The organism is Ideonella aquatica, from assembly GCF_018069755.1.
Lineage (GTDB): Bacteria > Pseudomonadota > Gammaproteobacteria > Burkholderiales > Burkholderiaceae_C > Ideonella > Ideonella aquatica.
Genome location: NZ_JAGQDE010000027.1, coordinates 1 through 53822 on the forward strand (window position 1 = coordinate 1; position 53822 = coordinate 53822).

The window sequence follows — 53822 nt, forward strand, 5'->3', positions numbered from 1 at the left end:
AGCAGCACAAGATGCTCAAGAGCGCCCAGGCCGCCGCCGACACCTTCTGGAAGGCCGGCTCGATCCGCAAGGGCGCTGAAACCCTGGCCGAAGGCACCGCCTTCCGCTACATCGCCGAGCAGGGCCTGAAGGCCAGTGAACACCACGAGGGCACGCTGGTCGAGAACATCGACCTGAACACCTGGATCGGCATGAGCGTGCAGCGCGCCAGCGACAACATCAACAGCCGCCTGCAGGATGGCCTGGCCTTCCTGGCCACGGTGGGCTCCACCGCCCCGTTCGTGGGTCTGTTCGGTACTGTCTGGGGCATCTACCACGCGCTGACCGCCATCGGCATCGCCGGCCAGGCCTCGATCGACAAGGTCGCCGGCCCGGTGGGCGAGGCGCTGATCATGACCGCCTTCGGCCTGGCCGTGGCGGTGCCCGCGGTGATGGGCTACAACTGGCTGATCCGCCGCAACAAGAGCGTCATGGAGAAGGTCCGCGCCTTCTCGGGCGACCTGCACAACGTGCTGCTGGCCGGCAAGAAGTAAGGGCCCCAAGACCTCGCCCTGAGGGCGAGGTCGCCCCCCGAGGGGAGCGATTTCCCTTGGGGCGGCCCGGCGGGAAATCCTTCCCGTCGCCACCCTGAACTGCTGTGCAAAGGATCTTGCCATGGCCATGAGCGTAGGCTCCGCCGAAGACGGCGAAGAGCAGATGAACTCCAGCATCAACACCACGCCGCTGGTGGACGTGATGCTGGTGCTGCTGATCATTTTCCTGATCACGATTCCGGCGATCACCCAGTCGATCCAGTTGTCGCTGCCCAAGGAGCGCAACGTGGTGACGGTGACCAAGCCGGAGAACATCCTGCTGGGCGTGTCCAAGGACGGCGACGTCTACTGGAACACCAAGCTGATGCCCGACAACGAGGCGCTGGTCGAGGCGCTGAAAAAGGAGTCGGTCAAGGATCCGCAGCCCGAGGTCCACATCCGCGGCGACGAGAACGTGCGCTACGAATCCGTGGGCAAAGTGATCGTGGCCTGCCAGCGCGCCGGCATCGCCAAGGTGGCCTTCGTCACCGAGCCGCCGCCCAACCAATAAGGAGAACTGGCCATGGCCATGAGCGTTGGGTCGTCCGATGACGACATGATGGTGGAGATGAACACCACGCCGCTGATTGACGTGATGCTGGTGCTGCTGATCATGTTCATCATCACCATCCCGGTGCAGACGCACGCGGTGAAGATGAACATGCCGGTCAACAACCAGAGCGCGCCGCCGCCCACGCCGCCGGAGATCATCCGCATCGACGTGGACTTTGACGGCACGATCACCTGGAACGGCGAGACGGTGCCGGGTCGCGGCGAGCTGCAGGCCAAGCTCTACCGCATCGCCCAGCTGCCCGACCAGCCCGAGGTGCACCTGCGCCCCAACAAGCTGGTGACCTACAAGCATGTCGCGATGGTGATGGCCGAGGCGCAGCGCCTGGGCGTCACCAAGATCGGCATCGTCGGCAACGAGCAATTCATGAACTGAGGCCTCGGCCTCGCCTGTGCAGGGGATCGGCCGGACAACGGACCGGTCCCTTGTCACGTTGGAACCCCACTGCCACCTTTTCGACACGCTATGACCTCCCTGCGCGCTCTCACCCTTGCCCTGTTGACTGCCGGCTGCCTGTCTGCCGTCCAGGCCCAAAGCCTGCGTCCCGAGGTGGGCAAGCCGCTGCAGGCGGCCAGTGAACTGCTGCGTGCCGGCAAGGCCAAGGAGGCCCTGGCCAAGGTCCGCGAGGCCGACGCCGTGGGCGGCAAGAGCGCCCAGGAACAGCTGATGATTGACCGCATGCGCGGCGCAGCGGCCCAGCGTGCGGGTGACAACGCCACGGCGGCGCAGGCCTTTGAGTCGGCCTTCAATTCGGGCAAGCTGTCGGGCGGCGAGCAGATCCAGATGGCCGAGTCCCTGGCCTTTGCGTACTCGCAGCTCAAGGACAACGCGCGCGCCTCGCAGTGGGTGCAGAAGGCCTTGTCGCTGGGCAGCCAGAGCCAGCAGCTCAAGCAGCTGCAAGCCTATCTGCAAGGGGCCAGCGGCGACTACAACGCGATCGCCAAGGATGCCCAGGGCGCGATCTCGGCCGCCGAACAGGCTGGCCGCCGTCCGGAAGAAGGCGATCTGCTGCGCCTGGCCGACGCCCAGCAGCGCACCAACAATGCGTCGGGCCAGTTTGCCACGCTGGAAAAGCTGGTCGCCTACTACCCGAAGAAGGACTACTGGGCCGCCACGCTGGGCCGCCTGCCGCGCAAGTCGGGCTTCTCCGACCGTTTCTCGCTCGACCTGATGCGCCTGCGCCTGGCCACCGGCAACCTCACCAAGACCGAGGAATACATGGAGATGGCCCAGCTGGCCCTGCAGGCCGGCTACGCCACCGAGGCCAAGCAGATCGTCGAGAAGGGTTTTGCGGCCGGCGCCTTGGGCACCGGCGCCGAGGCCGAGCGCCACAAGCGCCTGCGCGACCTGGCGGTCAAGCAAGAGGCCGAAACCGCGGCCAGCCGTGACAAGGACATCGCTGAAGCCACCGCCGCCAAGGATGGCAACGCACTGGTGCAGCTGGGCAGCGTGCTGGCCGCTGCCGGGCAGCCCGACAAGGGCATCAGCCTGATTGAGCAGGGCATGGCCAAGGGCAGCCTGAAGCGGCCTGAAGACGCCAAGCTGCGCCTGGGCCGCGCCATGATGCTGAGCAAGAACAAGAGCAAGGCCCAGCAGACGCTGCGCAGCGTCCAGGGCACCGACGGTGTGGCCGACATCGCCCGCCTCTACGCCATCCTGGCCGGCCAGTCCTGAGCGACGCCGTGACGCTGCCGCCCTGGCTGGTGCCGCTGGGCAGCGGCGTCCACCTGATCGACACCGCCTTTCAGCGCGACCATTTCGACGCTGCCTATCTGGTGGTTGACCAGGGCCGCGCGGCCTTCATCGACACCGGCACCGGCCGCGCCCTGCCCCGCCTGCTGGGTGCGCTGGATGCCTTGGGCCTGGCGCCTGACGCGGTGGACTGGGTGATTCCCACCCATGTCCATCTGGACCACGCCGGCGGCGTGGGACCGCTGATGCAGCACCTGCCCCAGGCCCGCGTGCTGGTGCACCCGCGCGGTGCGCGCCATCTGATCGATCCCGGTGCGCTGTACCAGGGTGCGCTGGCGGTCTATGGCCAGGCCGAGATGGACCGCTCCTATGGCCAGTTGGTGGCCGTGCCCGCCGAGCGCGTGGACAGCAGCCACGATGGCCTGCAGGTCCGGCTGGGCGGCCGGCAGTTGGAGCTGGTCGACACCCCGGGCCATGCCCGCCACCACCACGCGATCTGGGACCCGGTGAGCCGCGGCTGGTTCACAGGCGATACCTTCGGCCTGTCGTACCGCGAGTTTGACGTCGACGGTCGCGCCTGGATCCTGCCCACCAGCACGCCGGTGCAGTTCGAACCCGAGCCGCTGGCCGCCACCATCCAGCGCCTGCGGGCGCGCCAGCCAGACTGCGTCTACCTGACCCACTACGGACGCCTGGGCGATGTCCAGCGGCTGGCCGACAGCCTGCTGGCGCAGCTGACCGACATGGTGGCGCTGGGCCGGTCGGTGGCGCCCGGCCCGGAGCGGCACGGGCAGTTGCGCGCCGGGCTGTTGCGGCTGTATGTCGACGCTCTGGCGCGACACGGCTGCCAGTTGGACCCGGCCCAGGTGGCCGAGGCGCTGGCCATCGACATCGAGCTCAACGCCCAGGGCCTGGCCATCTGGCTGGACCGCAGCGCCAGTCAGACCGCGAATTGACGGCTCTCAGGCCCGTTGTTCGACGGGCCGGGCACCCGGCACAGGCCTAAGCTTCCGGGCAAGACCACCCCCTGCCTGCCCAGGGCCCGCCCATGCTGTCCACGAGCCCGCCATGCGTCTGAACCTGCCGGTGATCCCGGAGGAATACCTGCTGCCGCCCGGCGCCAGCCTGGTGTCCACCACCGACCTCAAGGGGCGCATCACCTACTGCAACGCCGCCTTCATCGAGGTCAGCGGCTACACCCGCGATGAGTTGATGGGCCAGCCCCACAACCTGATCCGCCACCCGGACATGCCCGCCGAGGGCTTTCGCGACCTGTGGGCGACGATCGCCGCTGGCCGTCCCTGGACCGGCGTGGTCAAGAACCGCCGCAAGGACGGCCGCCATTACTGGGTCCAGGCGAATGTGACGCCGATCGTCGAGGACGGCCAACCAGTGGGCTACTTGTCAGTGCGCGGCGTGCCCACGCGTGAGCAGGTGGCCGCCTGCGAGGCGCTGTACGCCACGATGCGTGCGGAAGCCCAGGCGGGACGGTTGCTGCATGTGCTGAAGGCCGGCCGCGTGCTGCGCGCCGACTGGCGAGGCCGGCTGGCGCAAGCCCTGCAGCTGGGCCTGGGACAGCGCGTGAGCCTGAGCGTTGGCGCCATCGGTCTGGCCGGCGTGCTCGCCGGCACGGGACTCGCCCGCGCACTGGATGGACAAGCGCTGGCCGCGGCCGTCGTCGCCGTCGGCGCCCTGGCCACCTTTGGTGGGGGCTGGTGGCTCAACCGACTGACCACGCGGCCGATGCTGTCCCTGCTGCGCACCGCCAACCGCATGGCCGCCGGTGACATGACTCAGGTGCTGGCCAGTGACCGCGATGACCTGGTGGGCCAATTCATCCGGGCGTTGAACCAGCTGAATGTGAATCTGCGCTCGATCGTGGCCGATGCCCGCGCCGAGGTCGACCGCATGCGCGCCGCGGCACGCGAGATCGCCGTGGGCAACCAGGACCTGTCGCAGCGCACCGAAAGCCAGGCGGCGAACCTGCAGCGCACGGCATCGTCGATGGAAGCCATCACCGGCACCGTGCGCCACAACGCCGACACGGCCCGCCAGGCCGCGCAATGCGCCCAGCAGGCCAACGCCGTGACGCTGGAAGGCGCCGACGCGGTGCAACAGGTGACCGCCACGATGCATGGCATCCGCGATTCGTCGGGCCGCATCGACGAGATCATCGGCGTCATCGAAGGCATCGCCTTCCAGACCAACCTGCTGGCCCTGAACGCCGCGGTCGAGGCCGCACGCGCCGGCGCCCAGGGCCGCGGGTTTGCGGTCGTGGCGGGCGAGGTGCGCGCACTGGCACAGCGCAGCTCGGCAGCGGCGCGCGAGGTCAAGCACATCATCGACGACTCCAGCCACCGCGTGGCCACCGGCAACCAGCTCACCGAGGCGGCCGGCGGCACGATGGGCCATGCGATGAACTCGGTGCGCCAGGTCAGCCAGCTGATCGACGAGATCAGCCAGGGCGCCGACCGCCAGCTGCAGGACATCTCCGAAGTGACCGCCGCGGTCTCCAGCCTGGACGAGATCACCCAGAAGAACGCCGCGCTGGTGGAACAGGTGGCGGCAGCGGCCATGCAGCTGGAGTCACAGGCCCTGGCCGTGGCCGATGCCGTGTCGGTGTTCCGCCTGCATCAAGGCGATCACCACGCCGCACCCGACGCCGTGGCGCTGCGCCAGGCCGCCAAGGCGAACGCCTGAGCGCGCAGCGGCTCAGCGCGCCAGCGCCGAGGCCTCGCGCGCCAGCTGCGTGATGCGGGCCCAGTCCCCATTGCGCACCGCGTCGGCCGGGGTCAGCCACGAGCCGCCACAGACCTTGACGTTGGGCAGCGCCAGAAAATCAGGCGCGGTGGCCAGGCTGATGCCGCCGGTGGGGCAGAACACCACATCGGCGAATGGGCCAGCCAGCGCCTTGAGCATCGGGATGCCCCCCGCCGCCGTGGCCGGAAAGAACTTCAGGAAAGACAGGCCATCGGCCTGTGCCGCCATCACCTCGCTGGCGGTGGCCACGCCGGGCAGCAGCGGCAGGCCGATCTCGCGGCAGGCCGCGCCCAGTTCGGCGGTGTAGCCCGGGCTGACGCCGAAGACCGCACCGGCCTCGTGCGCCGCCCGGGCGTCGGCTGCCTGGCGCAGCGTGCCGGCGCCGACGATCGCGCCGGGCACGGCGCTCATCGCGCGGATCGCTTGCAGCGCCACCGGCGTGCGCAGCGTCACCTCCAGCACCCGCACGCCGCCGGCCACCAGGGCCTCGGCCAGGGGCACGGCATCGGCCAGGCGGTCAATGACGATGACGGGGATGACGGGGCCGTGGTCGACCAGTTCAAGGGTGTTCATGGCGGATCGAGACAAGGGGTTCGGGGTTCACAACCAGGTGCAGGCGCCCTGCTCGGCGCTGACCACGCCGCGGCGCATGCCGGCAAACAGCTCGCGGCCCAGACCACGGCCATGGGCGGCGGCGCGTGCCGGATCGCGCTGCGCGGGCTCGCGCGCGGCCCAATCGGCAGCGTCCACCAGGGCCTCGAGCGTGCCGGCCACAGCGTCCAGGCGCAGCAGGTCGCCATCGCGCAGCTTGGCCAAGGGGCCGCCGGCCAGGGCCTCAGGGCTGACATGGATGGCTGCCGGCACCTTGCCCGAGGCGCCGCTCATGCGGCCGTCGGTGACCAGTGCCACGCGGAAGCCCTTGCCCTGCAGCACCGCCAGCGGCGGCGTCAGCTTGTGCAGCTCAGGCATGCCATTGGCCTGCGGGCCCTGGAAGCGCACCACGGCAATCACGTCGCGGTCCAGCTCACCGGCCTTGAAGGCGGCCTGCAGGCCGTCCTGGCTGTCGAAGACGCGCGCGGGCGCCTCGATCACATGGCGGTCCTCGGGAACGGCCGAGACCTTGATCACCGCACGGCCCAGGTTGCCGGTCAACAGCTTCAGGCCGCCGGTGGGCGAGAACGGCGCCGCAGCGCCGCGCAGCACAGATTCGTCGCCACTGGCGGCTGCCGTGGGCGCGTAGGCCAGCGCCGCGCCGCTGAGCAGCGGCCGCTGGGCCTGGGCGCGCAGGCCACCCTCGTGCACCGCCGGGGTGTCGTGCATCAGGCCGGCGTCGATCAGCTCGCGGATCACCAAGCCCGGGCCGCCCGCGGCCTCGAACTGGTTCACGTCGGCACTGCCGTTGGGGTAGACGCGCGCCAGCAGCGGCACCACGCCAGACAGCTCGGAGAAGTCGCCCCAGTCGATCAGGATGCCCGCCGCCCGCGCCACCGCCACCCAGTGGATCAGGTGGTTGGTCGAGCCGCCCGTGGCCAGCAGCGCGACCATGGCGTTGACGATGCAACGCTCATCCACCTGCAAGCCGATCGGCAGGTCGCGGCGGTCCTTGCGAAGGTCGAGCACCGTGCCCACCGCCGCGCGGGTGAGCGCCTCGCGCAGCGGCGTCCCGGGCGGCACGAAGGCCGCGCCGGGCAGGTGCAGGCCCATGGCCTGCAGCAGCATCTGGTTGGAGTTGGCGGTGCCGTAGAAGGTGCAGGTGCCGGGGCTGTGGTACGCGGCCTGCTCGGCGGCCATCAGTTCATCGCGGCCCACCAGGCCCTGGGCGGCCTGCTCGCGCACCTTGGCCTTGTCGCTGTTGGACAGGCCCGAGCCCATCGGCCCGGCCGGCACGAAGACGCAGGGCAGGTGCCCGAAATGCAGCGCGCCGATCAGCAGGCCGGGCACGATCTTGTCGCAGATGCCCAGCATCAGCACGCCGTCGTAGACGTCATGGCTGAGTGCGATCGCGGTGGCCATGGCGATGGTGTCACGCGAGAACAGACTCATCTCCATGCCCTCGAAGCCCTGCGTCACGCCATCGCACATCGCCGGCACGCCGCCCGCCACCTGGGCGGTGGCGCCCAGGCTCAGCGCGGTCTCGCGGATCAGGGCCGGATAGCCTTCATAGGGCTGGTGGGCCGACAGCATGTCGTTGTAGGCGGTGACGATGCCCAGGTGCGGCGCCCGCTCAGCCACCACGCGCAGGCGCTGGTCGCCCGGCATGGCGGCAAAGGCGTGGGCCACGTTGGCGCAACCCATGCGGTCGGCGCCGCGCGTGCGCTGGCGCAACTGCTCAAGCCCCTCCAGGTAGCTGCGGCGGCTGTCCTGGCTGCGCTGGCGGATGCGCTCGGTCACGGCCTGGACAACGGGGTGGAGCGCGGTGCTTGGCGGGTTCATCCGGGGGCCCTTGGAAGCGTCTGACGAGTCTGTAACCATGCCTTCAATTATCAGGTAACTTGGTTACATGGTCAAACCCCCGCCAACACACCCACAATGGGCGCATGCACCCGGCCCTGCCCGATTCCCGCGACCCCGCGCCGCTGCTGGCCCGCACGCTGCACGAGTGGGGCGGCCAGGGACCGCTGTGGCTGTTCGCCTATGGCTCGCTGATCTGGAAGCCCGACTTCGACGCCGTTGAGCAGCATCCCGCGCAGGTGATGGGTTGGCATCGCTGCCTGCGCATGCGCTCGCGCATCAACCGCGGCACACCGGAACAGCCCGGCCTGGTGCTGGCCCTGGTGCGCGGCGGCAGTTGCCGCGGCCTGGCGCTGCGGCTGCCGGACGAGTCCGCCGAGGCCACGCTGCGCCAACTGTGGCTGCGCGAGATGCCCACCGGCACCTACACGCCACGCTGGCTGCGCTGCCACACACCGCAGGGGCCGCTGCGCGCGCTGGCCTTCACCTTGGACCGGCACAGCCCGGCCCATGTGGGTGCGCTGGCCGATCAGGAGCTGCTGCACATCCTGCGCCACGCCCAGGGCCGCTATGGGCGCACGCTGGACTACCTGGTGCAGACCGAGGAGGCACTGCGCCGCTGCGGGATCACCGACCGGCACCTGGCCTCACAGGTCCGCCTGGCCCGCCAGCACGGCTTACTCTGACGACGCCAGCGCGTCCTCGCCGCGGCCCGACAGCTGGGCGCGCAGCGCGGCCAGGTCGGACTCGGTGTCCAAGTCGACCAGCACGCCCGGGTCGTCGACCTCGATGCCCTGGGTGGGGTAGCGCACCAGCAAACGACGAGCCCCCTCATCGCCCTGCAGGCGCACCAGTTCAGAGTACAGCTCGCCGCCAAAACCCACCGGGTGACCACGGCGCCCACGGTGCTGCGCATAGGCGATCGGCTGGCTCACCAGCGCGGCGGCCACCTTCTGCAAGGTGCGCGGCTGCACCAGCGGCATGTCGCCCGGCAGCACCAGCCAGCCCGGTGCCGAGGCCCTGGCCCCGACGCCCGCAGCGATGGAATCACCCATGCCGCCGCGCGCCTGGCCGCCCGGCCCGCCCAGCACCACCAGGTCACGGCGTGCGACCAGCGGGGCCACGTCCTCGGCCAGCGCCGGCGTGGTGACCACCACCACCGGCAAGCCGCTGGCGATCGCGTGGCGCACGGTCATGGCCAGCACGCTGCCGTCGCCCAGGGGCTCAGCCAGCTTGTGGCGCGGTCCGTGGTAGCGCGAGCCCAGGCCAGCCGCCAGTACCAGGATGACAGGAAGCTTGGTCATGACGGGCTGAGCATCGCGCCAGCGACCGGGTGCGCAAAGCTGGGACGATCACCTAAGGCCTTGCACCTAGGTACTACACTGATCCTATGAAAGACATTGCCGATCTGCGCAAGAGCTATGAACGCGCCGAGCTGGAAGAAGCCCTGGCCGCCGACGACCCGCTGCCGCAGTTCGAGACCTGGCTGCAGGAGGCCATCGACGCCGGCGTGCCCGAGCCCAACGCCATGACGCTGGCCACCGTGGGTGCCGACGGCCGACCATCCACCCGCATCGTGCTGATCAAGGGTGTGGATGCGCGCGGCCTGGTCTGGTACACCAACTACGACAGCCGCAAGGGTCAGGAACTGGCCGCGCACCCGGTGGCTGCGTTGCAGTTCCACTGGGTGGCGATGGAGCGCGTGGTGCGCGTCGAGGGCACGGTCGAGAAGGTCTCGGACGAGGAATCCGACGCCTACTTCCAGTCGCGACCGCTGGACTCGCGCCTGGGGGCCTGGGCATCGCCCCAAAGCCAGGTGATCGCCTCGCGCGCGGTGTTGGTGGCCAATGCCGCCAAGGCCGCGGCGCGCCATGGCCTGCATCCGCCACGGCCGCCGCATTGGGGCGGCTACCGCCTGAAGCCCGAGCGCTGGGAGTTCTGGCAGGGGCGGGTGTCGCGCCTGCATGACCGCCTGCGCTATCGGCTGGTCGACGGCCGCTGGCTGCGCGAACGCCTGGCGCCCTGATTCAAGGCGCCAGCTGCGCCGCCTGGGCATCCATGTCGTCCAGGAAGCGCATCACGTCCAGGGGCTTGGTCCAGTAGTGGTGAAAGCCGGCCTCCAGCGCGGCCCGCATGTCATCGGGCATGGCGTTGGCCGAGAGCGCAACAAAGCGCGATCCCGTCAGCGCCGGCAGCTGGCGCAGGCGCTGCAGCAGCTCCAGGCCATGGCAGTCCGGCAGTTGCATGTCCAGCAGCACGATGCGCGGCGCATGCTGTGCGGCCAGCGCCAGGCCCTGGGCCCCATCGCCTGCCGTGCGCAGCCGAAAGCGCGGCCGCAGGCTGAGCGCCTGACTGACGAGCATCTCGTTGACGGCGTTGTCCTCCACATAGAGCACCTCGATCGGTGCCTCGGCTGAGGCCGGCAACGGGCCCTGCGGGGCGGCACTGCCCTGGCGGGACGGCGCGACGGCCTGCCGCTCCGGGGCCACCGCCGCCAGCAGATCGACACGGAACACCGAGCCCTGCCCCGCCCGGCTGCTGACCTCCAGGCGTCCCCCCATGTCGGTGATCAGCTGCCGCACGATGGACAGCCCGATGCCGCTGCCGGGAATACCCTCCCGCTCGGCCCCCAGGCGGTTGAAGGGCTCGAACAGATGCACCTGCTGCTCGGGGCTGAGGCCGCGGCCGTTGTCGCGCACCGCCAGGGACCAGGCCGGCTTGCCGTCCAGGTCGGTGCCGCTCAGCTCGATCCAGACCTGCCCCCCCGACCGGTTGTACTTGATCGCATTGGTCAGCAGGTTGGTCAGCACCTGGCCCAGGCGCCGCCGGTCGGCCATGACCCAGGCCGGGGTGTTCATGGCCTGGCGCGCCTCGACCTGCACGCCATGGGCCAGGGCCAGCGCATCAACCCATTGGCAGACATCGGCCAGCACCTCGCTGACAGGAACGGGCTGGGTGGCCCGGCTGGCCACAGCGGCGTCGGCGCGCGACAGCGACAGCAGATCGTCGATCAGCTCCATCAGGTGGCCGCCTGCGGCCCGGATACAGCGCAGGCGCTCCTGCTGGGTGGCGCTGAGTTCATCCAGCGCCATCAGCTCGGCAAAGCCCAGCACCGCGTTCATCGGTGTGCGCAGTTCGTGGCTGACGCGCGCCATCAGCGCCGACTTGGCCAGGCTGGCCTGCTCGGCGCGGTCGCGCTCGCGCGCGAGCTCCTCGGTGCGGCGGCGTCCAGTGATGTCGATCGCCACGCCCGTCACCGCCATCGCTTGGCCAGCGCTGTCACACTGCAGGCGGCCAAAGGACAAGAGCCAGCGCTGGCTGCCATCGGGCCATTGCACCGCATGCTCGACCCGGAAGTCCCGGCCATGCAGGCGGCAGCGCCGCAGGGCATCGCGCGTTTCGGCCAGGGCACCGCGGTCCAGCGCCTCGGCCATCACACGCAGCGGTGACAGGGTTTCGGTGGCCGGGCGTCCGAAGAGCGCGTACATCGACGGGCTCCAGCGCGCCTGGCGGCCGTCGAGCGGCACCTCCCAGACCCCGATGCCGGCCGCCTCGATCGCAAAGCGGTCTCGCTCGCGCTCGCGCTCGGCCTGCCACTGCGCCTCGCGCTGCGCGGTGACGTCGATGTGCAGCCCGAAGGACAGGCGGTGGCCGTCGCGCCAGTGGCGCTGGGTCCAGGACTGGATCCAGCGCGTCTGCCCCTCGGGCGTGAGGATGCGGAAGGTGACTTCCGAGGTGGCCGGCCATTCATCGATGTGGCGCTGCTGGCGAGCCACCAGCATCGGCCGGTCGATCGGGTGCACATGGCGCTCAAGGAATTCGTCCAGCGAGGGGCTGCCCTCCGATGGATCGCGGTGGTGCAGGCGGTACATGCGCTCGTCCCACTCCAGCAGGCCGGCATCCAGGTCGCGCCACCAGAAGCCCACGCCAATCGCATCGGTCACCAGGCGCATGCGGTCCATCAGGGCCAGCGCACGGTCGCGTTCCTGGCTGAGCTCGCTCAGGTCCAGCGACACGCCCAGCAACGTGCGCACCACGCCATCGGCATCGCGGCGCGCCACCCGGCGCGTCAGCAGGCGCCGCCAGCCGCCCTGGCCGTCGCGGTAGCGGGCCATGACGTCGACCACCGCATCGCTGCGGCTGGCCTCGGCCGCGGCCTCCACCACGCGCGGCAGGTCCTCCGGATGCACCAGGGCCCGCACCTCGGCCAGCGGCATCGGCTCCTCGCGCGGTACCAGGCCCATCATCCGGTAGCCGGAGTCGTTGAAGGTCACGGTCTGGCTGGCCACGTCGACGCGCCAGACCGAGACACCGGCCATGGCCAGCACCGAGGACAGGTCGTCGCTGGCCTCGCGCTCGGCCTGGTGGCGCACCACGCTGTCGGTCTCGTCAAAGAGCAGGCTGACCAGCCGCGGGCCATGCCCGCCGCGCGCTGCCAGCACCTCGGTCAGCGACAGCAGATGGCGGATCTGGCCATCAGGGCGGCGGATGCGAAAGTGCAGGCTGTAGCGGCCAGGTTCGGCCGACAGGACCTCGTGGCGTTGGAGGAAGGCGGCGCGGTCAGCCTCGTGCACCATGGCCAGCGCCTGCGAAAAATGTGGGGTGCCCTGCGACGGCGGCACGCCCAGCATCTCGAAGACCTCGCCATCCCACTGGCCGATGCCGCTGTCCAGATCGCGCACCAGGCTGCCCACCGGACCGTGGCCGCGCAGCAGTTCGAGCAACTCCGTCACGCTGACCAGGTCGCCCGAGCCCAGCTCGGTGCGCTGCAGCCACCAGCAGCTGTGCGCACCCAGGGACTGCGGCATGAAATGCAAGGCCATCGACGGGTGCCGCAGACCCAGCACACAGGGCTGCTGCGGCGGTGCTGCGCTCAAGGCCTCCAGGACATGCGCCCAATCGTCCTCGGGAGGGGCCTGTTCGCTGAGCCAGCGCTGCGCGGCGCGGTTGGGCAGCCAGCCCGTCGGGCCCAGGCGCCAACAGGGCATGGGCACCTCGTACCACCACAGCGCCACGGCGTCATCGCCCGGAGCCGCTGGCGCTGGCGGGGTGGCGGACATCGCGGCCTCGGGCGGAATCAGCCGCGTTTCAGCGTCGCACCAGCGAGGCGAAGCGCTGCTGGAACTTGGCCACTTTCGGCCCCACGACATAGGCACAGTAGCCCTGCCAGGGGTGGCGCTCAAAGTAGCGGTCGTGCTCGGGCTCGGCCGGCCAGAAGCGGCTCAGCGGCGCCAGCTCGGTGACCACGCCGCCGCCCAGCTGTGCATCGGCTTCGGCGGTGACGGCGCGCACCACGGGCTCGTCGGCCGGATCGCTCCAGTAGATGCCGGAGCGGTACTGCGGGCCGACGTCGTTGCCCTGCCGGTCTAGCGTGGTGGGGTCGTGAATGACGAAGAACACTTCCAGCAGCGCGCGCAAATCGACCTGCGCAGGGTCGTACTGCAGCTGCACCACCTCGGCATGGCCGGTGTCACCGCGGCAGACCAGCTCGTAGCTGGGCTGCATGACGTGGCCGTTGGCATAGCCCGACTGAACCGCCGTGACGCCGGCCACGCGCAGGTAGACCGCCTCCAGGCACCAGAAGCACCCCCCGGCGAGCGTGATCGTGCACGTCCGCATGCTGTTTTCGCCTTGGCCCGACATGGCCCGATTATGCGTGCGTGCCCCGCCGCGCGCAGGGCGCGGATGACACCACCCCGGGCAGGCGTCAGCGCATGTCGATCTGCAGGCTGGCCCCCGCGGGCGGGCCGTCCTGGCCCGACAGCCGCGGTGCCGCCAGGAACAGGCGCTCGTTGGGCAGGCCGCGGGCACGCAGGGCGTCGCGCGCGGCCTCAGCGCGCCGGGTGGCCAGCGCGCGCGCTGCGGCCTCGTCGGCCGGCATGGCACTCAGCAGCAGCGACTCCATCTGCGCCGGCTCCGGTGTGGTGGCCAGACCCAACAGGTTGCGCGGCTTGTTGGGCAGCGGGGTGTCGGCGTAGAGGCGGCGCAGCGCGGCTTCGCGGCGGGCGGCGTCCCAGGGCTGGGTCTCACTGTCGTCGCTGCGCGCCACGCTGCGCAGGCGCTGCTCCAGCGCGGCGGCCTGCAGCGCAGTGCGCTCGCGCAGCGGATCAGCCACGCCGGTGATGGTGAGCTGCAGCGCCGGCCGTTCAGCCAGCGAGCGGGCCACCTTGGCCAGTGCCTCGTCGGCCGGCGGCGCCAGGCGGGCGGTGCCGGGCTCGAAGGCCACCTGACCCAGGTCCTCTGCGCCACCGCCGCCCGACAGCAGCGCGAACGGCGCGGTCAGCGCCTTGGTCAGCAGGTTCAGGATCAGCTTGAGCACCAGACCGCCCACGCTGAACTCGGGGTCGTTGATCGAGCCGCCGATCGGCAGGTCCAGGTCGATCACGCCATTGCGGTCTTTCAGCAGGGCCACGGCCAGCAGCACTGGCAGACGCGTGGCATCGGGGCTGTCGACCTTGTCGCCAAAGGTCAGCTGGTTGAGCACGATCTGGTTGCGCGCCTCCAGCCGTCCGTCGGGCTGGATCTGGTAGCGCAAGTCCATCGACAGCTTGCCGCGCTCGATCGCGTAGCCGGCGTACTTGGCAGCGTAGGGCGACAAGGGGGTCAGCTCCAGGTCGGTGGCACGGGCGCGGATGTCCAGCACCAGCGGTTGCGCGGTGGGCTTGAGCTTGCCGCGGATATCGAGCTGCCCAGTGCCGGCCACGCGGCCGGCCAGCTCGACGCTGGCCAGATCCTCGGCGTCCCAACGGTAGGCGCCGATGGTGCCGCCCAGTTCGCTGATCGCAGCGCTGTAGTTGGGGCGGATGTAGCGGTCGGCGAAATCCACCCGGCCGTTGCGCAGCTCGACGCCGCCCAGCACCAGCTGCAGCGCAGGCGCGCTGGCCGACGCCGCGGGGGCTGCCGCGCTGGCAGCTGCGACCGACGCCGCCGCGGACGGTGGCGCCCTGCCCGCCTCGGTGGCCTCGGTCGGGGCCTGCAGGTCGTTGAGGTTCAGGTGGCCCTGCTCGGTCACCACCAGCGAGGCATAGAAGTCGCTCAGGCCGACCTTCGTGAGCACCAGCCGCGGGGCCTGGCCGGGTGCCGAGCGCCACTCCAGACCGTCGAGCGACAGCTCTCGCCAGCTGAGCAGCTCGTCGCCGGCCGAGGGCTTGCCCCGGGCGCCGAGCAGGCGCAGGTCGGCCACGCGCGCCTGGCCGGCCGCCGACACCGCCATCCCGGCGGGCTGCACCTGCGCGTCGACGCTGCCCTGCCAATCGATCGCGGCGCGCGCCAGCGTCACCGGCAGCGCATCCCCGGCATAGGGGGCCAGCAGGTGGGCCGGCCACTGCTGTGCCTGGACCTTGCCCTGCCAGGCCAGCGACGGTACCAGCGCGAGCCGACCGTCCCAGCGCAACTGGCCGGCGCGCGCCGCGCCGCGCTGGGGCCGTTCGTTGGCCGCCGCCAGGCGCAGCTCGCCCGTCACCGATGTGGGTGCACCGGCCACCGCGGGCCAGCGCAGCGGGCCCAGCTGCAGCGCCACGCCATCGACCAGCAGGGCAACGGGGTCGCCGCCCGTGGCGGCGTCCTGCCACTGCAACTGGCCGCCGCGCACCTGGAGCCGCTCCAGCGCCAGCGTCCACGGCGCCGACTCACCCGAGGCGGCGGCCGGCTGCGGCACCAGCCAGTCCTGCGCGCTGAGCCGCCCGGCTGCGTCGCGGGACAACACCGCCTGCGGCGACTGCCAGGTCACCCGATCGATGCGCACGGCGCGGCGCGCCGGATCCACCTGCACCGGGCCCAGCTCCAGCGCGGTCCAGGCCAGCGGGCGCTGCGTGCCGTCGGTCAGGCGCAGATCGTCCAGGCGCGCGCGCTGCAGGCCCAGGGCCGTCGGCAGGCCTTCGGGCAGGCCGGTCCAGTCGGCCTGCGCCTCGGCGCTGAGCCGGCCGTCCAGGCGCGCTTGCAGCAGCGCGGCCAGGTAGGGCCGCCAGGCCGCCAGTCCCAGGTCGCTGGCCTGCAGCCGGATGCTGCTGCGCGCGGCGCTCAGCGTGGCCTGGGCACGCAACTGGCCTGCCGCCGAGGCCGCCGGGGCCGCCGCCGTCGGCAGTCCCATCGTGGCCTCGGCCTGGATCGTGGCGTCGCCCACGGGCCAGCGCAGCTGCTGCACGCTCAGTCCGATGTCCTGCACCGCGAGCTGCGCAGCGGGCTGGGTGGTGGCGTCCTGCCAGCTCAGCGCGTGGTCGGTCAACTGCAGCTCGTCCAGCTGCACAGTCCAGCCGACCGATGCCGGCGATGCCGGCGACGACGCGGACGACGACGGCGGCACCGCCGTTGCCGCGGCAGCGCGCCCGGGCGTGGGCGCGGTCATCCAGCCCGCGAGCCGGCCCGAGGCCTCGCGGCGCAGCTGCCAGCGCGCACCGCTCCAGGCCAGACGCGCCAGGTGGACCTGGCGCTGCAGCGGCTTGACATCGGCCAGACTCAGGTTCAGCTGCTGCCAGGCGAGCAGCGGCTCACCGCGCGCGGACACCAGCTGCGCCTCACTGATGCCCAGCTGGCCTTGCAGGCTCACGGTGGGCGCGGCACCGACCGGCGCGCTGAAGCGCAGGCGCAGTGCCGTGTGCAGGCGGCCCGCCTGCAGGTGCACCGGGACCGCCTCAGGCCAGTAGGCGTGCCAGTCGGCCAGGTTCAGGCCGTTCAGGTCCAGGCGCAACTCGCCGGCGCGCTCCTTGGCGAAGGGGCGTGCCTGGGCGCCGGTGTCGACCTCGGTGCCGTTCAGGCGCAGTCGCAGCCGCGGCTCGACCAGGATGGCCACGTCATGCTCATCGAGGTTCGACACCACCGGCAGGCCCAGCTCGATCGCGGTGAGCCGGTGCACCCGCTTCGCAGGCCGGTCATCCAGCGTGATGTCGCCATCGGCCACGCGCAGGTTGTACAGCGCCACCCGCAGCGGCGCAGCCCCGGGCTCGGACGGCTGCGCAAAGCGCGTGAGCAGGTCATCGATGCTGTAGCGGTTGGCGTCCAGGCGCGCCAGGCTCAGGCGGGGTCGCTCGATCTGCAGCGCGTCCAGCACCGGTGCACGCTGCCACAGGCTGGCCAGCGACAGGTTGGCGGACACGCGATCCACCTGCAGCAGCGGCGGCGCGTCCGCGGCCTCCCCGGCGACGGCGAGGCCCTCGACCTGGGCATTGAGGGTGAGCGGATTGAAGGAAAGGCGCTCGATGCGCACCGCGCGACCCAGGGCCTGGCTGGCTTCGCGCTCCACCATGCCGCGCAGCAGGCTGGGCAGCATCAGCGCCAGCACCACCAGCACCAGCCAGACGATGGCGATGCCGGCGGCGATCCGGGCCAGCCGGCGCACGGCTGGCTGCTGCCAGCGTTCAGGACGGTCCGGGGTGGTTGGTGGCGGGTTCAGGGACATGGGCGACAGCGCAGGTGAAAGGAGGATTCTGCGCGAGTCGTGGCGCAGGCCGTGCCCGCCGCCACACGCTGCAGATACCCCAGAAACGACGAAGCCCCCCAAGCCGATGACGACCGGGGGGGCCTGTGGGCAGTTTCACTGCCCAGTGGAGATCCGGCGGTAATCGGGCCGGGGCTCCATGGGACGCCGGAATGGCGCCCGGTGGGATGCCATCGCAGTGGACGGCGATGCAAGATTACGCCCGGCGCGCGGCGGATGCAAGCGGTATTCGCGTCATTGACGCGGACTTGATCAGGCTCAGGAAAACAGCCGCTGGTAGAGCGCGTCCATCCGCGCTTGCACCGCGCCGTCCATGGTGATCGCCCGGCCCCATTCGCGCTGGGTTTCACCCGGCCATTTGTGGGTCGCGTCCAGCCCCATCTTGCCGCCCAGGCCGCTGACCGGCGAGGCGAAGTCCAGGTAGTCGATCGGCGTGCCGTCGACCAGCGTGGTGTCGCGCACCGGGTCCATGCGGGTGGTGATGGCCCAGACCACCTCCTTCCAGTCGCGCACGTCGATGTCGTCGTCGACCACGACGATGAACTTGGTGTACATGAACTGGCGCAGGAAGCTCCACAGTCCGAACATCACGCGCTTGGCGTGGCCGGCGTAGGCCTTGCGGATCGAGACCACCGCCATGCGGTAGCTGCAGGCCTCGGGCGGCAGGTAGAAGTCGACGATCTCCGGAAACTGCTTCTGCAGGATCGGCACGAAGACCTCGTTGAGCGCCACGCCCAGCACCGCCGGCTCATCGGGGGGCTTGCCGGTGTAGGTGCTGTGGTAGACCGGATCGCGGCGGTGGGTCAGGCGGTCGATGCGCAGCACCGGGAACCAGTCCTGCTCGTTGTAGTAGCCGGTATGGTCGCCGTAGGGGCCTTCCAGCGCATGCAGGTAGCCGTTGATCGACTTCAGTGGCACGCCGTGCTCGCTGACGCCTTCAAAGCCATCCTCGGCGGTGGGGATGTGGCCCTCGAAGACCACCTCGGCGCGCGCCGGCACCTGCAGCCACAGGCCGCCCTCGCCCACCTGGGTGTCCACCAGTTCGGTGCGACCGCCGCGCAGCAGGCCGGCGAACTGGTACTCACCCAGGCTGTCGGGCACCGGCGTCACCGCGCCCAGCGTGGTGGCCGGATCGGCGCCCAGCACCACGGCGATCGGGAAGGGCTGGCCAGGGTTGGCGGCGGCGAACTCGCGAAAATCCAGCGCCCCGCCGCGGTGGGCCAGCCAGCGCATGATGACCTCGCGCCGCCCGATCACCTGTTGCCGGTAGATGCCCAGGTTCTGGCGGCTGCGCGGCCGCGCCACCGACTGCGGGCCTCGGGTGACCACCAGACCCCAGGTGATCAGCGGCGCGGCGTCGCCGGGCCAGCAGGTCTGCACCGGCCATCGGGTCAGGTCCACGTCGGTGGCCTCCAGCACCACCTCCTGGCAGACGCCCTTGCTCACCCGGGCCGGCTTCATGTCCCACAGCGCCTTGGCCATGTCGAACAGGCGCCCGGCCTCGCGCAGCGAGCGCGGCGGATCGGGCTCCTTCAGCGCGGCCAGCAGGCGGCCCACATCGCGCAGCGCCCCCACCTCGTCCACACCCAGGCCCCAGGCCACCCGGCGCGGGGTGCCAAACAGGTTCAGCAGCACCGGAATGTTGTAACCAGGCGTGTTCTCGATCAACAGCGCCGGTCCGCCAGCGCGCAGCACGCGGTCGGCGAGCGCTGTCATTTCAAGCCGCGCCAGCACTGGCTCTGCGACCCGACGCAGTTCGCCGCGCTGCTCGAGCTGGGCCATGAAATCGCGAAGGTCCTTGTATTTCATTTCCAATAGTTATTGAATTGATTGACCTTATGCTTGACCAGTTATTTTGACGCTTCCTACAATCCGCCCCGACGTACGAATACGGGTTTCCCCTGCTGAATGTAACAACAGCCTAGAGGGAACCCGACGCCTGGTCTGCGAACACACGGCCCACGATGGCCTGCCGCTGCGGCGCGCGACCACTGATTATCACCACCGGCCACCCCGACACAGGGGCGTGGGCGCACTGGCCACCGGGGGTACAGACGAAAGGATGGACATGCGCTTTTCACACTGGTGGAAGGACGTGACCGAGGCTGGCCGACACAGCGCGGGCGTGTTCCTGCGCGACGTGGGCGGTGGTCTGCTCGAGGTCAGCCACAACATGCTGGCGTTGCTGGGCCTGCTGGTGCTGGCCGCCGTGGCCTTTGTGGCCGGTCGCGCCGACCTGCGCACCAGCTTCGAGCAGCAAGCCCTGGGCTGGCTGCAGGAGCGGCACGCCGAACGGCAAGGTCCCGAGCTGCTGGACACGCCGGCCGATCCGGCCCTGGTCCGCACGCTGGCCACCGAGCTGCACACACTCAGCCGGCCGCAAGCGGCCGTCACGCAATGGATCTCGCGCCGCTACCGTGTGGCGCCGGAGCCGGTGGCCCGCCTGGTCCAGGAAGCCTGGAGCGTGGGCCAACGCGCCGGCCTGGAGCCCACACTGCTGCTGGCCATCATGGCCATCGAATCGGGCTTCAACCCGTTCGCCCAGAGCCCGGTGGGGGCCCAGGGCCTGATGCAGGTGATGACCCGCATCCACAATGACAAATACGAGTCCATGGGTGGGCGCCTGGCCGCCTTCGACCCGGTGAGCAACCTGCGCGTGGGTGTGGCCGTGCTGCGCGAATGCATCGCCCGTGCCGGCTCGCTGGAAGGCGGCCTGCGCTATTACGTGGGCGCCGCCAACCTGGATGACGACGGCGGCTACGCCGGCAAGGTGCTGTCGGAGCACCGCCACCTGATCGCGGTGGCGGCCGGACAGAACGTGCCAGTGACGGCGCCGAACACCGTGATCGCGGTGCCCAGCACGGCCAGCGCGCCGGCTGCTGCCGAGTCCGCCAGCAGCCCGATGCCTGCCGAGCCAGTGCGCGAACAGGTGGCGCTGGCCGGCTGAGCGGCTGAGCCGTTACACTGCAGGCTGACCGTCCAATACTCACGCGCGACTGGCGACAGGGCGTGACGGCCACCCCCCCGCGGGTGGCGTCCGCTGCGAGGTGGATCACCACCGGGGAGCGCGGGGGCCGGCATGCGATGCCGCCCTGAACTGCCGTTCGCCTGGGCAACCCGCCGATGGCCGCTGTGCAGCGTCCATCGCGCCGGGCCGCACCACGCCACACAAGGATGACATCCATGTTCGACCGCACCCAATCGACGATCGACCGTGTCGACCCGGAGCTGTTCGCCGCCATCGAGGCCGAGAACCGCCGCCAGGAAGAGCACATCGAGCTGATCGCCTCCGAGAACTACACCTCGCCGGCCGTGATGGCTGCGCAAGGCTCGCAGCTGACCAACAAGTACGCCGAAGGCTACCCTGGCAAGCGCTATTACGGCGGCTGCGAGAACGTCGACGTGGTGGAGCAACTGGCCATCGACCGCGCCAAGCAGCTCTTCGGGGCCGAGTACGCCAACGTGCAGCCCAACAGCGGCTCGCAGGCCAACCAGGCGGTGTTCTTCGGCCTGCTGCAGCCCGGCGACACCATCATGGGCATGAGCCTGGCCGAAGGCGGCCACCTGACCCACGGCATGCCGCTGAACATGTCAGGCAAGTGGTTCAAGGTGGTGTCCTATGGCCTGAACGCCCAGGAAGACATCGACTACGACGCGATGGAGCGCCTGGCCCAGGAGCACAAGCCCAAGCTGATCATCGCCGGCGCCTCGGCCTTCGCGCTGCGCATCGATTTCGAGCGATTCGCCCAGGTGGCCAAGGCTGTCGGCGCCTACTTCATGGTGGACATGGCGCACTACGCCGGCCTGGTGGCCGCGGGCGTCTACCCCAATCCGGTGCCGCACGCCGATGTGGTGACGTCCACCACCCACAAGAGCCTGCGCGGCCCGCGCGGCGGCATCATCCTGATGCGCGGTGAGGAGGTGGCCAAGAAGATCAACTCGGCGATCTTCCCGGGCATCCAGGGCGGCCCGCTGATGCACGTGATCGCCGGCAAGGCGGTGGCCTTCAAGGAGGCACTGAGCCCCGAGTTCAAGGCCTACCAGCAGCAGGTGGTGAAGAACGCCGCCGTGCTGGCCGAGACGCTGAAGGCGCGCGGCCTGCGCATCGTCAGCGGCCGCACCGAGAGCCACGTGATGCTGGTGGACCTGCGTCCCAAGGGCCTGACCGGCAAGGAGGCCGAGGCCATCCTGGGCAGCGCCCACATGACCTGCAACAAGAACGGCATCCCGAACGATCCGCAAAAGCCCATGGTCACCAGCGGCATCCGACTGGGCACCCCGGCGATGACCACGCGCGGCTTTGGCGAGGACGAAGCGCGTCAGACCGCCCACCTGATCGCCGACGTGCTGGACAACCCGCACGACGAGGCCACGATCGCCCGCGTGCGCGAGCAGGTGTCGGCACTGACCCGCCGCTTCCCGGTCTACCGCTGACCAGCCGGCACAGGCGGAGCCAGCCATGCGCTGCCCCTACTGCGGACATGACGAAACCCAGGTCGTCGAGACCCGGGAGTCCGACGAGGGCGACGTGGTGCGCCGGCGGCGCAAGTGCCACCGCTGCGAGAAGCGCTTCACCACCTACGAGCGGGCCGAAATCTCGCTGCCGGCGGTGGTCAAGCGCGGAGGCGCCCGCGTGGAGTTCGACCCCGAGAAACTGCGCGCCTCCATGACCCTGGCGCTGCGCAAGCGCCAGGTGAGCATTGAGCAGGTGGATGCTGCGCTGGAGCGCATCCAGGAAAAGCTGCTGGCCAGCGGCCTGCGCGAGGTGCCGTCCACTCGCGTGGGCGAGCTCGTCATGCGCGAGCTCAAGCGCCTGGACAAGGTGGCCTATGTGCGATTTGCGTCGGTCTACCGCAGCTTCGAAGACGTGGACGAGTTCAGCCGGCTGATCAAGGAAATCTGAGGCCGGGCGCCATGCGCCCGGCCGGTCTCATCGCCAGCAGGTGGGCACATCGCTGTACTGGCTGCCCTTTTGGCCAAGGTCGTTGAGTGTCAGATTGCCGCACTTGGCATCGGCCGACACCGGCTTGGCGGTCAAGGTGTAGCTGCGCTCATCGGCACCCACCACCACCTCGACCGAGTAGGTCTTGGCCCCACCGTCCCTGGGCAGGGTCTTGTAGGAGTCGGGCAGCTTCTTGTCGGCATCCTTGTAGGTGTTGAGCGCTGCGTAGTAGCGCTGCATCCACTGGGCTGCTTCCATCAGTCCGGCCTGCGCCCCAGCGCGGCGTCCGCGGGCCACCTGCTCGGTGTAGGCCGGGTAGGCGAAGGCCGCCAGGATGCCGAGAATGGCCACGACGATCATCACCTCGATCAGGGTGAAACCCCTGACCGATTGGCGGGCTCGCCAGGCGGGACGGCCGCCAGGGCCGGACGAAGATTCGAGGGTCATGCTGCCGGTCCTTACTTGGGCTGGGGCGGGTTGACGATCTCGCGCCAGACGCGGTCGAGGACCTGCGGCGCCGTGGCGCCACAGGCCAGGCGGATCGCCTTGCCGCGCGGATCGGTGCTGAAGTCCCAGACGATCTTGAAGCCGTCGATGCACTCGCTGTCCGGCGGCACAACCAGACCGTCAGTGCCGTCTGCCGACACATCGTAAGCACCAAAGTTGACGTCGTTCTCGTCGTACTTGCCGTCGCGGTTGGTGTCCACGATGGGATCCTTGGGCGGCAGGCCTTCGTGGGCACGGAAGATGAAGTTCATGCCCGAGCCACTCGTGATCTCGCATTCGGCCGCCTTGGGTGCCGGCACCATGCTCTGCACGAAGATGTAGTCATCAAAGATCGGCTGCACCGGGTAAATGACGCGCTGACCAGTCTGGGTCAGTTCGAGGTACCAGCCCTTCTTGACGTCCCAGTCCATCTCTTCACCTTCGATCGGGTAGACGGTGTAGGTCACATCACCCACCGTGATCTGCTTCGACGCACCCAGGGTGCGCTTGGACAGCACGCCTCGAATGTCGCCCGACCCGAAATAGGGGCTGGGGAGGCTGTCGGTCGCTGACTTGGCCGGCGTGGGATCCCACACACCATAGATGGTTTGCTGACGGGACGAATCGGCATCCAACTCGTTCAGAAGGCGACCGGTACCGAAGACCACCAGCTGACCATTGCCAAACTTGAATGGCATGTTCAGCGGCGCACTGGTGATGGCCTGAGGGGTCACGCCGTCAACTTCCACGGCCTGGAGCAGCGGCTTGTTCCCATAGCCCACCGTCCAGGTGGCGCTGTCGGTGGCTGAGCCGAACTCGACACGCCAGAGTTGCCCCTTCATGTCGCCCACATAAGCGGCGACCACGGCGCCCAGCTCGTCCTTGACCAGTGACACACCCATGGCGCCATTGCCGCCAGTGCTGTCGAGCACCACCTTGTCCACGGCACCCGTGGACAGGTCGATGACCATCAACACCGCCTTGCCATCGGTACTGTCAACGCCGTTGCCGACAAAGACCTTCCAGCCGTCAGAGGCCGAGCCCCCTGTGCCGCTCTGGATCTTGCCCACGGCCACGTCGCCCATCATGTAGCCAAAGTCGGTGTCGTCGGCGCTGGAGCGCTGCCACAGCACGGTGTCGGCATCGAGCGCGGTCGGGTTGGTCGTGGGCACATGCAGCGCGTAGATGGCTCGGCCACCCGCTCCCATGGTGCCCACCACCACATTGGCCCATTTGGCTGTGGCGTCGCGGCGGGTCTTGATGTAGGCATCCGCTTCGATGTGTGGCCCATCGACCACGAACTGGTGGAAGTTCGATTCGGTGCCGTAGTCCTTGGCTGCGATCTTGGCCAGCTTGGGCAGACCCACCGAGGGCAGGAAGCCCATCAGTTCGTCACCGGTGTCGCTGTCAAAGGCGTGCAGCATGCCGCCGTTGCCCCCCAGGAACACCACGCCCTTGCTGCGGTTGCTCTTGGAAGCCAGGTAACTGGTGTAGCCGGCTTCGATGCCCGAGTAATCGAACTTGGCCAGATCCTTGACGTAAAGCGGCGGCGAATTGACGAAGTCCGGGTAGCGGTTGCCGCTGCGCGTGCGGTAGGGCTTGTCGGCCGCTTCATTGCTGGTATCGCCTCGCACCCAATCGGTCAGCGTGGCGACATCCACACTGGCATCGATCTTCATCGCGCTGATGTTCAAGGCGCCCATGCTGGCGTAGGTGAACGCGCTTGCCTTGCCCACATTGGGATTCCAGACCAGCAGGTTGCGCGCCGCCCAGTCGATCGGCTTGCCGGTGGCCGTTTTTGGCTGCGAGGCTTTCCAGACCGGAATCCCGATCTCGGCACCCACATCAGTCAGTTGATAGGCCTCGAGGTCACCGTACCAGGAGACGGCCTGGTACTTCGGCACGAACTTGTAGCTGCCCTGCACCTTCGTGGAGGAGTTCAGCGACACGCCGGCCTCCTTGGCGGTCTTGGAGATCGCCTTGCCGATCGCGTCCCGCATCGCCTTGGACAGGTCCTCGTAGCTCTTGGCCGAGTAGAAGTCACCGCCGGTGTTGACCGCGGCATGCCAGAGATCGTCCACTTTCTGGGCCGAACCCGCCGCCGGATCGGGCCAGTTCAACTGGCCCGCCTTGATCTTGGCCAGCGTCGCCGCCTTGTTGGCCGATGTCGAGTCCAGGGTGCCCACCACGCCAAGACCCACCGTGTACTGCGTCAGATGCTGCCAGAAGGCAATGTCGCCCTGCACCGGAGGCACACGGTTGTCGATGCTGGTCTGCAGATCCTTCTTGAAGTACGTCATCGCGACGTCGGCCAGCGTGTTGGAATACGCCGACGAACCGTCCTTGTACGGCGACGCGGCGGTGTACTGCGTGGGGGCGTACTTGTCAGGGTTGAAGCTGCCGTAGTCCGGGCCATCCGTACCGTCGGCGTCGCCGGCGGTGCCCGTGTAGGCATCGTTGTAGTAGCCGTCCGTCAGCAGGAAGTTCGCCGAGCGGCGGCAGGTCAGCAAGCCGGATCCAGCCACGCCAGGACGGGTCAGCCAGGGGCTGTTCTCGTTGTCCATCTGGAAATACGCGCCGATGTCGTCCAGCACAAATCGCGTCGGTGTGCCTTCGAAGGACGAGATCTGGTGGATGCCCGACAGCACGGTCTTGAGCTGGTCGGCCGTCATGGGCTGGATACCCTGCTGCACCCGGGTCTTGGTCGTGCTGTTGTTGGCGGCGTTGAACTGCGCCCAGCCCACGCGGATCTTGTCCTGGTAGTCAACCAGCGAGCGGCTGATGGCCGCCTTGCTCATGGTCTCGCGCAGGCGGTAGTAGGTGAACCAGTTGGCGAAATTTTGCTGTTCCTCGTCCTGCATGCAGCGTGAACCCGCGCAGTCCTTGCGGTTCGGGTGCTTGACGGCCGGTGCATAAGGCTCGACGGAATCGTTGGTGGTGTTGAGGTTGTAGAAGGTGTAAGAGGTCTTCAGGTTGGGGTCAACCGACGTGTTCTTCAGCCGGTAATAAATGGCCGGATTGAAGCTGCGTGAAGTGGGATCGGCGTCACAGACCTTGTAGCCGGTGCACCAGTTCTGCTTGCTTGAGATCGTCTTGCTCAGGTTCAGAACACTGGACGAATCAAAGACGGGATCGAGGCGGGCGTTGTTGTAGGTCGCCTTCGCCATGTCGTTGGGCAGCGAGTCGACGTTCTTCCAGGGCCTGTACCAAATATCGGGGTTGTAGTAGAGCGCGTTGATGTCCGGCGAGCGGAACTGCATCTCGAACACCGAGCCCTTGCTCGGCCCCAGCGCCGTGACAACGCCGCCCACGATGTAGGAGAAGGTGTACCACTTTCCGTCGGTCCACTGACGGTAGGGCGAGCGCCGCTTGTCGTTCGGGTAGCCCACCGGCCAGAAACGCTGGTTCACGTCGCTGGGCGAGGTGGCAATGATGACGCTCTTGCCATTGATCGTGAAGCTCTCCTCGGGGATGAAGTCGAACAGCATCGACCCCGAATCATCGATCGTGAGCATCAGGTTGGGCAGCGGCGGTGCAGCGCTGCGGGCCGTCAGCGGCGACTGCGCAGGCTCTGCCCAGGCGTGCGTGGCGGCGGCCAACAGCGTGGCACCGGCCAGGGTCCAGGCCTGAAGGGGATGGGATCGGTTCATGCGGGCCTCTCTGGATGCGGGCATGCTGCGCCTCACTTGATGCGCAGGGTGGACTGCAGCCAGACCACGGAGCCGGCGGTCTGACGGCCGGTGTCGGTCTGGTCGTAATCGGGGCTGAAGCCTCGTGCAGTGACGATGATGGACTTGGTGCCCGGAACCGCGGTGCTCCACTCGGCCAGGCATTGCGGCGTGGTTGTCGGTGTGAAGCTGCTGTCGGCCGAGGCCAGCACGCTGCCAGGGACCTTGACGGCCTCGACCGCCGCACCGCCCTGCCACGTGGCAAAGGTCTGCCAGTAGGGATCGCCCGGCGATGCTGCGTGGATGGTGAATCCGCCCAGCCAGTCCTTGGAGTCGCGCTCGACCTGGGTTTCGCAGAAACGCAGCGCCAGTTGGGCCGCTTGCTGGGCCAGCGTATGCAGGCGAGCGTTGTTCGAGACCACGTCGGAGGTGAGCGAGCTGCGCATCACGGCGGCCGACGCCAGGCCGATGACGACCAGCATCACCAGGGCAATGATCAGCGTCACGCCGCGCTGGCGGGATGCAAGGTGCAAGGAAGAGGCGCCGCGGCGGCGCGCAAACTGGGTGGGCTTCACAGGTTGGCCTTCAGGCGGTTGTGCAGCAGCACGGTCGATCGGAAGGCCCGGTACATGCGCTTGTCGGCGGGCGTGACCTGCGTATCGCTGCAGTCGTAGTAGGGCGTCTTGTCGTCCATGACCTCGTCACTGCTCATCACGACCACGCACAGCCGGACGGCAACCACGTTGGCCATGTTCACGTTCGATGCCTTGCCGTAGTAAGCCACCGTCACCGGGTTGGCCGTGAGGCTGGTGCTGATGCCGTACAGCACCTGCAGGTCGGCGATGTTCTCGACCAGGGTCTGGGGCGTGCCACCGCCACTGCCGCGGCAAAACAGCGCACCGCGCCCATCGACGCCGTTGCTGATGTAGAAGGTGCTGGTGTTCAGGTAGTAGGCATTGGTCCCGGTACCGATGATGGTCAGGGCGTTGCCCAGGCAGTCCAGCGGCACGCCGGCGGAAGCGATCGAGTTGGCCACGTCTGCCTCGTAGGCCACCGACACTGCGTCCTTCAGCGCATCGTTGCCGGTCACGTCGGCGCAGGCGAGCGCGCCAATGGCGGCGGTCACGTCCTTGAAGCTGCTGTCGCAACCCATCACCGCGGCGCCCGCGTAGACGCGCTGGAAGCCGTCCGTGGTCACGCCCACGGGGCGGCTGTAGCCGGCCTGGGCCACGTGGGTGCGCAACACCCCGAGCGCGGCGCTGGCGTCTTCGGTCATCTGGGTCAGGGCGCGCGTGTGGCGGCTGCTGACCGAGATCGCGAAGTAGCCCGCCAGCAGCGCAGCCACGACCATCATCCCGACCATCAAGGACACCATCAGCTCCACCAGCGTGAAGCCGCCCTGGCCCGAGCTGCGGCGCATGTCCGTGGTCCTCATCACAATGCCACCCGGAAGTACATGCAGCGGGGCTGCGGATTGATATCCCTGAACCCTGGCGGACAGTTCTTGGCGTTCAAGCTGTCGATATCCTGGAAGGCGCCCACCGACAGGGCTGACGGATCCAGCCAGGCCACCCAGACATCCACCGCCCCGCCAGCCGCGTCCTGGGCTCCGGCGTCGTAGCGCACGTAGCCGGTACCGGAGGGCAGCGCGTGCAACAGCGCCCGTCGCCACTGCGCCATGTCCTGATTGGCCAGCTCCTGGGGCTGGCAATTCAGCGGCAAAGCACAGTTCACCAGCGCCGGCTCCGGCGGCGGGCTGACGAAGGCGTCGGTGTGGTCGTACATGCTGGCTCGGGCGGCTCCGACGTTGGCCTTCATGCGGTCGGCGATGTCCGAGGCCATCAGGCTGGCCACGGCGCGGATCTCGCTGGCCTTGCCCAGCCGGGTGGCGGACGCCAGCAGGCCGCCCATGGCCACGACGCCCAGCGAAACCACCAGGATGGACACCAGCACCTCGATCAATGAAGCGCCCCGCTGGCGATGGGCTGTCGACGCAATCAGGCGCATGCCACCGCTCCCTTGAAAAGTGCCACCCGGCCCTGCCGGTTCACGCAGATCGTGCGCGCCGAGCGATCGGATCCGCTGTTCGGGGCGAAACGCACCCAGGATTGGGCGTCGCTGGGCAGCGCGGCGCCGTCGGTGCGCAGCAGGATGCCGGTGCGCGCCACGGTCAGCGACTGGGCACTGCCCTCGGCCGACTTGAGACCGGCCGGCCCGGAAAACACCCGCAGGACGGGCTCGTCGGTCTCGCGGACACCGTTGTTGTTGTAGTCGATGAAGCTGATCCAGCCCTGGCTCCAGGTCTTGCTTCCTGAGCACTGGGCGTCGGCCGTGTCGAGGTTCTTGCCGGCACAGACTGAGACCTCGACCAAGCGCTTCATCGCCTCGCTGCGCGCCTGGCGCAACGACGAGACCAGCTCCTCGGCCTGTGACTCGGCGATTCGGCCACCCACGAAATCCCGCATGAAGGGCACGGCGGACACCACCAGGATGGCCAGCACGACCAGCGTGACGGCCAGCTCGATGACAGTGAATCCCCGGCCCGTGTGGGGAGCCGGTGACCCTGGACGGATTGCGACGCATCTCATACCGCCATTGTCGGTCGGGTGCCGCGGGCCTTGACGCGAGCGCCGGACAAAAGGCCCCCGGACGGCGACGAACGGTCATACCGAACCCGCACAGGGCAGCACCCGGGACAGCAGGCGCAGCCGGCCCGGCTTGTTGACGCAGGCCCGGCGGGCACCGACCACGTCCGGCGCCGCCGGATCGCTGCCCTCGGGGACGAAGTCGATGTGGGAGGCGGCATTCAGCGAAATCCCGGTGGGCATGAAGCTGATGCGCCGCAGCGTGGCCAGCACCCGCGGTGGATGGGGCGGGGGCTGGATGGCCTGCAGCAGCAGGTCGTTCGGCTCCAGCCGCCCGCGCTGCGCCCGGTCGACGAACACCAGCCAGCCGGCGCTCCATTCCAGGCTGTTGGCGCACACCGCGGCGGCGTCGCCGGCCTGGGGATCGCGCGGGCAGACGGTCACCACCTCGGCGCGGGCCATGGCTTCGGCGCGCGCGCGGGCCAGCGCCGACACCATGCCCTCGACCGCGTGGTCAACGCTGCGAGCGCGCAGCATCTGTTGCGCCGGCTGCACGGCCGCCGAGGCCAGGATGGTCAGTACCGCCAGGCTGATCAGCAGCTCCAGCAGGCCGAAACCCGCACCCACGCGAGCGCGCCGACGCTGGTGCAGACCACGTGAACACCTCATGGACGTCTCCCTGGATCGCGCCATCGACTGCAGCGCTGGCACCCGGTGCCGAGGTCGGCGTTGGGGGTGCACCGCGATCCTGCACCGAGCGCGGCCGCGCGTCCCTCCCTCTGAAGGGGGGACAATCGCCGCGCAACCCCGTTACCGATGCACGCTGCAGACCTCGACGCCCTCCACCTTGGCCAGGCCCTGGCGCTGGCCCGGCACGCCATTGGCCTGAGCGAGCCCAATCCGCGTGTGGGCTGCGTGCTGGTGGCGCCGGATGGCCGCCAGGTCATTGGCGAAGGTTTCACCCAGCAAGCCGGCGGTCCGCATGCCGAGGTGATGGCCTTGCGCGACGCCCAGACCCGCGCTCAGTCCACCCGCGGCGCCACCGCCTATGTCACGTTGGAGCCCTGCGCCCACCACGGCCGCACCCCCCCCTGCTGCGATGCCTTGGTGGCGGCTGGCGTGGCCCGCGTGGTGGCAGCCGTGGGCGATCCCAACCCGCTGGTCAATGGCCAGGGCATGGCCCGGCTGGCTGCCGCCGGGATCCGCGCCGAGTGGGGCCCGGCCGAGCTGGCCGAGCAGGCGCGGGAGTTGAACATCGGCTTCTTCTCGCGGATGCAGCGCGGCCGACCCTGGGTGCGGATGAAGATGGCCAGCTCGCTGGACGGCCGCACCGCCCTGGCCGATGGCCGCAGCCAGTGGATCACCGGGGCGGCTGCGCGTGCCGACGGCCACGCCTGGCGCGCCCGCGCCGGCGTGGTGCTGTGCGGCGTGGGCACCGTGCTGGCCGACGATCCGCGGCTGGATGTGCGCGAGGTGGCGATCGCCCGCCAGCCCCTGCGGGCGATCGTCGACACCCGGCTGCAGACGCCCCCCCAGGCGCGGCTGTTCGCCGCGGGCGGCTCGCCGGTGCGCCTCTACACCGCCAGCGCCGACAGCGCCGCCGCCCAGGCCCTGCGCGAGCGCGGCGCCACGCTGGTGCCCTGCCCGCTGGTGGACGGCCGCATTGATCTGGCCGCGGTGCTGGCCGACCTGCACGCGCTGGCCTGCAATGAGCTGCACCTGGAGTGCGGCCCCACGCTGGCCGGCGCCTGGCTGCAAGGCGGCTGGGTCGACGAGTTGCTGCTGTACCAGGCGCCGGTGCTGCTCGGGCCAGGCCGGCCACTGGCGCAACTGGCGGCGCTGCCCGGCCTGGACACCGCCATGCGCTGGCGGTTTCATGAGCTCACCAGGGTCGGAGACGACCTGCGCCTGCGCCTGCGCCGCTGACGCCTACAATCCGGGCGATGCCGATTTCCCCTGTTCCCGAGCTGGTCGCCGAACTGGCGGCCGGTCGCATGGTGGTCCTCGTTGACGAGGAAGACCGCGAAAACGAAGGCGACCTGGTCATGGCCGCCGACCATGTCACGCCTGAGGCGATCAACTTCATGGCCCGCTTCGGGCGTGGACTGATCTGCCTGACGCTCACCCGCGAACGCTGCGAACGCCTGCGCCTGCCGCCGATGACGGCGCGCAACGGCACCTCGCACGGCACCGCCTTCACGGTGTCGATCGAGGCCGCCGAGGGCGTCACCACCGGCATCAGCGCCGCCGACCGCGCCCGCACCGTGCAGGCCGCGGTGGCCCGCGATGCGCGCGCCTCCGACCTGGTGCAGCCGGGCCACATCTTCCCGCTGCAGGCCCAGGACGGCGGCGTGCTGATGCGCGCCGGTCACACCGAGGCCGGCTGCGACCTGGCCGCGATGGCCGGCCTGAGCCCCGCCGCCGTGATCTGCGAGATCATGAACGACGACGGCAGCATGGCCCGTCTGCCCGACCTGGAAATCTTTGCCAAGACCCATGGCCTGAAGATCGGCACCATCGCCGACCTGATCACCCACCGCAGCCGCCACGAGACCCTGGTCACCCACGCCGGCCAGCGCCGCCTGACCACCGCCCAGGGCGAGTTCGATGCGCACATCTTCCGCGACCACTCCGGCGGCGTGCACCTGGCCCTGTCAGTGGGCCGCTGGGCGCCCGGCGACGAGGTGCTGGTGCGCGTGCACGAGCCCTTCACCGTGGTCGACCTGCTCGACCACGCCGGCAGCAACCGCCATTCCTGGGGCCTGCCGCAGGCCCTGGCGCGGCTGCAGCAGGCCGGCCAGGGCGTGGCGGTGCTGCTGAACTGCGGCCGCGAATCGGCCGACGGCCTGCTGGCACAGCTGCTGCCGCAGGACGCCGGCGCCGCACCGCGCCCCAGCGTGGACCTGCGCACCTATGGGGTGGGCGCGCAGATCCTGCGCGAGCTGGGCATCACCCGCATGAAGCTGCTCGGCAGCCCGCGCCGCATGCCCAGCATGACCGGCTTCGGGCTCGAAGTGAGCGGCTTTGTCGCTGCCGACTGAACACGAGGATTTCATGCAAGGCGCCAACCAGGGCCAAGCCGGATCGCTCGACGGCCACGAGCTGTCGATCGCCATCGTCCGTGCCCGATTCAACGACGACATCACCCGCAAGCTGGCGGAAGCCTGCCTGGCCGAGCTGGCCACGCTGGGCGTGGCCGAGCGCCACATCGAATTGGTCACCGTCCCCGGTGCGCTGGAGGTGCCGGTGGCCCTGAAGGCCCTGGCCGACAGCGAGGACTTCGACGCGTTGATCGCGCTGGGATGCATCATCCGCGGCGAGACCTACCACTTCGAACTCGTGGCCAACGAGAGCGGTGCCGGTGTCACCCGGGTGTCGCTGGACCACCAGATCCCGATCGCCAACGCCATCCTCACCGTCGAGAACGAGGCCCAGGCCTGGGCTCGCGCCGAGGACAAGGGCCGCGATGCCGCCCGCGTGGCCGTCGAGATGGCCAACCTGCTGGACGCGCTGCCATGAGCGGCAAGAAAACCGGCGCCCGCGCGCCGCGCGACCCCGGTCACCAGCAGCACATTGCCGCGCGCCGCCAGGCCCGCGCCTATGCGCTGCAGGGGCTCTACCGCTGGCTGCTCAATGGCCAGGACCCGTCCACGCTGCTGCCCGAGGTGCGCGAGTTCGCGCTGCAGTCCATCATCGAGCGCCTGTCCACCCAGGGCAGCACCGAGCTGTCCACCGCGGACGAACCCAGTGTCGAGGACGTGCAGGCCCAGATCCGTCGCCAGGCCGAGGTCGAGTTCGAGACCTGCGATGCGGTTCACCTTGATGCCCTGCTGTCGGGCTGCATCGAGACCGCGCCGCAGCTCGACGAAACCCTGCGCCGCTATGTCGACCGGCCAACCGAGCAGCTCTCGCCGGTGGAACACGCCGCGCTGCTGATCGGTGCCTACGAGCTGGCCCACTGCGTGGACGTGCCCTACCGCGTGGCCATCAACGAGGCCGTCAACCTGGCCAAGGCCTTCGGCGGCACCGACGGCCACAAGTACGTCAACGGCGTGCTGGACAAGGCCGCCGCGCAGCTGCGTCCCGCCGAAGTGGCGGCCGCCCGCGGGGGCTGAACCCGTCTGACCGATGCGCTGGACCCTGCCTTTCCTGCGCAAACGGCCGACGCCGGCTGATGCGGTGGACTCGGGCTTCGAGTCCACCGTGGTCGAAGACCTGCCCGCGGCCTTGCGATCGGCCAGTGCCACGGCAGCCTTGGCCGCGGTCGATCCGGCCAGCAACCAGGCCTCGATCGGCCATGTCGGCCGCTACACGCTGCGCTCGGTGCTGGGCGAAGGCGGCCTGGGCACCGTCTATGCCGCCTGGGATCCGCTGCTGTCGCGTGCGGTCGCGGTCAAGACCCTGCACCTGCCGGCCTCGGCCGCGGGCGATTACGGCAGCTCGCTCGACGACCTGATCCTCAACGAGGCCCGCGCCGCTGCGCGCCTGTCGCACCCGCACATCGTCACCGTCTTCGATGCCGGCCCGTCCGAGCAGGGCGTCTACATCGCGATGGAGCCGCTGCGCGGACGGGACCTGCGCCACCTGCTGCGCGAACAGTGGCAGCCCAGCCTGCTGGAGATCGCCCACCTGGTGCGCCGCGTGGCCGACGCCCTGGCCTACGCGCATGGCAAGGGCGTGATCCACTGCGACATCAAGCCCGCCAACATCTTCATGGTCGGCCGCAAGCTGCCCAAGGTGCTCGACTTCGGCATTGCGCGGGTGGCCCACCGCGACGTGCCGGCGGTCGAGGGCCCGCTCGCCGGCTCGCCCTACTACCTGGCGCCTGAACAACTGGCGGGCGCCGCGGTGGATCGCCGCTGTGACGTCTACTCACTGGGCGTGGTGATGTTCGAGCTGCTCACCGGGCAGCGGCCCTACACCGGCGCAACGATCGAGGAAATCCACCGCGCCGTGCGCGAAGCCCCGCTGCCGCTGGCGCGCCGGCTCAATGCCAAGGTGCCGGCAGCGCTGTCGGCGATCGCCGCGCGCGCCATGGCCCGCCGCCCCGAAGACCGCTACCCATCGGCCCGCCACATGGCCATGGACCTGCGCCACTGGCTGGAGTCGCCCGAGGCTGCCGCACTGGGCGAAACCCAGGACCAGCAGCGCCGTCGTCTGCTGGTGCTGGCCGGCCTGTCACTCGGCGCCGCGGGTGTGGCGGCCGGCCTGCAAGCCTGGTGGACCTCGCAGCGCCCGGCCCCCACCATCGGCCCGGGCCGGCTGACCACCGAGGCCGCCCAGGCCAGCCCGCCGCCAGGCATCGTGGTGCCGCCTGCACCCGCACCCGCGTCGGCCACCGTCGCGTCCAGCCCGTCGGCCGACGCCGAGGCACTGGCCAAGGCAGCCGAGCCCACGCCACGCAAACCACCGTGGGTCAAGCCCAAGGCCGTCGAGACCACCGCATCGGCACCGCCGCCACCCGCCCCACCCGCCAAGGGCCGGGTGCAGCTGGCCATCACCCCCTGGGGCGAGGTCGAGGTCGATGGCCGTCCGGTGGGCGTGGCGCCACCGCTGCGCCACCTGGACCTGCCGGCCGGCCCGCACACCATCACCGTGCGCAATGGCGAGGCACCGCCGCAGGTGCGTCAAGTCGAGGTCGACCCGGCCCAGCCTTCCACCCTGAAGTTCCGTTTCTGATGACTCCTCTTGCCCCGTTGCGCACCGTCCTGGCCGCCCTGCTGTGCGTCTGGCTGGCCGCCTGCAGCACGCCACCCACCGGGGTGGCCGAGGTGCTCGACCGTCCGGCCGAACGCCAACTGATCGCCGGCCTGCGCCTCTATGACGACGCCCAGTATCCCGAGGCCGAAGCCGCGCTGCAGGAGGCCCTGCGCCTGAGCCTGGCCAGCCCGCGCGACCGGGCCTCGGCGCACAAGACGCTGGCCTTCATCTTGTGCACCAGCCAGCGTGAAGCCGAGTGCGAGGCCGCCTTCCGTGCCGCCCGCGCCGCCGATCCGCAGTTCCAACTGGGCAAGTCCGAGGCCGGCCACCCGCTGTGGGGCCCGGTGTACCAGCGCAGCCTGCGCTGAGAACGTCCATGTTCGAGTGGCCCGTGCGCGTCTACTGGGAGGACACCGATGCCGGTGGCATCGTGTTCTACGCCAACTACCTGAAGTTCATGGAGCGCGCCCGCACCGAATGGCTGCGCCAGCTGAACATCCATCAGCAGGCCCTGGCCGAGCAGCAGGGCCTGATCTTTGTGGTGACGGATGCCCAGTTGCGCTACCTCGCCTCGGCCCGGCTGGACGACGCGCTGCAGGTCAGCGTCGAGCCCGTCGAGATCGGCCGCTCCCGGCTGCGCCTGCGCCAGCGCTGCCGACTCGGCGACCAGTGGCTGTGCGACGGCACGATCAGCGTGGCCTGCATCGACCGCGCCCAGCACCGGCCGCGCCGCATTCCCACCGACATCCTTGCCCGCCTGCAGCCGCAGGCCGACCTCACCGAATGAACCAGGACCTGTCCATCGTTTCCCTCGTGCTCCACGCCAGCTGGGTCGTCCAGCTGGTGGTGGCCGGCCTGCTGCTGATCTCGCTGGCCAGCTGGACCGTGATCTTCGCCAAGCTGGTGGGCCTGGGGCGCGTGCGCCGCGGCAACGACCAGTTCGAGCAGGAGTTCTGGTCCGGCAAGAACCTCACCGACCTGTACCAGGCGGCCGGCACACGGCCGGACACCTCGCCGATGGAGCGCCTGTTCGCCAGCGGCATGCGCGAGTTCATGAAGCTGCGCGAGCGCCGCCTGGACACCGCCGCCCAACTCGACGGCGCCCGCCGCGCGATGAAGGCCAGCCTGCAGCGCGAGCTCGACGCGATTGAAGGTAACCTGGGCTTCCTGGCCTCGGTGGGCTCGGTCAGCCCCTACGTGGGCCTGTTCGGCACGGTGTGGGGAATCATGCATGCCTTCGTCGGCCTGTCGAACCTGCAGCAGGTGACGCTGGCCACGGTGGCGCCAGGCATCGCCGAGGCGCTGGTGGCCACCGCGATCGGCCTGTTCGCGGCGATCCCGGCCGTGATCGGCTACAACCGCTTCGCCCGCGAGATCGACCGCATCGCCATCCAGCTCGAGAGCTTCACCGAGGAGTTCTCCAACATCCTGCAGCGCAACGTGTCCGCCCCGCCGGCGGGCGCCACGCGCTGAGCCCGCCATGCCTGGCGTGATGTCCCGTGGCGGTGGGCGCCGACGCCGCTCGATGAACGAGATCAACATGGTCCCGTTCATCGACGTGATGCTGGTGCTGCTGATCATCTTCATGGTCACCGCCCCGATGATCACCACCGGCGTGGTCGACCTGCCCAGCGTGGGCAAGGCCAAACAGCGCCCCAGCTCGGTGATCGAGGTGGTGGTGGCCGGCGACGAGAAGCTGAAGATCAAGGTCGACAGCGGCGAGCCCGCCGCGATCGCCCTGCCCCAGCTGGCCGCCCGCGTGCGCGAGGCCCAGCAGGGTCGCGATGACGTGCCGGTCGTGATCTCGGCCGACCGCCAGGTCAGGTACGAGAGCGTGGTGCGCGTGATGGACACGCTGCAGCGCGCCGGCGTGCAGCGTGTGGGTCTGTCGGTGCGCTCGGGAGCCTGACATGGTGCCCCCACGCTCACTGTCGTTCGCTGCCCCCCGAGGGGGCGCTCAGTGGCTTCGGGCGGCCGGGCGCCACTGGCCTATGACACCCCCACGCTCACTGTCGTTCGCTGCCCCCCAAGGGGGCGCTCAGTGGCTTCGGGCGGCCGGGCGCCACTGGCCTATGACACCCCTACGCTCACTGCCGTTCGCTGCCCCCCAAGGGGGCGCTCAGTGGCTTCGGGCGGCCGGGCGCCACTGAGATGGCCTCCCTGGGTCTGCCCCCGCCGCTGATGGTGCCGCGCGAGTCGCTGCGCCCGCCCAGCGCCGACAGCCCGCGCGCCGGGCTGGCGATGTCGGCGCTGGCGCATGCCGGGCTGCTGGCGGCCCTGGCCCTGGGTGTGCAGTGGCGCACCGAGGAGCCCACCGCCGTCAGCGCCGAGTTGTGGGCCGCGGTGCCGCAGATCGCCGCCCCCGCCCGGCCCGAGCCGGCCGAAGCGCCCGAGCCCACGCCGCCACCGCGCCCGGTGGTCACGCCCCCGGCGCCGCCCCCGGCGGCAGAGCGCGAAGCCGACATCGCGATCGAGAAGGCCCGCCGGCTGCGCGAGGAGAAGGCCCGCCAGGAGGCCGAGGACCAGCGCCGCAAGGAGCGCGAGCAGAAAGCCCAGCAGGACAAGGCGCAGCAGGAGAAAGCCGAGCGCGACAAGGCCGACAGGCTCGAAGCCCAGCGCAAGGAAAAGGCCGCCGAGGCCCAGCGCGAGAAACTGCGCCAGGAGCAGATGCGGCGCATGGCCGAGCAGTTGGGCGGTGGCCCCTCCGGCACGGGTGCGCCCGGCAGCACCGGCACCGCCGCGCGCGACGCCGGGCCATCGGCCAACTATGCCGGGCGCATCGTGGCCCGGATCAAGCCCAATATCGTGCTCACCGACGAGGTGATGGGCAACCCCCGCGCCGAGGTCGAGTTGCGCGTGGGCCCCGATGGCAGCATCATCGGGCGGCGCATCAGCCAGAGCAGCGGATCCAAGGTCTGGGACGAGGCGGTGCTGCGCGCGGTCGACCGCACCGGCATACTGCCCCGCGACACCGATGGCCGCGTGCCCTCCACCATCGTGGTCGGATTCCGGCCCCGCGACTGACACCCATGGACGACTTTGCCACCCGCGTTGAAGCCCTGCGTCCGCAGCTGATGCGCTACGCCCGCAGCCAGCTGCGCCATGAAGCCTGGGCCGAGGACGCAGTGCAGGACACGCTGCTGGCGGCGCTGGAGAAACCCCAATCCTTCACCGGCCAGTCGCAGCTGCGCACCTGGCTGGTGGGCATCCTCAAGCACAAGCTGGTCGACCAGCTGCGCCGCCAGCACCGCGAGGCCGCCCTGCCTGGTGACGACGACGAGACCGACCTGGACGAGCTGCTCTTCGACGCCTCCGGACATTGGCTCGAAGCGCCGGCCGACTGGCCCTGCGTGCCCGAATCGGCGCTGGGTCAGCGCCAGTTCCTGACCGTGCTCGATGCCTGCGTCGAGAAGCTGCCCGCGGTGCAGGGCCGGGTGTTCCTGATGCGCGAATGGCTGGAGCTCGACAGCGACGAGGTCTGCCAGACGCTGGAGATCACCCCATCGAACCTGTGGGTGCTGCTGCACCGGGCGCGTCTGCGCCTGCGTGAGTGCCTGCAACAGCAATGGTTCGGCCAGGAGCTGGCCGTGAAGGGCGCCCGATGAAACCCTGGCTGACCTGCCGGCAGGCCACCAGCCTGACCCTGCTGAGCCAGGACCGCTCGCTGTCCTGGCTGCAGCGCCTGCAGTGGCGAGCCCACCTGGCGATGTGCGACGCCTGCGCGCGCTTCTCGAAGCAGCAGGACCTGATCCGGGGCGCGATGGGCCCCTGGCGCGCTTACCGCGACAACGAACGGCCCGGCGAGGACGAGCGGGCCGACTGAGCCGCCGCGCGCCGGACCTGCGCCGCGGCCGGCTTTACCGCCTTGCCCTCGTCAATGTAGGCGTTGACCCGCTGCGGGATCACGTTGATGCTGCTGCCGTCGGCGAAGTAGTAGGTCTCGGCCTCGAGCACGCCGATGGCCTTGCCGTTGATGGCGATCGGCTGCCACACGCGGCGGCGCAGCTGGCTGCCCGCCGTGCGCTCGGTGACCAGGTTGTCGCCGTCGAGATACCACGCGCTCAGCGGACTGCGCTGCTCCGTGCCGTCCGACAGGAAGCGCTGCACCCGCTCGCCCGTGCCATCTCGGTAGAGGTGGAAGTAGAACGGGTTCATCGACTTCTCGAAGATCGCCGACTCCCAGATCCGGGCATTGGCACTGCCTGTGCCCCAGGCCGCGCCACCCACCGGCTTGATCACCGCTTGGGACCAGACCGCCTGAGGCACGCCGCCGGACATGTCGGCCGACATCCACTGCTCCATGCCCCGGCTGTCCGCCGTGGTCAGGCGCAGATAGCCCCGTTGCCCTCCAGCAGGCAGGGCAAACGACAACCAGCCATCCGCGCTGATGGCGTAAGGAAGGGTCACCCCCGTCGTGGCAAAGCTGAGCTGGCCACTTCCAAAGCTCACCACCTCCACCGGCAGCACCATGCCGACCTGATTGCCAGGCACCACCGAACCTGGCGCCGCCGACAGACCCGCCAGGGACACGCCGGGCACCAGGTCGCTGAGCGAGGCCGTCGAGGCTAAGGACCGATGAACCATGGGAATACCCTGGTCCGCCACGAAACCGCCCCAGCTGACCACCTTGCCAGCGTCGCAGCCATCGAGGATGGTGTCGGTGCCGGCGTAGGACATCTCCGACAAGCCCTTGCCGGGCTTTCCGCTGCGCACCCGGGTGCCGATCTGCTGCGTCTCGCGCCGGATGCGTGCTGGCAAGCCGTCGCAGTCGCCCACACCGTCGTATTCAGTCTGGACGGGCACATCGAGTGTGATCACCTGGAAGCCGCCGATCGAGCTCACGCCCCCCTGCCCACGCCCCAAGTCGCTCACCACCGAGGCCCGGGTGCCGCCGGACCGGAGTTCGACCAGCAAGGCCTCGGATCGGCCATGACCGCGCTCGGCCACGTAGGCCACCGGCGTGGCGGCGAGCGCACCGCCTGCGGCCAGCACCGCCACAAGTCCCACGGCCGGCCAGGCGAAGCAGCGAAACATTGTCAACATCAGGGCATTCCTTTAGAGAGGGCCGCGGCCCCCAGGGCCGCACAAGGTGGCCGGCAGTCTAAGCACAAGCCGACAGGCTGTGCATCCCAATGTCCACGGATGGCTCAGCTGATCGTGCCACCGATGTCACGGCGATCGGGCCCACCCGCAACGACACAGGCCAGCATGGCGCGCAGCCCGCGCAGTTGATCATCCAGGGGTATCGCCGATGCCGCGCCAGGGTCCGCTCCCATGCCGCTCGCCCATGGCACATGCACAAAACCGGCGGGCACCCGAGGGCGTCGCCGCAGCGCATGCAGCAGGCTGTAGAACACCTGATTGCAGACGAAGCTGCCTGCACTCAGCGACAGCTCGGCCGGCACCCCCACCTGCTGGGCAGCATGCACCATGGCCTTCACCGGAAGGCGGCTGAAATAGGCCGCGGGCGCCCCGGTCACCACCGCTTGATCGGTCGGCTGGGCCCCGTCGTTGTCGGGGATGCGGGCATCGACCAGGTTCACCGCCACACGCTCCACCGACAGCGCCGCGCGCGCCCCTGCCAGGCCCAGGCAGACGACCGCCGACGGAGCATCCGCCAGCGCACGGCGCAGTGTCGACGCCGCCGCATCGAAACTGCAGGGCAGGCAAGACGAGCGCAGGGTCCATGTTCCCAGCCGCTCGCCATCCAGCTGCCGGGCCAGCTCCCAGGACGGATTCAAGGCATCGCCCGCAAACGGCTCAAAGCCGGTCAACAGCAGCCAGGGCGCGGTCATCGGTACTCCGGGCAGGGGGTCGAGAGGGACAGGACCGGCGGTCCACGGCGCCAGGATTGGGCGACCGGGACGGCCCTGTTCACTGCTTTGCCGCGCCCAGGTCACCACTAGGATCGACATCGCTCCGTCGTCCATTTTGCGACACCATGCCTGACAGCACGCCACCCGATCTCCCTCCCCTGGAGGGTCTGGACCTGATCGCCTCCGATCACCCGGGGACGTCGTCGCTCGCCTGGCCCGCCCCGCCCTATCCGGCCTATGCGCTGACCCAGCCCTTGCTCAAGGGCGAGGAGTGCCTGATCGAAGGCCTCAATGGCCGCACCATGCAGGCCGAGTTGATCGCCTTCGAGCCCGCCATGGGCCATGTGATGGTGCGGGTGCCGCCCTCGCGCAATGCCATGCCGCTGCGCCTGACGCAGTTCCGCCGCGTCGCGCTGCCGCGCATCCTGCGCCCCGATCCGCCACCCGGCCAAGCCCACCCCGAGGCGCTGATCGACTTCCATCCGCAGGTGGACTACCGCGTGGTGCTGCGCGACGCACCAGCCCTGAGCGGCAAGACCATCGGCCACGTCGAGACGGCGCAAGGCCTGTACCTGTTCCCGCCGGTGGAGCCCGCCAGCGACGAAGTGACCCGGCTGTTCGTGCCGCGCGACGCCTTCGTGTCCTGGGACATGGGCCCCAGCCTGGGCCAGCAGCTGCTGGCCGACTCCTCCGCCACGCCTGACCAGATCCAGGCTGCCCTGGCCGAGCAGGCCCAGTTGCGCCAGCAGCGCGTGGGCGATGTGCTGCTGCAGCAGAAGATCGTCACGCCCGAGCAGCTCGCCACGGCACTGGACACCCAGTCGCGCATGCCGATGGTGCGCATCGGCGAGGCCCTGGTCGCGCTGGGCTACATCAGCCAGCCGCAGCTGGAGGCCGCCCTGGACCAGCAGCGCAGCAACAAGGGCCTGCCGCTGGGCGAGCTGTTGGTCACCCGCGGCGACATCAAGCGCCACGAGTTGCGCACCGCGCTGGCCCGCAAGATGGGCTATCCGGTGGTGGACGTCGAAGCCTATCCGATCGATCCGGCCGCGATCTCGCGCCTGCCGCTGGGCGCTGCGCGGCGATTGCTGGCAGTGCCGCTGTCGGAGATGAACGGCCGCCTGGTGCTGGCCATCGACGACCCGTCCAAGCGCCAGGCGATCGACGAGATCGAGTTCATCACCCAGTCCAAGGTGATGCCCGTGCTGCCGATCCAGGAGGACATGGCGCTGCTGGTGCAGTCCATCTATGCGCGCCACGGCATCACCGAGGCCACCGCCACCGCGACGCTGGAAGGTTCGGGCCTGGCCGCGCTGGACGAGGGTGGCACCGGCAAGCTGCTGGCCGCGCTGGAAGAGGCGCCCCAGGAACGCGACCTGGTCGAGGACAAGCCGGTCGAGCAGTCCGACAACTCGCTGGTGCGGCTGATCAACACCATGATCTATGAGGCGCACCAGCAAAACGTCTCCGACATCCACATCGAGGCCCAGCCCGGGCGCGAGAAGGTGCGCATCCGCTTCCGCCGCGACGGCGTGCTCAAGCCCTACCTGGAGCTGCCCCACACCTACCGCCAGGCGCTGTTGGCGCGCATCAAGATCATGTGCGACCTCGACATCTCCGAGCGTCGTCGGCCGCAGGACGGCAAGATCAACTTCGCCCGCTTCGTGCCCAGCTGCCCGATCGAGCTGCGCGTGGCCACCATCCCCACCAACAACAACCTCGAGGATGCTGTGCTGCGGATCCTGGCGTCCGCCAAGCCGATCCCGCTGGCCAACCTGGGGCTGTCACCGGCCAACCGCAGCGCGCTGGTGCGTGCGATCGAGCGGCCTTATGGCATGGTGCTGTGCGTGGGCCCCACCGGCTCGGGCAAGACCACCACGCTGCACTCGGCGATGGCCGAGATCAACACCCCGGACCGCAAGATCTGGACGGCCGAGGACCCGGTGGAAATCACCCAGGCCGGCCTGCGCCAGGTGCAAGTGAACCCGAAGATCGACTGGACCTTCGCCCGCGCGCTGCGCGCCTTCCTGCGCGCCGACCCGGACGTGATCATGGTGGGCGAAATCCGCGACGCCGAGACCGCGCAGATCGCGGTGGAGTCCTCGCTGACCGGCCACCTGGTGATGTCCACGCTGCACACCAACAGCGCCGCCGAGACGGTCACCCGCCTGCTGGACATGGGCATGGACCCGTTCAACTTTGCTGACTCGCTGCTGGCCGTGCTGGCCCAGCGCCTGGTGCGCCGGATCTGCCCGAAATGCCGGCAGTCCACACCCATCGGCGCCGAGCCGCTGCAGGAGCTGGTCGACGACTACCTGCATGCCTGGGGCGAGGCCGAGAATCGCCCCAACCCCGACGCGCTGATCGCCGACTGGACCACCCGCTTCGGCCGCGACGGCAAGCTGCTGGCCTGGCGCAGCCCGGGCTGCGACCACTGCGAGGGCAGCGGCTTTCGCGGTCGCGCCGGCCTGCATGAGCTGCTCAGCGTCAGTCGCGGTGTGCGCCACCTGATCCAGACCGGCTCACGCGCCGAGCTGATCCAGGCCCAGGCCATCGCCGAGGGCATGCGCACGCTGCGCCAGGATGGCATCGAGAAGGTGCTGCAGGGCATCACCACCATCGAGGAAGTGCGCGCCACCTCGAACACCTGAGCCCGCGGGAGGCCAGGCCTCCCGCTGCCCGACTCAGATGCCGCTGCGCTGCAGCGGCGCCTCCAGCGCCAGCTTCAGCGTGCGGCTCAGGTCGGCCAGGTGCGCCACCTTCATCGCCGACCCCTGACCCGCGGCCTGCGCCTTGTCCAGCTGGCGCAGCAGCCGCTGCGCCTGGGCGCGCCACAGCGCGCGCGCATCCGCCCGGCTGCCGGGCGCCGGCCGCAGCAGGCGCTCGGCCAGACGCGCCGCATGGTCGCGCTGCAGCTCACGCCGCGCCGCCGGAATCTCGCGGTTGCCCAGCGCGTCGGACCAGACCGCCTTGCCGATCGTGTCGATCAACTCCGACAGCGCCAGCGCCTGGCCCGGCCGGTCGACCTTGGCTTCGTTGTCGAGCACACGCGCCACCACGCTGTCGCTCATCAGTTGGGCCAGCACGGCGCGCTGCAGGTCGAGCACCATGCCCTCGACCGAGAAATCGGTGGGCACCAGCTCGCCGCTGTCGAAACGGCCAAGGTAGTCGGTCGCCAGCTTGCGCGCCAGCGACGGCGAGATGGCCAGGCCATCGGCCGCCAGCACCTGGTTGGCCACCAGCTGCAGCGCCTCGCGCTGCACGGCCGGCGGCACCGGTTGCAACGGGTCACGCCCGCTGCCGGGGAAATCGCGCAGCGTGCGCAGGCCGCCGATCTGTCGCAGCAGGGTGCCCACGGAGCGGCCGGCGTCGCGCAGCGCAAAGCTGATCGAGCGGCGCAGCACGGTGTAGTCCTCGGTGGGCTTGAGCGGCCGGCTCTCCTGGCGCTGGATCAGATCGCGGGCAATGGCCAGACGCTTGCGGGCGAACCACACCGGGTCGGTGCCCAGGTCCATCTGCAACGAGTCAGGGTCGATGCCCAGCGAGTTGTCCTCGTCGGTGCCGTAGGCCAGCTCGGGCTCGGCGCTGCGGCCGGCGATGCGCATCAGCTCGGCCCCCTCCTGCGCCGGATCGACCGGCTTGTAGCCGTACTCGATGGCCCAGTAGTCATAGGGACCCAGCACCGTCTGGAACGGCATGCCGCCGCGCTGGCCCGGCGCCGGCAGGTTGATGGGCGCGTACTCCATCACTGATCCAGCCAGGCCGTTGCGACGGGTGAACTCGGGATCGTCGAGCTGGGCGTCGGTGTAGATGCGCGAGGAGCGAAAGTTGTGGCGCAGGCCCAGCGTGTGGCCCACCTCGTGCAGCGTGGTGTCTTCCAGGTAGGCCTGGACAAAGGCCTCCGCCTCTGGGCTGTCGGGGTCCAGCTCGCCTCGGGCCTCCAGCACATCCAGCGCGTAAGACAGCTGCTCGGCGGCCTCGTCGGCGTGGTCGCAGGCCGCTTCGCCGGGCCCGCCCAGCTGCGGTGCCTGCAGGATCGCCTCCCATTGGGTGTGGGCCCGCGGCGCCAGAATCTGCGCCCGCGCGTGGCGCTGGTTGCGGCTGGACAAGCTCTCGAAGCCGATGTCGGCGTCCAGGATTTCGCCGCTGCGTGGATCCACCTGGCTGGGCCCGATGGCACCGAACTGCGGCCGGGCGTTGGTCATCCAGCGGATCGACGCCGCCCCCACATCGAGCGTGTCAAAGCTGTCCTCGGGCCCCTGTTGCTTGACGACCAGCGCGTCCTTGAAGCCGATGCGCTCGAAGGCCGCGTTCCAGCCCAGCACGCCGCGGGCGATGGCGTCGCGGTACTTCAGCGGAATGTTGCGGTCCAGCCAGAAGGTGATGGGCTTGACCGGCTCGGACAGGGCCGCGGCCGGGTCCTTCTTTTCCAGGCGCCAGCGGTTGATGAAGCGTTGGCGCGGTTGCAGACGCTGGTCGTTGCCGAAATCGTCCACCGCGGTGGTGAAGTAGCCCACGCGGGGGTCGGCGCGGCGCGGCGCCATGGCCTCGGCCGGCAGGCGCACGAGCGAGTAATGCAGGGTCAGGAACAGGCTGCGCGCGTCGGGCAGCGTGGTCGGCAGCGTGGGCTGCGGCGTGGTGGGCGGCGCCCCCGGCTGGGGCTGGGCCAGCGTCGGGGCCAGGTAGTGCGCCTGCACGCGCAGCATCGTCTCGTCGGCGTTGCCGCGCAGATCCACCACGGCCGAGTTGGCCTTGTCGAAGTTGTACGCCTGCCGGTACTGGCGCTGCAGCGTCATGCCCATGCCCAGCAGGTCAGTCACGAACAGCGCGTTGGCATCGATCAGGATGGCCTTGCTGTCCGGGTGCGGCTGGCTGGCCACGCTGGTGCTGCCCAGCAGACTGTCCGAGAACGCCGCCTTGACCGCCACGGCTTCGGGCGTGCCTGCGGCCGCGGTGTACTGGTCGTTACGCGCCACCATCTGCACCTGGTTGGCGATGCGACGGAACTCCACCACCTGGGCACGTCCCCAGGGCTGCCAGCGGCCCACCATCAGGCCGCCAAACAGGCCGTTCTCGCCCAGGCCCTGGGCCAGCTTGGGCGACAGGAAAAAGGGCTTGCCCAGGTCCTCGGGGCGCAGCTCCAGCCAGACCTTGTCGTCCTTCTGCCACAGCGGCAGCAGGCCGTCGATGCGCTTGGCGTCCTTGGTGACCGTGGCAAAGGCCGGCTGGCCACCGGCCGTCGCCGCACCCGCCGCGGCGGTGGGCGCTGCGCCAGGGCGGGCCGCATCGGGCTTGGCCGCGGCCGCCGCCTTCGCGGTATCGGCGGAAGCCGGGCTGCTGCCCAGGCCGGGCACGCTGGCGCATCCCCCCAGCAGGGCCAGGGCGGCCAGGCCGGCCGCGGTGCGAACGAAGGATCGGTGGGTCAGGCTCATTGGACGGGGTCGGTACAACGGGGGAAAGATCCGGCGGCTCATGACCGCACGGGCGACGGCTCGGCGACGGTGGTCGCCAGGCCATGGAAACAGGTGCGCAACAGCCACTCGACCAGGGTCTCGTCGGCGTAGCGGCCGGTGGCGCGCATCACGCCCAGCACCGGATCGCAGGCGCGCGCGAACAGCGTGAAGAGCACCAGCTCGACCGGCAGGCCGGCGTCGATGTCACCACCGCGCTGGGCCTCGACGATCCAGGCACCCAGGTGCTCGCTGACCTCGTCCAGCCGCGTCATGTAGCGGCGGTCGGCCACCAGCGCGCTGCGCAGTGCAGAGTTCTGTGCCGGCAGCGAGGGCATCTTGCCCGCCAGTTGGGTGTGCAGGGCCCAGCGCACCACGCCCTGCAGCCGGTCGATGGCACGCACCCCTGCCTGCGCCTGCAGGCGCTGCAGTTCGGCATGGCAGCCATCGAGCAGTTGCACCATGGCAGCGGCCGCCAGCGCCTCTTTCGAGTCGAAGTGCTTGTACAGGCTGGCCTTGGCGATGCCGACCTCGGCGGCCACCTCGTCCAGCGTCATCAGCTCATAGCCCTTTTCGGCCAGCAGGTGCACCACGGCGTCGAGGATGGCCTGCTCCCTCACCTGGAGCACCTGGGTCTTGAACGACAGCTTCGCCATCGCCCGATTCTAGGCGGCGACGATTTCGGGCGCGATCATCGGGTGAATTTTGTGACTCATTGGTCACGAAAAAGACTACTCAGTCATCATGGAAATGACTGATCGGTCATGCTTATACCAACCAGTCGCCGATTGAACCGACTGGTCTCAACCCTGGAGACTCCGATGAACCGACTGACCCGACGCGCCGCCCTGGCCAGCTCCGTGGCCCTGCTGGCTGGCCTGACCGCCTGCGGTGGAAGCGACAGCGACCCTACCCTGCTGAGCCTGACCCAGATCGATCCCCAGCTGAGCATCCTGGCCGAGGCGATCGAGGCCGCCGGACTGCAGTCCGCGCTGACCGCGGCCGGCCCGTCAACCTTGCTGGCGCCAACCAACACCGCCTTCGCCAGCCTGCTGGCCGAGTTGGGGGTGGACAAGGCCACGCTGCTGTCGAACAAGGCCTTGCTCAACGCCGTGCTGACCTACCACGTCATCGGCGGCCGGGTCACCGCGGCGGATGTGCCGCTGGGCAGCCCGATCGAGCCGGTGGGCGGCGGCTTCTTCAAGGCCGAGGCCTCGGGCTCGACCCTGGTGTTCACCGACGGCCGCAACCGCCGCAGCACGGTGCTCCAGGCCGACCTGCATGCCAGCAATGGCGTCGTCCACGTGGTCGACAAGGTGCTGCTGCCAGCCAATCAGGACATCGTGGCCACCGCCGTGGCCGCTGGCGCCGGCAGCCCGCCCGAATTCACCATCCTGGTCGAGGCGGTGCAGGCCGCTGGCCTGGTGTCGGCGCTGCAGGCCGACGGGCCCTTCACCGTGTTCGCGCCCACCGATGCGGCCTTTGCGGCACTGCTGACCGAGCTGGGCATCAGCAAAGCCGCACTGCTGGCCGATACCGCGCTGCTGACCCAGGTGCTGACCTACCACGTCGTGCCCTCGCTGGTGCTCAAGGCGCAGGTGCCGGTGGGCAGCGCGATCACCACGCTGCAGGGCGGCAGCTTCACGGTGGACAGCAGCCTGAAGATCACCGACGCGCGCGGCCGCCAGGCCGGCATCGTCGCCACCGACGTGCTCACCAGCAATGGCGTGATCCATGTGATCGACCGCGTGATCCTGCCCTGACCGAGGCGACCGCTGAAACGACAAGGCCGCCCATCAGGCGGCCTTGTTCAGGCAGGCATCATTGCGCAGGCGGTCACTTCAGCGCCTTGTAGCGCAGGCGGTGCGGACGCGCGCCCTCCTCGCCCAGGCGCTTCTTCTTGTCCTCTTCGTACTCGTGGTAGTTGCCGTCGTAGAAGAACCACTGCGAGTCGCCCTCGCAGGCCAGGATGTGGGTGCAGATGCGGTCGAGGAACCAGCGGTCGTGCGAGATGATCATCGCCGAGCCGGCGAACTCCAGCAGCGCCTCTTCCAGCGCGCGCAGGGTTTCGACGTCCAGGTCGTTCGACGGTTCGTCCAGCATCAGCACATTGCCGCCCTGGGCCAGGGTCTTGGCCAGGTGCAGGCGACCGCGCTCACCGCCTGAGAGGCTGCCCACCAGCTTCTGCTGGTCATTGCCCTTGAAGTTGAAGCGGCCGATGTAGGCGCGGCTGGGCATGACGAACTTGCCCACGACGATGTTGTCCAGGCCGCCGGAGACGTCCTCCCACACCGTCTTGTCGGCCGCCAGGCCTTCGCGGCTCTGATCGACGAAGGCCAGCTTCGCGGTCTTGCCGATGCTGACCTCGCCCGCATCGGGCTGCTCGACGCCTTGGATCATGCGGAACAGCGTGGACTTGCCGGCGCCGTTGGGGCCGATGATGCCGACGATCGCGCCAGCCGGCACCTTGAAGCTGAGGTTGTCGATCAGCACCCGGTCGCCGAAGCTCTTGCTGACGCCCTTGAACTCGATCACCTCATTGCCCAGGCGCTCGGCCACCGGGATGAAAATCTCGTTGGTCTCGTTGCGCTTCTGGTATTCGACGTCGCTCAGCTCCTCGAAGCGGGCCAGGCGCGCCTTGCTCTTGGCCTGGCGGCCCTTGGCGTTCTTGCGCACCCACTCCAGTTCCTGCTTCATGGCCTTGGCGCGGGCGTCCTCGGCCTTTTGCTCGGCCTCCAGGCGCTTTTCCTTGGCGTCCAGCCAGTCGGAGTAGTTGCCCTTGTAGGGGTGGCCGTAGCCGCGGTCGAGTTCCAGGATCCACTCGGCGGCGTTGTCCAGGAAGTAGCGGTCGTGGGTGATGGCCACCACGGTGCCGCTGAAGCGCTTGAGGAACTGCTCCAGCCACTCCACCGACTCGGCGTCCAGGTGGTTGGTGGGCTCGTCCAGCAGCAGCATGTCGGGCTTGGACAGCAGCAGGCGGCACAGGGCCACGCGGCGCTTTTCGCCACCGGACAGCGGGCCGATCCTGGCCTCCCAGGGCGGCAGGCGCAGCGCATCGGCGGCGATGTCCAGCAGGTGGTCGGTGTTCTCGCCACCGGCGGCGGCGATGATGGCTTCGAGTTCGGCCTGCTCGGTGGCCAGCGCATCAAAGTCGGCGTCCGGCTCGGCGTAGGCGGCATAGACCTCGTCCAGGCGCTTTTGCGCGGCCAGTGCGCCGCCGATGCCCTCTTCCACCGCCTCGCGCACGGTCTGCTCGGCGTTCATCTGCGGCTCCTGGGGCAGGTAGCCGATCTTCAGGCCGGGCATGGGCGTGGCCTCGCCCTCGATGTCCTTGTCGATGCCGGCCATGATCTTCAGCAGCGTGGACTTGCCCGAGCCGTTCAGGCCCAGCACGCCGATCTTGGCGCCTGGGAAGAAGGACAGGCTGATGTCCTTCAGGATCTGCCGCTTCGGCGGCACGATCTTGCCGACGCGGTTCATGGTAAAGACGTACTGGGCCATGGCGATGGGGGGTTCTTCTGCGGGTACGGTGGGGTGGGGCCGGCTGCGGCAGGCCCGGGCGGCTGCACAGGCTGCAGCAACTGCCGCCTGTGGCTGTCGATCCTGGACCCCTTCAACGGGGTCGACTTGGGATTATCGCCTGAGCGGCGTCAACGCACGATGCGCGAGCTGTCCGGCATGGGCGTCAACATGTCCAGCGACACCGTCTGGGTCTCCGGCATGGCGCCGGGCTCGGGCCGGTTGTCCTCGTTCCAGTTGCTCATCAGGGCCAGCAGCCGCTCCAGCGGGAGCGGTCGGGCGGCCAGAAAGCCCTGGATCTCGCTGCAGCCGGCCTGTCGCAGCACCTCCAGCTGGGCTGGTTCCTCCACCCCCTCGGCCACGGTGCGCATGCCCAGGGTGTTGGCCAGCGCGACGATGGTGCGCACGATGGCGCGGGCATCGTGGTGGGTCAGCAACTCACGCACGAAAGCGCGGTCGATCTTCAACGTGTCAAACGGGAAACGGCGCAGGTACTGGAAGGCCGAATAGCCGGTGCCGAAGTCGTCCAGCGCAATCTGCACCCCCAGGCGCTTGAGCGCATGCAGGTTGCGCAGCGCGGTGGCCGCGTCGTCCATGAACACCGACTCGGTGATTTCCATCTCGATGCGACTGGGCGACAGACCGGTCTCGGCAAAGGCGGCCTCGACATCGGCCAGGAAGTCCTCGCGCATCAGCTGCAGCGGCGACACGTTGACCGAGACCAGCAGGTCGGGCAGTTGATCGCGCGCCACGCGGCAGGCCTCTTTCAGCACCCAAGCGCCCATGTCGCCGATCAGGCCGGACTTCTCGGCCACCGGCACGAACTCGCCAGGCGAGATCGCCCCCAGCTCGGGGTGGTTCCAGCGCAGCAGCGCCTCCACGCCGCGCATCTGCCAGGTGGCGATGTCCACCTTGGGCTGCCAGTGCAGGCTCAGCTCGCCACGGGCCAGGGCTTGGCGCAGTTCGGCCTCGATCGTGACCAGGCGCCGGCTGCGCTCACCCAGCCAGGTGGCGAAGGTCTCGAAGCGACCGCGGCCGGCTTCCTTGGCGGCGTACAGCGCCAGGTCGGCGTTGCCCATGACGTCGTCGATCGACTGGCCGTGGTCGGGGATCAGCGCCACGCCCATGCTGGCGCCCACCATCACGCTGCGGCCCTGGATCTCGCCTGGCGCGTTCAGCACCTGCAGCAGGCGCCGGGCGAGCTGGTCGACCTCGTCGTCGCTGCGAACATCATCCAGCAGCACCGCAAACTCATCGCCGCCCAGGCGCGCCACCAGATCGGCGCGGCGCATCACCGACTGCAGGCGCTGGGCCACCAGCTTGAGTACGCCGTCGCCCACCGAGTGGCCCAGGGAATCGTTGATGGCCTTGAAGTTGTCCAGGTCCAGGCACAGCAGCGCGCAGCGGCGCGGCGTGTTGGCGCAGGCGTCTATCACCTGGACCAGGCGGTTGCGCAGTTGGTCGCGGTTGGCCAGGCCGGTGAGCGAATCGAAGTAGGCCTGGTAGGTCAGGCGCTGGTGCGCCAGGCGCTGCTGCGTGACATCCGAGATCACGCCGCGCCAGCCCACCGTGCGGCCGCTGTCCTCGACCAGCGGCTTCGCGGTGATCGACCACCAGCGCGGCACGCCACCGACCTCGACGGTCAGCAGCACGTCGCGGAAGGGCTTGTCGGCGTTCAGGGCCTGGCGCAGCTTGCGCAGGCCCTCGGCCTCGGCACCACCGGGGGAGCGGGCGGCCAGCACCTCGAACAGGCCCAGGGCGGACATGTCCAGGTTGTCGCCGAACAAGGCCGACAACTTGGCCGAGACGTGGGTGAAGCGGCCCTGACGGTCGACCTCCCAGAGAACATCGGCCGAGTGTTCCTCGAAGTCGCGCAGCAGCAGGCCCACCATCTGGCTCTGGCGCTCGGCCTCGCGCTCCGAGCGCAGGCGCAGCGCCGATTGCCGGGCCGCCGAGCGCACCGCCACCGCGATCACCAGCACGTAGCCCAGCAGCATGCCGGCCAGTACCCAGGCCACGGTGCCGCCCAGCCGGACCACGCCCAGCACGGCCCCGGTGCCCAGCGCCAGCGTCCAGGCCAGACCGGCCTGGGGCACCGACGAGAGCGCAAAGCCGCCTGCCGCCATCATGCCGGTGGTGGTGACCGCCACCATCAGCTGCTGGATCGGGGTCAGCGACCCCAGCCAGCCCACGACCGGCACGGTCCAGACGCAGGCCAGCAGCAGCGCGTGCAGCGTGGCATGGCGGATCGCGCGCGGTGAGGCGCGCAGCACGGGTTGACGGCGGTGCCTGAGCCAGCCGCGCAGCGCCAGGCCCACCATCAGCAGCAGCAGGCCCAGCCACAGCAGCCAGGCGGTGGCCGACACGCTGGCGCGCACCGCCACCAGCAGTCCCAGCGCATTGAACAGGTTGGCCACCATCAGCACCGGCGTCAGCCGGGTGATGCCGGCCAGATGCCGCGCCCGCAATTCCGCGGACGCGCTGTCAGGATCGGAGAAGACACGGGTCTCCTCGCGCCAGGCGGCCCAATGACGATGGAAGAACGACAGCGACAAAACCAGGATCCTCGGATGGATCGATGCAGGCCCGGACGGCACGACGAAGGATTGTGCGCCCGCAGCCCCCCGTCCCGACCGGGCGCGGGGTTCACGTTCCTGGCATATCGGCCGCTGCGCCTGACGCTGTAGGCTTGCGTGTGGCGCGGATCAGACTGATACACTGGCGCCAGGCGTCGACGGCTCCAGCCCGACGGCGCATGTCGATTCCGACCCGGCCGGCAGCCCTGCCGTCCGTCCCTTTTTCGCGCGACCCAGGCTGGTTGCCGGCATCACCTGCCGGCCGATGGGCGTGCCCGCTCGCGAAGAGCCCCATGAGCTTTGACCAACTCGGCCTTGCCGAACCCTTGCTGCGCGCCGTGCGCGAACAAGGCTATGACCACCCCACGCCGATCCAGGCCCAGGCCATCCCGATGGTGCTCAGCGGCGGCGACCTGCTGGCCGGCGCCCAGACCGGCACCGGCAAGACCGCCGGCTTCACGCTGCCCACGCTGCACCGCCTGGCCGCTGCCGGCCACAAGAAGGACGCCCGCGGCCGCATCGCCATCCGCGCGCTGATCCTCACGCCTACCCGAGAACTGGCCGCCCAGGTCGAGGAAAGCGTGCGCACCTACGGCAAGTACCTGCCGCTGACCAGCATGGTGATGTTTGGCGGCGTCGGCATGGGCCCGCAGATCGACCGCCTGCGCAAGGGCGTCGACATCCTGGTGGCCACGCCCGGCCGCCTGCTCGACCATCACCAGCAGGGCACGCTGGACCTGAGCCACGTCGAGATCTTCATCCTCGACGAGGCCGACCGCATGCTGGACATGGGCTTCATCCATGACATCAAGAAGGTCCTGGCCATCGTCCCCAAGCAGAAGCAGAGCCTGCTGTTCAGCGCCACCTTCAGCGACGAGATCAAGGCCCTGGCCGACCGCCTGCTGAACCAGCCTCAGCTGATCGAGGTGGCCCGCCGCAACCAGACCAACGACGCCATCGCCCAGAAGGTGCATCCGGTCGGCCGTGAGCGCAAGAAGGAGCTGCTGGCCCACCTGATCCGCCAGGGCGACTGGCACCAGGTGCTGGTCTTCACCCGCATGAAGCACGGTGCCAATCGCCTGGCCGAGTTCCTGAACAAGGAAGAGATCACCGCCATGGCCATCCATGGCAACAAGAGCCAGGGCGCGCGCACCAAGGCGCTGTCCGAGTTCAAGGCCGGCACGCTGCAGGTGCTGGTGGCCACCGACATCGCGGCGCGCGGCATCGACATCGACCAACTGCCCCACGTCGTCAACTTCGAGCTGCCCAACGTGCCCGAGGACTATGTGCACCGCATCGGCCGCACCGGTCGTGCCGGCGCCCAGGGCGAGGCGATCTCGCTGGTCTGCGTCGACGAGGAGCAGTTCCTGCGCGACATCGAAAAGCTGATCAAGCGCGAGATCCCGCGCCAGACTGTCCCTGGCTTCGAGCCGCCGGCCGGCGAGAAGCCCGAGCCGATCGTGCTGGGCCGACGCATGACCATCGGCGTGGGTGCCGGTGGCGGTGGTCGTGGCGGTCGCCTCGGTGGCGGTGGCGGCGGCGGCCGGGGTGCGCCCCAGGGCGCGCCGCGCGGCCCGCGGCCGCCGGCCTCGGCCGGCCAG

Annotated in this window: 46 protein-coding genes and 1 riboswitch; of the genes, 26 read left to right on the forward strand and 20 right to left on the reverse strand. The window is 69.6% G+C overall.

Annotated features, from left to right (window positions below; all coding sequences use genetic code 11):
• From KAK06_RS20455 to KAK06_RS20480, 6 genes are all read left to right on the forward strand, one after another.
• Positions 1 to 533: MotA/TolQ/ExbB proton channel family protein (locus KAK06_RS20455; protein ID WP_210804025.1), on the forward strand; the 533-nt coding region annotated here is incomplete at its 5' end.
• A gap of 121 nt (positions 534 to 654) precedes the next feature.
• Entirely contained in the window at positions 655 to 1083 is a 429-nt protein-coding gene (locus tag KAK06_RS20460; RefSeq protein WP_210804026.1) for an ExbD/TolR family protein, read from the forward strand.
• Positions 1084 to 1095: 12 nt separating this feature from the next.
• Positions 1096 to 1518, forward strand: coding sequence for an ExbD/TolR family protein (locus tag KAK06_RS20465; RefSeq protein ID WP_210804027.1), 423 nt, complete (start codon positions 1096 to 1098; stop codon positions 1516 to 1518).
• Between the two features lie 123 nt (positions 1519 to 1641).
• Positions 1642 to 2817, forward strand: coding sequence for a hypothetical protein (locus KAK06_RS20470; protein WP_247653018.1), 1176 nt, complete (start codon positions 1642 to 1644; stop codon positions 2815 to 2817).
• A gap of 8 nt (positions 2818 to 2825) precedes the next feature.
• Positions 2826 to 3791 carry an MBL fold metallo-hydrolase gene (locus KAK06_RS20475; RefSeq protein ID WP_210804029.1) on the forward strand — a complete coding sequence of 322 codons (966 nt, stop codon included), beginning with the start codon at positions 2826 to 2828 and terminating at the stop codon, positions 3789 to 3791.
• A 112-nt stretch (positions 3792 to 3903) separates the two neighbouring features.
• Complete coding sequence (locus KAK06_RS20480; RefSeq protein WP_210804030.1) at positions 3904 to 5535, forward strand: methyl-accepting chemotaxis protein; 1632 nt, start codon at positions 3904 to 3906, stop codon at positions 5533 to 5535.
• Positions 5536 to 5547: 12 nt separating this feature from the next.
• Here KAK06_RS20480 and eda read toward each other — a convergent pair whose 3' ends face one another.
• Both eda and edd read right to left on the reverse strand, forming a co-directional pair.
• Positions 5548 to 6168: a bifunctional 4-hydroxy-2-oxoglutarate aldolase/2-dehydro-3-deoxy-phosphogluconate aldolase gene (eda, locus tag KAK06_RS20485; RefSeq protein ID WP_210804031.1), complete on the reverse strand. Its 621-nt coding sequence runs from the start codon at positions 6166 to 6168 to the stop codon at positions 5548 to 5550.
• A gap of 27 nt (positions 6169 to 6195) precedes the next feature.
• Positions 6196 to 8028: a phosphogluconate dehydratase gene (edd, locus tag KAK06_RS20490; RefSeq protein WP_210804032.1), complete on the reverse strand. Its 1833-nt coding sequence runs from the start codon at positions 8026 to 8028 to the stop codon at positions 6196 to 6198.
• Between the two features lie 104 nt (positions 8029 to 8132).
• Between edd and KAK06_RS20495 the strand changes: the two genes are divergently transcribed.
• A complete protein-coding gene (locus KAK06_RS20495) occupies positions 8133 to 8732 on the forward strand; it encodes a gamma-glutamylcyclotransferase (protein WP_210804033.1) in 600 nt (199 codons plus the stop codon).
• Here KAK06_RS20495 and KAK06_RS20500 read toward each other — a convergent pair.
• Entirely contained in the window at positions 8724 to 9350 is a 627-nt protein-coding gene (locus KAK06_RS20500) for a nucleotidyltransferase family protein (RefSeq protein WP_210804034.1), read from the reverse strand. The two genes, KAK06_RS20495 and KAK06_RS20500, sit on opposite strands and share 9 nt — an antisense overlap.
• Positions 9351 to 9436: 86 nt before the next feature.
• Between KAK06_RS20500 and pdxH the strand changes: the two genes are divergently transcribed.
• Positions 9437 to 10072, forward strand: a complete 636-nt coding sequence (gene pdxH, locus KAK06_RS20505; protein ID WP_210804035.1) for a pyridoxamine 5'-phosphate oxidase — start codon at positions 9437 to 9439, stop codon at positions 10070 to 10072.
• A 1-nt stretch (position 10073) separates the two neighbouring features.
• On the opposite strand, the gene KAK06_RS20510 is transcribed toward pdxH, so the two are convergent.
• The 4 genes from KAK06_RS20510 to KAK06_RS20525 all read right to left on the reverse strand — a co-directional run bounded on the left by KAK06_RS20510 (position 10074) and on the right by KAK06_RS20525 (position 19288).
• Positions 10074 to 13106, reverse strand: a complete 3033-nt coding sequence (locus KAK06_RS20510) for a PAS domain-containing hybrid sensor histidine kinase/response regulator family protein (RefSeq protein ID WP_210804036.1) — start codon at positions 13104 to 13106, stop codon at positions 10074 to 10076.
• 28 nt (positions 13107 to 13134) lie between these two features.
• Positions 13135 to 13665: a peptide-methionine (S)-S-oxide reductase MsrA gene (gene msrA / locus KAK06_RS20515; RefSeq protein ID WP_210804037.1), complete on the reverse strand. Its 531-nt coding sequence runs from the start codon at positions 13663 to 13665 to the stop codon at positions 13135 to 13137.
• A gap of 88 nt (positions 13666 to 13753) precedes the next feature.
• The gene (locus KAK06_RS20520; RefSeq protein WP_210804038.1) at positions 13754 to 17440 is read right to left on the reverse strand and encodes a DUF748 domain-containing protein; all 3687 of its coding nucleotides are present in this window, start codon (positions 17438 to 17440) and stop codon (positions 13754 to 13756) included.
• A gap of 297 nt (positions 17441 to 17737) precedes the next feature.
• Complete coding sequence (locus KAK06_RS20525; RefSeq protein ID WP_210804039.1) at positions 17738 to 19288, reverse strand: UbiD family decarboxylase; 1551 nt, start codon at positions 19286 to 19288, stop codon at positions 17738 to 17740.
• A 259-nt stretch (positions 19289 to 19547) separates the two neighbouring features.
• Between KAK06_RS20525 and KAK06_RS20530 the strand changes: the two genes are divergently transcribed.
• From KAK06_RS20530 to nrdR, 3 genes are all read left to right on the forward strand, one after another.
• Positions 19548 to 20426 (forward strand): lytic transglycosylase domain-containing protein, encoded by an 879-nt coding sequence (locus KAK06_RS20530; protein ID WP_210804040.1) that lies wholly within the window; start codon positions 19548 to 19550, stop codon positions 20424 to 20426.
• A 35-nt stretch (positions 20427 to 20461) separates the two neighbouring features.
• Positions 20462 to 20600: riboswitch (ZMP/ZTP riboswitch) on the forward strand.
• A gap of 62 nt (positions 20601 to 20662) precedes the next feature.
• Positions 20663 to 21913 (forward strand): serine hydroxymethyltransferase, encoded by a 1251-nt coding sequence (gene glyA / locus KAK06_RS20535; protein WP_210804041.1) that lies wholly within the window; start codon positions 20663 to 20665, stop codon positions 21911 to 21913.
• Between the two features lie 25 nt (positions 21914 to 21938).
• The gene (gene nrdR, locus KAK06_RS20540) at positions 21939 to 22382 is read left to right on the forward strand and encodes a transcriptional regulator NrdR (RefSeq protein ID WP_210804042.1); all 444 of its coding nucleotides are present in this window, start codon (positions 21939 to 21941) and stop codon (positions 22380 to 22382) included.
• A 27-nt stretch (positions 22383 to 22409) separates the two neighbouring features.
• Here the strand turns inward: nrdR and KAK06_RS24300 are convergent, their stop codons facing one another.
• The 7 genes from KAK06_RS24300 to KAK06_RS20575 form a co-directional block, all read right to left on the reverse strand.
• Positions 22410 to 22868 carry a type IV pilin protein gene (locus KAK06_RS24300; protein ID WP_210804043.1) on the reverse strand — a complete coding sequence of 153 codons (459 nt, stop codon included), beginning with the start codon at positions 22866 to 22868 and terminating at the stop codon, positions 22410 to 22412.
• 11 nt (positions 22869 to 22879) lie between these two features.
• Positions 22880 to 26557: a pilus assembly protein gene (locus KAK06_RS20550; protein ID WP_210804044.1), complete on the reverse strand. Its 3678-nt coding sequence runs from the start codon at positions 26555 to 26557 to the stop codon at positions 22880 to 22882.
• Between the two features lie 32 nt (positions 26558 to 26589).
• Complete coding sequence (locus KAK06_RS20555) at positions 26590 to 27108, reverse strand: pilus assembly PilX family protein (RefSeq protein ID WP_210804045.1); 519 nt, start codon at positions 27106 to 27108, stop codon at positions 26590 to 26592.
• Between the two features lie 38 nt (positions 27109 to 27146).
• Entirely contained in the window at positions 27147 to 28010 is an 864-nt protein-coding gene (locus tag KAK06_RS20560) for a PilW family protein (RefSeq protein WP_210804066.1), read from the reverse strand.
• Complete coding sequence (gene pilV, locus KAK06_RS20565) at positions 28010 to 28582, reverse strand: type IV pilus modification protein PilV (RefSeq protein ID WP_259373644.1); 573 nt, start codon at positions 28580 to 28582, stop codon at positions 28010 to 28012. The genes KAK06_RS20560 and pilV overlap by 1 nt, the downstream gene beginning before the upstream one ends.
• The gene (locus tag KAK06_RS20570; protein ID WP_210804067.1) at positions 28573 to 29163 is read right to left on the reverse strand and encodes a GspH/FimT family pseudopilin; all 591 of its coding nucleotides are present in this window, start codon (positions 29161 to 29163) and stop codon (positions 28573 to 28575) included. The genes pilV and KAK06_RS20570 overlap by 10 nt, the downstream gene beginning before the upstream one ends.
• Before the next feature lie 75 nt (positions 29164 to 29238).
• Positions 29239 to 29829, reverse strand: coding sequence for a type II secretion system protein (locus tag KAK06_RS20575; RefSeq protein ID WP_210804068.1), 591 nt, complete (start codon positions 29827 to 29829; stop codon positions 29239 to 29241).
• 147 nt (positions 29830 to 29976) lie between these two features.
• Between KAK06_RS20575 and ribD the strand changes: the two genes are divergently transcribed.
• The 12 genes from ribD (at position 29977) to KAK06_RS20635 (ending at position 38683) form a co-directional block, all read left to right on the forward strand.
• Positions 29977 to 31086, forward strand: coding sequence for a bifunctional diaminohydroxyphosphoribosylaminopyrimidine deaminase/5-amino-6-(5-phosphoribosylamino)uracil reductase RibD (gene ribD / locus KAK06_RS20580; protein WP_210804047.1), 1110 nt, complete (start codon positions 29977 to 29979; stop codon positions 31084 to 31086).
• Between the two features lie 17 nt (positions 31087 to 31103).
• Positions 31104 to 32201 carry a bifunctional 3,4-dihydroxy-2-butanone-4-phosphate synthase/GTP cyclohydrolase II gene (ribBA, locus tag KAK06_RS20585; protein WP_210804048.1) on the forward strand — a complete coding sequence of 366 codons (1098 nt, stop codon included), beginning with the start codon at positions 31104 to 31106 and terminating at the stop codon, positions 32199 to 32201.
• A 13-nt stretch (positions 32202 to 32214) separates the two neighbouring features.
• A complete protein-coding gene (ribH, locus tag KAK06_RS20590) occupies positions 32215 to 32679 on the forward strand; it encodes a 6,7-dimethyl-8-ribityllumazine synthase (RefSeq protein ID WP_210804049.1) in 465 nt (154 codons plus the stop codon).
• Positions 32676 to 33275, forward strand: a complete 600-nt coding sequence (gene nusB, locus KAK06_RS20595; protein ID WP_210804050.1) for a transcription antitermination factor NusB — start codon at positions 32676 to 32678, stop codon at positions 33273 to 33275. Before ribH ends, nusB begins: the two co-directional genes overlap by 4 nt.
• A gap of 13 nt (positions 33276 to 33288) precedes the next feature.
• Positions 33289 to 34839 (forward strand): serine/threonine-protein kinase, encoded by a 1551-nt coding sequence (locus tag KAK06_RS20600; RefSeq protein WP_210804051.1) that lies wholly within the window; start codon positions 33289 to 33291, stop codon positions 34837 to 34839.
• Entirely contained in the window at positions 34839 to 35228 is a 390-nt protein-coding gene (locus KAK06_RS20605; protein ID WP_210804052.1) for a TssQ family T6SS-associated lipoprotein, read from the forward strand. The genes KAK06_RS20600 and KAK06_RS20605 overlap by 1 nt, the downstream gene beginning before the upstream one ends.
• 8 nt (positions 35229 to 35236) lie before the next feature.
• Positions 35237 to 35647 carry a tol-pal system-associated acyl-CoA thioesterase gene (gene ybgC, locus KAK06_RS20610; RefSeq protein ID WP_210804053.1) on the forward strand — a complete coding sequence of 137 codons (411 nt, stop codon included), beginning with the start codon at positions 35237 to 35239 and terminating at the stop codon, positions 35645 to 35647.
• Positions 35644 to 36333 (forward strand): protein TolQ, encoded by a 690-nt coding sequence (gene tolQ, locus KAK06_RS20615; RefSeq protein WP_210804054.1) that lies wholly within the window; start codon positions 35644 to 35646, stop codon positions 36331 to 36333. Before ybgC ends, tolQ begins: the two co-directional genes overlap by 4 nt.
• A gap of 7 nt (positions 36334 to 36340) precedes the next feature.
• Positions 36341 to 36769 carry a protein TolR gene (gene tolR, locus KAK06_RS20620; RefSeq protein WP_210804055.1) on the forward strand — a complete coding sequence of 143 codons (429 nt, stop codon included), beginning with the start codon at positions 36341 to 36343 and terminating at the stop codon, positions 36767 to 36769.
• 242 nt (positions 36770 to 37011) lie between these two features.
• Entirely contained in the window at positions 37012 to 37884 is an 873-nt protein-coding gene (gene tolA, locus KAK06_RS20625; RefSeq protein WP_247653019.1) for a cell envelope integrity protein TolA, read from the forward strand.
• Between the two features lie 5 nt (positions 37885 to 37889).
• Positions 37890 to 38465 (forward strand): sigma-70 family RNA polymerase sigma factor, encoded by a 576-nt coding sequence (locus KAK06_RS20630; protein ID WP_210804056.1) that lies wholly within the window; start codon positions 37890 to 37892, stop codon positions 38463 to 38465.
• Positions 38462 to 38683 carry an anti-sigma factor family protein gene (locus KAK06_RS20635; RefSeq protein WP_210804057.1) on the forward strand — a complete coding sequence of 74 codons (222 nt, stop codon included), beginning with the start codon at positions 38462 to 38464 and terminating at the stop codon, positions 38681 to 38683. The genes KAK06_RS20630 and KAK06_RS20635 overlap by 4 nt, the downstream gene beginning before the upstream one ends.
• On the opposite strand, the gene KAK06_RS20640 is transcribed toward KAK06_RS20635, so the two are convergent.
• Positions 38638 to 39894 carry a hypothetical protein gene (locus KAK06_RS20640; RefSeq protein ID WP_210804058.1) on the reverse strand — a complete coding sequence of 419 codons (1257 nt, stop codon included), beginning with the start codon at positions 39892 to 39894 and terminating at the stop codon, positions 38638 to 38640. The two genes, KAK06_RS20635 and KAK06_RS20640, sit on opposite strands and share 46 nt — an antisense overlap.
• 113 nt (positions 39895 to 40007) lie before the next feature.
• On the reverse strand, positions 40008 to 40655 hold the full coding sequence (gene pcp / locus KAK06_RS20645; RefSeq protein ID WP_210804059.1) for a pyroglutamyl-peptidase I: 648 nt from the start codon (positions 40653 to 40655) through the stop codon (positions 40008 to 40010).
• A gap of 146 nt (positions 40656 to 40801) precedes the next feature.
• On the opposite strand from pcp, the gene KAK06_RS20650 reads away from it, so the two are divergent.
• Entirely contained in the window at positions 40802 to 43327 is a 2526-nt protein-coding gene (locus KAK06_RS20650) for a GspE/PulE family protein (RefSeq protein ID WP_247653020.1), read from the forward strand.
• A 33-nt stretch (positions 43328 to 43360) separates the two neighbouring features.
• Here KAK06_RS20650 and KAK06_RS20655 read toward each other — a convergent pair whose 3' ends face one another.
• Entirely contained in the window at positions 43361 to 46108 is a 2748-nt protein-coding gene (locus KAK06_RS20655; protein WP_210804060.1) for a zinc-dependent metalloprotease, read from the reverse strand.
• A 38-nt stretch (positions 46109 to 46146) separates the two neighbouring features.
• A complete protein-coding gene (locus tag KAK06_RS20660; RefSeq protein WP_210804061.1) occupies positions 46147 to 46782 on the reverse strand; it encodes a TetR/AcrR family transcriptional regulator in 636 nt (211 codons plus the stop codon).
• A gap of 165 nt (positions 46783 to 46947) precedes the next feature.
• Here KAK06_RS20660 and KAK06_RS20665 point away from each other — a divergent pair, with 165 nt between their 5' ends.
• Positions 46948 to 47889 (forward strand): fasciclin domain-containing protein, encoded by a 942-nt coding sequence (locus tag KAK06_RS20665; protein WP_210804062.1) that lies wholly within the window; start codon positions 46948 to 46950, stop codon positions 47887 to 47889.
• Positions 47890 to 47962: 73 nt separating this feature from the next.
• Here KAK06_RS20665 and ettA read toward each other — a convergent pair whose 3' ends face one another.
• Entirely contained in the window at positions 47963 to 49627 is a 1665-nt protein-coding gene (gene ettA / locus KAK06_RS20670; protein ID WP_210804063.1) for an energy-dependent translational throttle protein EttA, read from the reverse strand.
• A gap of 149 nt (positions 49628 to 49776) precedes the next feature.
• Complete coding sequence (locus KAK06_RS20675) at positions 49777 to 52200, reverse strand: putative bifunctional diguanylate cyclase/phosphodiesterase (protein WP_210804064.1); 2424 nt, start codon at positions 52198 to 52200, stop codon at positions 49777 to 49779.
• 314 nt (positions 52201 to 52514) lie between these two features.
• Between KAK06_RS20675 and KAK06_RS20680 the strand changes: the two genes are divergently transcribed.
• The coding region (locus KAK06_RS20680; protein ID WP_210804065.1) for a DEAD/DEAH box helicase at positions 52515 to 53822 on the forward strand (1308 nt) is incomplete at its 3' end.

Coding starts and splice junctions, on each gene's coding strand:
- KAK06_RS20560 (WP_210804066.1), bottom strand. CDS start 28,010: ATGAGGACCACGGACATGCGCCGCAGCTCGGGCCAGGGCGGCTTCACG.
- tolR (WP_210804055.1), top strand. CDS start 36,341: ATGCCTGGCGTGATGTCCCGTGGCGGTGGGCGCCGACGCCGCTCGATG.
- nrdR (WP_210804042.1), top strand. CDS start 21,939: ATGCGCTGCCCCTACTGCGGACATGACGAAACCCAGGTCGTCGAGACC.
- ybgC (WP_210804053.1), top strand. CDS start 35,237: ATGTTCGAGTGGCCCGTGCGCGTCTACTGGGAGGACACCGATGCCGGT.
- KAK06_RS20495 (WP_210804033.1), top strand. CDS start 8,133: ATGCACCCGGCCCTGCCCGATTCCCGCGACCCCGCGCCGCTGCTGGCC.
- eda (WP_210804031.1), bottom strand. CDS start 6,168: ATGAACACCCTTGAACTGGTCGACCACGGCCCCGTCATCCCCGTCATC.
- KAK06_RS20465 (WP_210804027.1), top strand. CDS start 1,096: ATGGCCATGAGCGTTGGGTCGTCCGATGACGACATGATGGTGGAGATG.
- KAK06_RS20460 (WP_210804026.1), top strand. CDS start 655: ATGGCCATGAGCGTAGGCTCCGCCGAAGACGGCGAAGAGCAGATGAAC.
- pilV (WP_259373644.1), bottom strand. CDS start 28,582: ATGCGCCTGATTGCGTCGACAGCCCATCGCCAGCGGGGCGCTTCATTG.
- KAK06_RS20500 (WP_210804034.1), bottom strand. CDS start 9,350: ATGACCAAGCTTCCTGTCATCCTGGTACTGGCGGCTGGCCTGGGCTCG.
- tolA (WP_247653019.1), top strand. CDS start 37,012: ATGGCCTCCCTGGGTCTGCCCCCGCCGCTGATGGTGCCGCGCGAGTCG.
- KAK06_RS20640 (WP_210804058.1), bottom strand. CDS start 39,894: ATGTTTCGCTGCTTCGCCTGGCCGGCCGTGGGACTTGTGGCGGTGCTG.
- glyA (WP_210804041.1), top strand. CDS start 20,663: ATGTTCGACCGCACCCAATCGACGATCGACCGTGTCGACCCGGAGCTG.
- KAK06_RS20575 (WP_210804068.1), bottom strand. CDS start 29,829: ATGAGGTGTTCACGTGGTCTGCACCAGCGTCGGCGCGCTCGCGTGGGT.
- KAK06_RS20630 (WP_210804056.1), top strand. CDS start 37,890: ATGGACGACTTTGCCACCCGCGTTGAAGCCCTGCGTCCGCAGCTGATG.
- KAK06_RS20655 (WP_210804060.1), bottom strand. CDS start 46,108: ATGAGCCTGACCCACCGATCCTTCGTTCGCACCGCGGCCGGCCTGGCC.
- ribH (WP_210804049.1), top strand. CDS start 32,215: ATGCAAGGCGCCAACCAGGGCCAAGCCGGATCGCTCGACGGCCACGAG.
- edd (WP_210804032.1), bottom strand. CDS start 8,028: ATGAACCCGCCAAGCACCGCGCTCCACCCCGTTGTCCAGGCCGTGACC.
- pcp (WP_210804059.1), bottom strand. CDS start 40,655: ATGACCGCGCCCTGGCTGCTGTTGACCGGCTTTGAGCCGTTTGCGGGC.
- KAK06_RS20650 (WP_247653020.1), top strand. CDS start 40,802: ATGCCTGACAGCACGCCACCCGATCTCCCTCCCCTGGAGGGTCTGGAC.
- KAK06_RS20600 (WP_210804051.1), top strand. CDS start 33,289: ATGCGCTGGACCCTGCCTTTCCTGCGCAAACGGCCGACGCCGGCTGAT.
- ettA (WP_210804063.1), bottom strand. CDS start 49,627: ATGGCCCAGTACGTCTTTACCATGAACCGCGTCGGCAAGATCGTGCCG.
- KAK06_RS20520 (WP_210804038.1), bottom strand. CDS start 17,440: ATGTCCCTGAACCCGCCACCAACCACCCCGGACCGTCCTGAACGCTGG.
- KAK06_RS24300 (WP_210804043.1), bottom strand. CDS start 22,868: ATGACCCTCGAATCTTCGTCCGGCCCTGGCGGCCGTCCCGCCTGGCGA.
- KAK06_RS20525 (WP_210804039.1), bottom strand. CDS start 19,288: ATGAAATACAAGGACCTTCGCGATTTCATGGCCCAGCTCGAGCAGCGC.
- nusB (WP_210804050.1), top strand. CDS start 32,676: ATGAGCGGCAAGAAAACCGGCGCCCGCGCGCCGCGCGACCCCGGTCAC.
- KAK06_RS20605 (WP_210804052.1), top strand. CDS start 34,839: ATGACTCCTCTTGCCCCGTTGCGCACCGTCCTGGCCGCCCTGCTGTGC.
- KAK06_RS20530 (WP_210804040.1), top strand. CDS start 19,548: ATGCGCTTTTCACACTGGTGGAAGGACGTGACCGAGGCTGGCCGACAC.
- KAK06_RS20570 (WP_210804067.1), bottom strand. CDS start 29,163: ATGAGATGCGTCGCAATCCGTCCAGGGTCACCGGCTCCCCACACGGGC.
- ribBA (WP_210804048.1), top strand. CDS start 31,104: ATGCCGATTTCCCCTGTTCCCGAGCTGGTCGCCGAACTGGCGGCCGGT.
- pdxH (WP_210804035.1), top strand. CDS start 9,437: ATGAAAGACATTGCCGATCTGCGCAAGAGCTATGAACGCGCCGAGCTG.
- KAK06_RS20665 (WP_210804062.1), top strand. CDS start 46,948: ATGAACCGACTGACCCGACGCGCCGCCCTGGCCAGCTCCGTGGCCCTG.
- KAK06_RS20480 (WP_210804030.1), top strand. CDS start 3,904: ATGCGTCTGAACCTGCCGGTGATCCCGGAGGAATACCTGCTGCCGCCC.
- msrA (WP_210804037.1), bottom strand. CDS start 13,665: ATGCGGACGTGCACGATCACGCTCGCCGGGGGGTGCTTCTGGTGCCTG.
- KAK06_RS20550 (WP_210804044.1), bottom strand. CDS start 26,557: ATGAACCGATCCCATCCCCTTCAGGCCTGGACCCTGGCCGGTGCCACG.
- tolQ (WP_210804054.1), top strand. CDS start 35,644: ATGAACCAGGACCTGTCCATCGTTTCCCTCGTGCTCCACGCCAGCTGG.
- ribD (WP_210804047.1), top strand. CDS start 29,977: ATGCACGCTGCAGACCTCGACGCCCTCCACCTTGGCCAGGCCCTGGCG.
- KAK06_RS20635 (WP_210804057.1), top strand. CDS start 38,462: ATGAAACCCTGGCTGACCTGCCGGCAGGCCACCAGCCTGACCCTGCTG.
- KAK06_RS20660 (WP_210804061.1), bottom strand. CDS start 46,782: ATGGCGAAGCTGTCGTTCAAGACCCAGGTGCTCCAGGTGAGGGAGCAG.
- KAK06_RS20510 (WP_210804036.1), bottom strand. CDS start 13,106: ATGTCCGCCACCCCGCCAGCGCCAGCGGCTCCGGGCGATGACGCCGTG.